This is a genomic window from Megasphaera massiliensis (assembly GCF_000455225.1).
GTDB classification, from domain to species: Bacteria; Bacillota; Negativicutes; order Veillonellales; family Megasphaeraceae; genus Megasphaera; species Megasphaera massiliensis.
Genome location: NZ_HF954537.1, coordinates 791515 through 839296, shown reverse-complemented (window position 1 = coordinate 839296; position 47782 = coordinate 791515). Strand labels below are relative to the sequence as shown.

Below are 47782 nucleotides of genomic sequence, written 5' to 3'. Positions count from 1 at the left end.
ATCAAAAAAAAGAAAAAAAACGTCGATATCGATGTCGCACCCAAACGGGTGCGTGGATTGAAACATCATCAGCATGACAGTTTATATGTCAAAAAGCGAGTCGCACCCAAACGGGTGCGTGGATTGAAACCAATTTTACGGAGCGGCCAGGACAGGACGCTTTGCGTCGCACCCAAACGGGTGCGTGGATTGAAACGCTTGTGAGGTATGCAAGAGCAGTTAAAGGCCCTGTCGCACCCAAACGGGTGCGTGGATTGAAACGATAACTGCCTTGTCCTATATGGCGCACAAGGCAGTCGCACCCAAACGGGTGCGTGGATTGAAACTCGATGCTGAAGAATATCCAGTTAATAAGGAGGGGTCGCACCCAAACGGGTGCGTGGATTGAAACCCCGAGAGCGCGTTCTCTCGGGGAACTGCCTAAGTCGCACCCAAACGGGTGCGTGGATTGAAACCCCATGAAATTCGAACGATACATGATATCGTCGAGTCGCACCCCGACGGGTGCGTGGATTGAAACGAAGACTACGGGATTCCGCAGGCGCGTCATCGCGTCGCACCCCAGCGGGTGCGTGGATTGAGGCTGTGTTTGGCCGCCTTAAAATTGGGCACAAAAAAAGAGGCTGTACGCCGTGATTTTGTTTCTCACGGGGTACAGCCTTTTTGCTATCACCTTATAAGAAGATATATTTTAATACGAAGATGACGGCTAGGACGTACATGAGGAGGGAAATTTTTTCCCGTTTGTTGGTCAAGACGTTGATGAAGACATACGAGATAATGCCGAAGGAGATACCTTCTGAAATGCTGTAGCAGAAAGGCATGGCAATGATCGTGATGTATGCCGGAATGGATTCGCTGAAGTCGTCAAAGTCGATGCCGACGACGGCGGTCAGCATGAGGAAACCGACGATGACCAAGGCCGGTGCCGTAGCAAAGGCCGGAATGGCCATGAAGAAGGGTGATAAGAAGAGGGATAAGGCGAAGAGGATGGCCACGCAGACGGCTGTTAAACCGGTGCGGCCGCCTTCACTGACGCCGGTAGCACTTTCGACGAAGGTCGTCGTCGTGCTGGTACCGAGGACGGCACCAAAGGTCGTTGCAACGGCGTCGGCTAAGAGGGCGCCTTTGATGCGGGGCAGACGGCCGTTTTCGTCGAGCATGTTAGCCTTGGACGATACGCCGATGAGGGTTCCTAAGGTGTCGAAGATGTCGACGAAGAGGAAGGCGAACATGACGACTAAGAAATCCAGGCTGAAGACGCGACTGAAGTCGAGTTGTCCGAAAATCGGGCTCAGGCTGGCCGGGGTAAAGGCAGCGGCACCTCCGGAGAGATCCGGGATGACACTGAACATTTGTAATTCCGGATTGGGGACGTAGAGGCCGGTAAGTTCGCAGATGATGGCCAGGATCCACGTGAAGAGGATGCCCCAAAGGATGTTGCCGCGGACTTTTTTGACCATCAAAACACCGGTGAACATGATACCGATCATGGCTAGGAGAACCGTGATGCCCACGGTATTGAAGGTGCCCGTAGCGGCAGACTGCTTAAAGGAGAAGAGGGCGATTTTCGTAGCCGGATTGGCGACGATAATCTGGGCATTCAAGAGGCCGATAAGGGCAATGAAGAGGCCGATACCGGCGGATACAGCCTTTTTCAGGGTCATAGGAATGGCGTTGAAAATGGCTTCGCGGACATTGGTCAGGGACAAGACGATGAAAATAATCCCTTCAACGAATACAGCTGCCAAGGCCATTTCCCAAGTGTAGCCCATCTGCAGTACGACCGTAAAGGCAAAGAAGGCGTTGAGCCCCATGCCGGGCGCCAAAGCGAAGGGATAGTTGGCAAAAACGGCCATGCACAAGGTCCCGATGAGGGAAGCCAGGGCCGTTGCCGTCAGGACGGCGCCCTTGTCCATACCGGCGGCGCTCATGATTGTCGGGTTGACGGCCAGAATGTAAGCCATAGTCATAAACGTCGTAACCCCGGCTAGGATTTCGGTGCGTACCGTCGTGCCGTTTTCACGGAGATGAAAAATACGGTCGAGAAAAGACGGTTGGTTTTCCATAACTTGTTCACACTCCTTTTTTAATACTGCCATAAATGAATATAATGAATAATGACAAGTAGATATTATGGAATATTATCATTATAGGGGCTTTAGCATATTTGGGCAATACTTTTGTCAAAAAAAGGGAGAATATGGTACAATGAGTCAGAACAATAAAATATATGATATTAACGAAATAAGGGGGTACATTATGACAGTGACGCGGAACCAGTTAAAACGGCGTATTGCCGTTGCCCGGGGCCTTGAACCGGGAGACCTTGTCATTAAAGATTGCCATATTGTAGATGTATATACACAGACCACTCGAAAGGGAGATATCGTCGTTTCTGACGGCGTCATTGCCGGCGTCGGCGGCCCTTATGAAGGGAAGAACGTCATCGATGCGAAAGGTGCCTATGCGGCACCGGGCCTCATTGAAAGCCATATCCATATCGAGTCCTGTTATGTCAGTCCTGAAGAATTCGGCCGCCTGGTCGTACCTTTCGGAACGACGACCATCGTGGCCGATCCCCATGAAATCGTCAACGTCTGTGGCCTAAAGGGCTTGGAATACATGATGAAGGCCGCTGAAAAAACAGCCCTCGATATCCATTTCATGGTGCCGTCTTGTGTGCCGGCTACGCCTTTTGACCACAGCGGTGCCACCCTTGAAGCGAAAGACATGGAAGCGCCTCTGGCAGATGACCGCATCCTCGGTGTCGGTGAATTCATGAACTGCCCGGGTATCCTTGAAGGACACGATGCCGTCCTCGATAAGCTCATTACGGCCTATGGTACGGGAAAACCCATTGACGGTCACAGTCCCGGCGTCCATGGCAAGGATCTCCAGGCCTACATTTCGGCCCGTATTTTGACGGACCATGAATGCTTCAGCAAAAGTGATGCCGAAGAACGGGTCCAGGCCGGGATGTACGTTCTCTTGCGCAACGGCTCGGCCTGCCACGACCTGCCGAAATTGGTCAAGGCCGTGACGCCGGAAAGCTTGCGGCGGTTCCTCTTGTGCTCCGATGACCTTCATCCTAAGACAATTTTTGAAAAAGGGCACCTTAACGAACACCTGCGCTTATGCGTTGCCGCCGGTCTCTCGCCGGAAGCAGCCATTACCATGGGAACCTTAAATGCTGCTGAATGCTATCATTTCGATGACCGCGGCGCCTTGGCACCGGGCAAGCGAGCTGACATCGTCCTCTTTGAAGATTTACAGGACTTCAAGGTCCGGGCGACCTTTATCGAAGGGCAGAAGGTCGCTGAAAACGGTCAGTATCTGCCTCCCTTTACGAGAGCCGATTACAGCTCGGTCGGCAGTTCGGTGACGATTGCCGGTTTCTCGGAAGAAAAACTGGTCATGCATTTAAAGAGCGACCATGTGCGGACCATCGATATCATGCCCGGCGGCGTCGTTACCGGAAAGGGCGAAGCTCAGATCCGGCGCGATGAAAAGGGCGACTTCGTCTTTGATGAAAAGGTTGATATCATCAAAGTCGCCGTCGTCGAACGCCATCACGGTACGGGTAACGTCGGACTCGGTCTGCTCCGCGGCTACGGGCTTCAGAAGGGAGCTGTTGCCGTTTCCATTGCCCACGACTCTCATAATATCATCGTTGCCGGCGCCAGCAATAAGGATATGGCGGCTGCTGTCGAAGTCTTGGAAAAACAGAAGGGCGGTATGGCCGCCGTCCTTGACGGAAAGGTATTGGCCGCCATTCCGCTGCCCATTGCCGGTCTGATGAGCGATAAGCCGGCGGCCGAAGTCGACGCCGCCCTCGATGACCTTTATGACAAGGCTCGCAGCCTCTTAGGTGTCAGTACCGATGTCGATGTCATCATGACGCTGTGCTTCATGAGCCTGCCGGTCATTCCAAAACTTAAATTACTCGATACGGGATTATTCGACGTCGAGGCCTTTGATTTTGTCCCCGTTGAACTGTCCTGAAACGGAAGAGTGTATCCTGTCTTTGAAAAAATACAACGGTATATGCTATAATAAAATAAAGTATACCTAATGTATCAGGAAGCCTAAATCAGGCTTCCTGCAAAGACGGTGCCTTTTAGTAAGGCACTTCGCATACGGGGCAGGAACCACATTCCATCATAGAAAGAAGGGACCTCGCATAAGGGAAAGCTTGTGCGAAATCCCTTTTTTTAGAGTCCTGTTGGATAAAAAGGAGAAGTGAGAATGGCAAAAGAATTGATTTATTTGGACAATGTATCCAAATCCTATGAGGGTCATCTGGTATTAGACGAGTTGAATCTTACCATTTCAGAAAATTCATTTGTCACCCTTTTAGGACCGAGCGGCTGCGGCAAGACGACGACTTTGCGGCTCCTTGCCGGTTTTGAAACACCCGATAAAGGGCGAATCCTCTTTGATGGGAAGGATATTACCCAGCTGCCGCCCAATCGGCGTCAGGTCAATACGGTGTTCCAGAATTATTCCCTTTTTTCGCATATGGATGTCGCCGAGAACATCGCTTTCGGGCCCAAGATTCACGGCAAGCCCCGCGACTACATCCGCGATAAGATCCGCTATGCCTTGAAACTCGTTAACCTCGACGGCTATGAACACGCCAACATCGTCGACCTCTCCGGCGGCCAGCAGCAGCGCGTAGCCATTGCTCGGGCCATCGTCAATGAGCCTCGGGTATTGCTTCTTGATGAACCGCTCAGTGCCTTGGACCGGAAGCTGCGCCGCAGTATGCAGCTCGAGCTCATCAAGATTAAAGAAGAGTTGGGCATTACCTTCGTCTTCGTTACCCACGATCAGGAGGAAGCACTCAGCATGTCTGACATCGTCGTCGTCATGAACCAAGGCTATATCCAGCAGATCGGCACGCCGGAAAGCATCTACAATGAACCGGAAAATGCTTTCGTTGCCGACTTCATCGGCGACAGCAACATCGTCGACGGCCTCATGGTCCACGATAAATTGGTCCGTATCGCCGACTATGATTTTGAATGCGTTGACGTCGGCTTCGGTACGAATCGTCCCGTCGACGTTCAGATTCGTCCGGAAGACATGGAAGTGCGGCCGGCCCGGGAAGGCGGCTTCAACGGCGTTGTCACTAAAGTCATCTTTGAAGGCATGAACTATAACATTACTATTCAGGCCCGGAATATCGAATGGCTGGTCAAGTCGACGAAGAATTATGAACCGGGCGACGAAGTAAGCTTGGAAGTCGATCCTTTTAATATCCAAATCATGAATAAACCGGAATCCGAAGACGAAAGGGCGATGGAAAATGATTAACTCGGCAGCGATCCGCAATCTGTTTACGTTGCCCTTCCTCATTTGGGCAATCCTGTTTATTTTCTGTCCCCTCGTGGCCATCGCCTGGTACGGCCTGACCGACAGCAGCGGGACTTTTACGTTAGCGAATATCAGCCTCATTGCTCACTGGGAATATTTAAAATCCCTGGAACTGTCCTTGCTCCTGGCCTTAGTCAGTACGGTTGTCTGTCTTCTCGTGGCCTATCCGCTGTGCCTCATTTTGACTGAAGAAAAGCGGAGTAAGAGTACCCTCTTATTTCTGTTGTTCGTCCTTCCTATGTGGATGAATTCCATGCTGACGACCATGGCTTGGCAGACGATTCTTGAAAAGAACGGTATCCTCAATCAGTTCTTGCGCCTTTTGTCCCTGCCGGACGTCGTGCTCATCAACACGCCGGCAGCGATTGTCATCGGCATGATCTATAACTTTTTACCTTATATGATTTTGCCCCTCTACGTATCTTTGAGCAAAATCAACCGCAACGTCATTGCCGCTGCCCGCGACCTTGGGGCCAGTTCCTGGCAGACCTTTACCAAGGTCATCCTGCCCTTGTCCCTGCCCGGTGCCATCAGCGGCATTACCATGGTCTTTATTCCTTCGCTGACGACGTTCTTCATCAGCGGCCTTTTAGGGGGCAATAAGGTCCTCCTCATCGGCAACATTGTCGAACAGGAATTTACAATGGCTTACGACTGGCACTTAGGGAGCGGCTTATCCCTGGTGCTGATGCTGTTCATCATCGTCAATATGGTGATGACGGCTTACTTTGACCGCAGTGAAGGGCAGGTGAAGAAATGATGGAAAAATGGAAAAAAGGCTATGTGGCCTTAGTCGTTCTCTTTCTCTATGCGCCCATCGGCGTCCTCATTGCCCAGTCCTTCAACGCCAGCCGCTATCGCGGTCACTGGACGGGGTTTACTTTGCAGTGGTACGGCGAACTCTTTGAAAATGAAGGAATCCTCGAAGCCTTGCAGAATACGATTACCATCGGCCTGACGTCGGCGGCTCTGGCGACCATCCTGGGCCTCATTACCTGCATGGCTTTGCGCGGTATGGGACGCAAGCAGCGCTCGGTCCTCCTCGGGGTAGCCAGTCTGCCCCTTTTAAATGCCGATATCGTTACCGGGATTTCACTGATGCTGCTCTTTCTCGGCATGGGTCTGCGCCTTGGTTATGGTTCCATCCTTATGGCTCATGTCGTCTTTAACCTGCCTTATGTCATCTTGTGCATCATGCCTCAGTTCCTGTCCCTCGACCGCAGCTGCTACGATGCGGCACGAGATCTTGGAGCCACGCCTTTTGTTGCCTTTCGCCGCGTCGTCCTGCCGGAGCTGCGTCCCAGTCTCTTAGCCGGATTCATGCTGGCCTTTACCATGTCTGCCGATGATTTCATCATCACCCATTTTACGAAGGGCGCCGGCATCGATACGCTGCCGACTGAAATTTACGCAGAATTGAAACTCGGCATCCATCCGGAAATGTATGCCCTGTCGACACTGGTGTTCGTCTTTGTCTTGGTCTTTGCCGTCTTGCTCACGATGAACCGCAAGCGATTGGCCTTGGGACGAGATTTATAAAAGGGAGGCCTGTCATGAAATATATTCGACTGCTCCTCATGGGACTCTTTTGTGTCTTGGCCTTATCAGGCTGCGGGTTCCTGGAAGGGGAGGAAGACGGAGACAACGTCGTCTACGTCTATAACTGGGGGGACTATGTCGACCCCGATACGATTACACAGTTTGAAGAAGAAACGGGCATCCGCGTCATCATGGATGAATTCGACACCAATGAAAGTATGTATCCGTTAGTGGCGGCAGGCGCCGAACGCTATGACGTCATTTGCCCGTCGGACTATATGATTCAAAAGATGATTCACAACGGGTTGCTGCAGCCCCTCGACTATTCGCAGCTGCCCAATGCGCGGCAGTATGTCGGAGAGCAGTTCTGGCAGCAGTCGGAGTTCTTTGATCCGGGCAACCGCTATTCCGTTCCGTACTGTTGGGGCACCGTCGGCATCGTCTATAATAAGACCATGGTCGATGACCCTGTCGACAGCTGGTCCATTTTGTGGAATGAAAAGTATAAGAACGAAATCATCATGCAGGATTCGCCCCGCGATTCCTTCATGGTCGCCTTGAAACTCCTCGGCTATTCCCTAAATACGACGGATCCGGCCCAAATTGCACAGGCCAGAGACCTGCTCATTGCGCAGAAGCCTTTGGTTCAGGCTTACGGCATCGACGATGTGAAAGATAAACTCGTCTCCGGCGAAGCGGCCATGGGTGTCGTCTTTTCCGGCGAAGCCCTGCGGATGATCTTGGCCAATCGGAATTTGGAATACGTCATTCCTAAGGAAGGAACCAACCTTTGGATTGATTCCTGGGTCATTCCTAAAAATGCGGCCCACGTCGAAAATGCCCATAAATTCATCGACTTCATGAGCCGTCCCGACATTGCTCTGAAGAACTTTGAATACCTGACCTATTCGACGCCGAATATCGCCGTTCCGGAGATGGAAGAAGATGAAGATTATAAGGATAATCCCGTCGTCTTCCCGCCAAAAGAAGCCTATGCCGGACAGGAAACGTACCGCTACTTAGGGGAACGGGAAGATAAGTATTATAACGATCAGTGGATTCAGGTAAAAGTCTGGTAGATAACGAAAAAGGACTGTCACCCGATGGGTGCAGTCCTTTTTTTGATGCCTGGATGGGATTAGATTTTTTTGCCTGTCAGCATTTCATAGGCTTCTTCGTATTTTTCAATCGTCTTGTCGATGACGTCCTGAGGCAGGAGGTAGTCGCTGTCCGGGTTGGCCTTGAGCCAGTCACGGACGAACTGTTTGTCATACGACGGCTGGCTTTGCCCTGCTTTATAGCCTTCGAGGGGCCAGAAGCGGGAGCTGTCCGGCGTAAGCATTTCGTCGCCTAAGACGATGGTGCCATTTTCATCGAGACCGAATTCGAATTTCGTATCGGCGATGATGATGCCTTTGGAGAGGGCGTATTCGGCACATTTTTTATAGAGGGCAATGGTGTAGTCGCGAATCTTTTCAGCGTATTCCATGCCCTTTCCCGGGAATACTTTGTCGATGTAAGCGGCGCCTTCTTCGAGGGAGACGTTTTCATCGTGGTCACCGAGTTCAGCCTTGGTGCTCGGCGTGAAGATCGGTTCCGGGAGTTTTTCTGATTCTGTGAGGCCTGCCGGTAATTTAATGCCGCAAACCGTACCGTTCTGCTGGTAGCTTTCCCAGCCGCTGCCGGTGATATAACCGCGGACGATGCATTCCATAGGGATCATCGTCAGTTTCTGGCATTTCATGCTGTTGCCGACGAACTGTTCCTGCTGGAAGAATTCCGGCATGTCAGCGTTGTCGACAGAGATCATGTGGTTCGGGATGATGTCGGACGTCATATCGAACCAAAATTTGGACATCTGCGTCAGGATGGCGCCCTTTTTGGTGATCTTGTTTTTCAGCATATGGTCGAAAGCGGAAATGCGGTCCGTTGCAACCATGATAATGCTGTCACCTGCGTCATAGACTTCACGTACTTTACCGGATTTAAAAGGGGTGTATTCTTTCATCTTGTCTGGCCTCCATGATTCAGAACTATTCAATTATTTTTTGAACACTAATATCATAGCATATTTTAAGGAAATAAAAAAGAAGCCCGAAGGCTCCTTTTTTATTTCGTCCCCATACGGGAAGCGGTTTATTTCAGATAATAGGTGATGTTGACTGTCTGGCTCAGGGTGTTGGTACCGGCTTCGACAGGCGTAGATTCAGCATCTTCCAGCTTGGCCGACAACATTCTTACGTTGCTGTAAGCGCGGCTGTAGGACGGGCTGTTTCCGGAAATGTTGATTTCCTTTACGGCGCCGAGTTGGGTGCCGGAGGCGGAAGCGGCTGCCTGAGCGGCACGCTGGCCATTGTGGACAGCTTCTTTAATGAGGTTGTCCTTAATCTGATCGGAATGTTCGTTGGTGAAACGAATGTTATCGATCTGGTTGGCACCGAGGCTGCCGGCTTTGCTGATGACCTGCGAAATCAGGCTGAGATCGCTGACTTTGACGGTCAGGCTGTTGGTTACCGTATAGGAGGTGACCTTAGAGCCTTTTACATCATAGTTGGGCGACATGTAGAAGCCGGTGGTTTTGAGGTTGTCTGCCGGGATGCCCATCGCTTTGATGGCGTTGGTGACGTTGTTCATGACTTGATTGTTCTTGGTACGAGCCTGCTGAGCGTCGGCATCGGTGCTGGATGTACCGATGGTAATATATGCCGTGTCAGGAGCGACTTCCTGCTGGGCATAGCCGGTGACGGTGACGACGGACGGCTGGGGGCCTTCAGCGAAAGCCTGAGGGGCAGTAACAAAGAGAGAGGATGCGAGCATAGCGGCCACGACGAGGCCTTTTAAAGACATTTTTTTCATGTAAATAACCTCCTTTGTAATGATTGTATCGATTATATCATATCTGACAGAACATATCCACTCCCAAAAGAAAATCAGGACATTTGTCTACTTAGAATGTTACAGAAGTATTGCATTTTTTGGCCGGGCATACTATAATATTTTAAGATACATAAAAGAAGCTAGGGGAGCCTTCGGGCTGAGAAAAGTGCTGGATTACACTTGACCCTTTACCTGATGCGGATAATGCCGCCGGAGGGAAGCTTTACGGGATTATAAAGCTCACCTGCGGAGGCCGCGCGGTGGGCTTTTTTTGTGGCAATCGTCATTTTCTATATAGGAGGATTTTATAATGGATTACACAACACAAATGGATGCGGCCCGCAAGGGAATCGTCACGCCGCAGATGAAGGTCGTCGCTGAAAAGGAAAAGATGGCTATTGAAAAACTGATGGCCCTCGTCGCCAGCGGCAAGGTCGCCATTCCGGCCAATAAGATGCATGAAAGCCTGTCGGCTGAAGCCGTCGGCCAGGACTGCCGCACCAAGATCAACGTCAACTTAGGCGTTTCGCCGGAACACAACAACCATGAAGAAGAACTGCAGAAGGTGCAGAACGCCATCGATATGAAGGCCGAAGCCATCATGGACTTGTCGAACTTCGGTAAGACTCGGGACTTCCGCCGCAAATTAGTCAAAATGTCGACGGCCATGATCGGGACCGTTCCCATGTATGACGCTGTCGGCATGCTCGATAAAGACCTGAAAGACATCAGCGTCGACGAATTCTTTTCTGTTGTCGAACAGCACGCCGAAGACGGCGTCGACTTCATGACCATCCACTGCGGCATGAACCGCAAGACGGCACAGCGTATCAAAGACAATCCGCGCCTGACTAACATCGTCTCCCGCGGCGGCTCGCTCCTCTTTGCCTGGATGGAAATGAATGACCAGGAAAATCCTTTCTATGAATATTACGATCGCCTCCTCGACATCTGTGAAAAATATGACGTCACCTTGAGCCTCGGCGATGCCTGTCGTCCCGGCTGTACCCACGATGCGACCGATGCCGCTCAGATCGAAGAACTCATTACCCTCGGCGAACTGACGAAACGGGCTTGGGACCACAATGTCCAGGTCATGATCGAAGGCCCGGGCCATATGGTGCTCAACGAAATCGCTGCTAACATGAAGCTTGAAAAAAGACTCTGCCACGGGGCTCCGTTCTACGTCCTCGGGCCTTTGGTTACCGATATCGCTCCGGGCTATGACCATATTACCAGTGCCATCGGCGGTGCCATTGCGGCATCGAGCGGTGCCGACTTCCTGTGCTACGTTACGCCGGCAGAACACCTGCGCCTGCCGACCGTCGAAGACGTTAAGGAAGGTATCATCGCTGCCCGCATTGCAGCTCACGCCGCCGACCTCGTCAAAGGTATTCCCGGCGCCCAGGAATGGGACGACGCTATGAGCAAGGCCCGCGTCGAAGTCGACTTTGACACCATGATTGCCCTGTCTATCGATCCGGAAAAATCCCGCCGGTATTATGAATCGAGCAAGCCCGAATGCGAAGGGACCTGCACGATGTGCGGCAAGATGTGCCCGGCTCGTACCATGAAACGCATCCTGGCCGGTGAAGACGTATCGATCCGCTAATTACATAAAATCACCCATTATAAAAGGGGCTGTCCGTGAATGACGTTCACAGACAGCCCCTTTGGCATGTATAAGTTTTTATCGCCAGACCAATAACAGGGAGGCGCCAAATTCTTTTTTAAATTGCTTGTTCAGTTGCTTCATTTCGTAATCGGCGGCGTTATATGTCGAGTCGGGCTTGGTGGATAAGATGACGACGGCGACGTTTTCGGCCATGGTGACGTCGACATCGGTGACGATTTGTTCGTACGTGAGGTCCGAGGCTTCGGCCAAGGCTAAAATGGTCGACAGCTTGCGGATCATGACCCAGTCTTCGGCCGAGGCCATGTGGTCATAGCGGTACGCCCGGAGAATTTTGCGGCTGATGCCGTGGTGGAAGCCGGCGATGAAACCGGTCAGGATCTGTTCGATTTGCGTGAGGCCGTAAAGCGGGGCTTGGGAAATCATGAAGGCCGAATGGCGGGCATGGTCGTAAAAGTTAACGATCTTGCCGACGTCGTGGAGACGGGCCGCTGTCTGCAGCAGCAGTCGTTCGCGTTCGCCGTAGCCATGGAGGGGCTGGAGCTCGTCGAAAAGCTGGGTGGCAATGCGCGTGACCTGCTCATAGTGTCCCTTGTTTAAAATAAAGCCGTTAAGGGTGCCGATAAAATTCTTGACGCTGAAGTCGAGGATGTCGTCGAAACGAGGTGACGGCAGGTTGCAGTACGACGCATAGTATTCAAAGAATAAGCCTTCGCGGAGACCGCAGCCGCTGACGACCATTTCCGAACTGCCGGTTACATCGAAGATGGCTTTGATGACGGCAGCGCCGGCGACGATGAGATCTGAGCGGTCGCTGGAAAGGCCGGGGATCTTCTTACGGTTGGCACTGGAATGGGTCGAGAGGGTTTCAAAGATGTTTTCAAAGTGTTCTAAGGGCATGATGTAATTGTGGAGTTTCGATAACTCATAATTCGTAGCCCGCTGGTCAATTTTGGCAATGTTACGTGCCGTGCCGCCGATTCCGATAATGGGCAGGTTGATATGGGGGAGCCATTCGACTTCATTCATCTTTTTGCGGATATATTTCAAGCAGGCCGCAATCGCTTCCTCGTCGGGGTTGCCCTGGGTGTTGAATTTTTCCGTCAAGGTAACGGCCCCGATGGGGAGGGAGATGGAATGAATGTTTTCGCCGTCCTGGACTAAGGTCATTTCGACGCTGGCACCGCCTAAGTCGAAGAGGAGAAAGTCCTTCATGGCAATGGTATTGATGACGCCTAAATAGCCGAGGTAGGCTTCGCGCTCACCGGTGATGATGTTCATGGTGATGCCCGTTTCGTCATTGACGCGCTTTAGAAATTCTTCGCCGTTGCTGGCATTGCGGACGGCCGCCGTGGCGACGGCACGACATTCCTTGATGCCGAGAACGGTCATAATATGTTTATAGACATGGAGACAAGTCAAAGCCCGCTGAATCCCTTCTTCACTGAGTGCGCCGGTTTGGTTCAGACCGTGTCCTAAGCGGATGGCTTCTTTTTCTTGATACAGCAGGGAATAGGACTGGTTGTCTGTGATTTGCATGACGACGAAACGTATGGAGTTGGAGCCCAAGTCGATAATGGCTAATTTTTCCATGATATACCTCATTTCTCTATATGTTTACCGGAATCGGTTATCCGTTCTATTATACTACAAATAAATTAGTAAAAAAAAGAAAAATTCCTTCACACTAACTTTTTTGTCCGCATTATGCGGATATCTGCTTTTTTTGTTTTATGGAACCCTGGTTATAACAAGGCGTTTATCCATTGGCCAATTTGAGAAAAAACTGGGATAAATACGCATTGACAGCGGATCGAATAACTTCCTTTCGGCGGAAAAGCAGACGTTTTTTTATGTCCTTGTACAGGAAACAATGAAAGATAAATGTAAAGAAAAACGATGATTTTTTACAAAAAATATACATAACCAAACTAACTTTCATGTATAATAGAAGTAGCCTCCGCGTAACTGCGAGGATATTGTTTAGAAAAGTGGGGAGAATAATGGAAAAAAAGACCCGGAATGTTTTGGGTATCATCCATCTCGGTACGGTCAATATGACGATGAAAATCATCTCTTATTCATCGCTCGACGATATGGAGATCATCGAAAACGTAGCTCAAGAAGTAAAATATGGCGAAATGGTATTTCAGAGCCGCCACGTCAGCTTTCAATCACTGAATGAAATTTGCCAGGTCTTACTGGGATTCCGACAGCTGCTTCGCGACTATGATGTAAAGGACGTTCGCGTTTTATCGACGACGGCTATCAGTGAAGCCGATAATTTGATTAATGTCCTCGACCAGATTCGTATCCGCACAGGGTTCCACGTTGAAGTAACCCACATGACCAAGGAGATTTTCTACAAGTTCTTTGGTCTTTATTATAATGTGCTGAAAGGGAAATTCAACTTTGCCGACAAGGCAGTTATGCTGCTCGACATCACATCCGGCGGCGTTGGCCTGACGGGCTGGAAGAAAGACCACCTCTTGTTCCAGCAGAATATCAACATCGGTTCTCTGCGCATCTTGGAAAACTTTACCGAAAAGCAGCGCAACGAGCTGACCTTCCCGACGGCGGTCCGCGAGTACATTTACGGCACCTTGTACCCCTTGTGGAAGGGCGTTCAGCAGTACGATATCAAGTATATCGTCCTCTCCGGCCGAGGCGGCAGCCTTATCGCACGGATCATGGGTAAGGCCAGTGACGACGGCTTGTTCCTGATTACGGCGCAGGAACTGCGTCAATTCATCTATTCTTTAAAAGGCGTTACCCCTTTTAAACTCATGAAGCGTTTCGGCTTGTCGCAGAACCTGGCCAACGTCATTATGCCGACGATTCTCTTGTACTATGAACTCCTTCGGCTGGTGGACATCGACATGCTGGTCGTCATGCCGACGACCTTTACTGAAGGCTACACGATGTACTATGTGGCTCAAAAAACGAAGCATCCTTACATAGAAAAACTACAGGCCCTGCGCCTCGATATGATGCGCCGCATGGCGAATAAATACTTGTACGATTCCATCCATTCGACACGAATCGAAGGCTACTGCAACGTTCTCTTTGAGGCCCTGTACAAATTCATCGGTCTTCGTTATGAAACGAAATACTTGTTGCAGATGGCTGCGATTTTTCATGAAACGGGTAAATTTATCAATATCCGCAAACACAATCTCTGTACGTATAACCTCATCGGAGAGACGGATATCTTCGGCTTGGCCGACGATGAAAAACAGATCCTGGCCGCCGTCTTGTATTACGCCTTCGATGGGACTTTGCAGGAGTCATCGGCCGTCTATCACGAGTTGACACCCCGTCAGAAAGTCATTACCGCAAAATTAACGGCTATTTTCCGACTGGCTGACTCTTTGGATAAGAGCCATTTAGGCAAAATCAGTGATCTTCGGGCCGAACTCGGTGAAGATGAATTGATCGTCTATTATACGGCCGATTCCGATATTTCTTTGGAACGCTGGACCTATATGAAGATGGCTGTCAACTTTTCCGAAGTCTTTGGCATTTCGACGAAATTAGTGAAAGGATAAGATAATTATGCCAGATTTTACAGATGCTCAATATTATTTAAATCGCGAATGTACGTGGATCAAATTCAACGAACGGGTTTTGCGCGAAGCTATCGTGCCGTCGAACCCTTTGTTGGAACAGCTGAATTTCATCGCCATTGCTTCTTCGAACTTGGATGAATTCTTCATGATTCGCGTCGCCGGTGTCAAACACCTCGTCGAAAGTGGTGTCAGACATATCGATATTGCCGGCATGACCCCGGCGGAACAGTTCGATGCCATCCAGTCCATGGTCCACGAACTCGTCGCCGACCAGTACCGCTATTACGATGGTATTCAGCAGAAATTACAGGATCACGGCATTCACTTTATCGGTGTCGACGAGCTCAACGAAGACCAGCATATGTGGCTCGACGAGTTCTTCGGCCGCGAAATCTATCCCGTCGTTACGCCCATGGCCGTTGACTCCAGCCATCCTTTCCCGTTCTTGTCCAGCCTGAATCTGGACTTGGCCGTCCTCCTTCGCCGCAAGCACGGGGATCCGTCGGTCAAGACGGCCATCCTGCCGGTGCCGTCGTCGGTCATTAACCGCATCATCGAAGTTCCCCAGAGCGTGTCGCCTGTGGGAGAGCAGGCCGAAGGCCATCAGTTCCTCTTTTTGGAAGACATCATCGCGGCCTATGCCGATCGGTTCTTCCTCGGTTGTGAGATCTTAGAAGTGGCTCCCTTCCGGATTACCCGTGACGCTGACCTTGCTATCGACGATGACGTAGAAGATCTGTTGGTCGAAGTAGAAAAGAGTTTGAAAAAACGCCGCAAGGGGGCAGCCGTTCGCCTCGAGCTGGCAGCTTCCTCGAGCCGCATGATCCGCGAATTCCTGCGCGACGAATTGCAGCTGGAAGAACGGGATATCTATTATATCCCGGGGCCCCTTGACTGCAAGGTATTCTTCTCCTTCGTCGGCATCGAAGGCTTCGACGGACTGCGCTATCCGCCGGTAAAACCACAGCCGTCGTCGGAACTGGCGGCCATGGGCAGTACCGATATCTGGTCGGCCATTGCCGAACGGGATATCATGGTGCACCACCCGTATGAAACCTTTGAAACGGTAGAATACTTCATCCATCAGGCCGCTATCGATCCCGACGTTTTGGCCATTAAACAGACCCTGTACCGCGTCAGCAGTCAGTCGCCGATCATCGCAGCCCTGGCTCAGGCGGCCGAGAACGGCAAGCAGGTCACGGTCCTGATGGAAGTCAAGGCTCGCTTTGACGAAGAAAACAACATTCTCATGGCCCGTAAGCTGGAAAAAGCCGGCTGCCACGTCATTTACGGTATTATGGGGCTCAAGACACACTCGAAGATCACCCTCGTCGTCCGCCGGGAAGAGGACGGTATCCGCCGCTATGTCCACCTGGCAACGGGCAACTATAACGGCAAGACGGCCCGCATCTATACTGACGTCGGTATCTTGACGTCTAATACCCTCATCGGAGTCGACGCGTCGGCTTTCTTTAACCTCTTGTCAGGCTATTCCGATCCTCCGGAATGGAATAAACTGGCTGTGGCACCGTTGAATCTGCGGGAAACCATTTATCAGGAAATCGACCAGGAAATCGCTTGGGCCAAAGCCGGGAAAAAAGCGCTCATCGTCGCTAAGATGAATTCGCTCCTCGATAAAGAAGTCATTGCTAAACTCTATGAAGCCTCGGCAGCCGGCGTCAAGATCCACCTCATCGTCCGCGGTATCTGCGTCCTTCGTCCGGGCCTCCCCGGCATCAGTGACAACATTGAAGTCCACAGCATCGTCGGCCGCTTCCTGGAACACAGCCGCTTATTCTACTTCTATAACGGCGGCAGTGAAGACGTCTTCATTTCCTCGGCTGACTGGATGCCGCGAAACCTGAATGAACGCGTCGAATTGATGACGCCTGTTGAGTTTGCACCTCATAAAGAACAGATTAAACATATCCTGAAACTCTATTTTGATGACAACGTCAAAGCCTACGCCATGAATCAAGACGGTTCGTACCGTTATCTGGCTGACGAACGAACAGGAAAAGCGGTTAATGCCCAGGATACCTGCCAGCGTGAAGCGGAAAAACTTCCGGCACACCGCAAGCGTGAAGTGCGGAAGCTGCGCAATATCGTCCTTCGCCCGCGTCCGACGGATCCGACGGAACAGGGCGACAACTAAATTGACAATGCCTGCGGCCTTTGCTAAAATGGTAAGAAACGTTTTAGGAGGCATGGCATGGAGTGGAAAAAATTCAGTATACTGAGCTTTAAGCGAAGAGGGCCGATCACGCAGATGTATGCGACCATGATTGCCTTATTGGTCCTCGTTTCGCTGACCGGCTTCATCGATAAAGGAAAGTCGGTAACCCTTGTGGCCGACGGGACGACCCGCCAGGTGTATACCCATGCCGTCAATGCAGATGCCTTGCTGCGTGAGTATAATATCGAGATGGGGAATCATGACGAAGTCACCATGTCGACGGCGGAACTCGACGACGGCAGTTACGTCAAAGTACGCCGGGCCATTCCCGTGACCCTCGTCTACAGGGGCCAATCGCAGACGGTGTATACGGCTAAGCGCAATACCCAGGAAGTAGCCGAGCAGTACGGGTATTCAAAAGAAAAATACCGCCCTTACGGCGACATTCAAAAGCCCCTCCAGGCCGGACAAAACATCGTCATCGGCAACGTCTCGCGCAAGACGATTACGGAAGATGACGTCGTACCCTATGCTGTAGAAAGTATTCCCGATGAAAACTTAGGGCAGGGGGAAGAACAAGTTGTCCAGCAAGGGCAAAACGGCCGCAAGCGAGTGAAGTTGAACATCGTCAGCGTCGACGGTCAGGTTGCCGATAAAGAGACGATTTCAACAGAGCTCATTTCAGAAATGCAGCCTATGGTCCGCAAAGTGGGCACCAAGGCAACGGTTGAAATCAACACCGGTTCCATTTCGCATTACCAAAAAGTCATCGCCATGGAAGCGACGGCTTATTTGCCTACCGATGGAGACGGATTGGGGATTACCCGCATGGGAACCCGTGCCCGCTATGGCGTCGTTGCCGTAGACCCCAACGTCATACCCTTAGGCTCGACGGTATACATTCCCGGTTACGGCGTAGCCCGTGCCGAAGATACAGGCGGTGCCATCCTCGGCAACCGCATCGATCTCTGCATGGAAGACTACGATGTTTGCATGGCCTTTGGCCGCCGCATGGTACCGGTCTATATTTTACAATAATATGTGCCAGGAAAGGGGCCTGCTGCGGCGGGTCCCTTTTTGCGCATCTTGCAGGCAGGGAAGCAGTACTTCACCTCTTGCCCTCCATGGGGAGATGTGATATAATATTCAAGGTTTGAATACCAAGATTCAAAATACACACGCTTGGCGAGTCCAGCACTGTGCCCGTTTCTTAGGAATACGGGTGAAGATGGGCGATGACCGGGCGGAGGAAAAAACAGGAGGAATCACACATTATGGCAGTAGTATCTATGAAACAATTATTGGAAGCCGGCGTTCATTTTGGTCACCAGACCCGCCGTTGGAACCCGAAGATGGCTCGTTTCATCTTCACCGAACGTAACGGTATCTACATCATCGACTTGCAGAAAACCGTTAAGAAAATGGACGAAGCTTACAATTTTGTCCGCGATTTGGCAGCTGAAGGCGGCAAAATCGTATTCGTAGGCACGAAAAAACAGGCTCAGGAATCGATTAAGAGCGAAGCAGAACGCTGCAACCAGTACTTCGTTAACGAACGTTGGCTCGGCGGTATGCTCACCAACTTCCAGACGATTGAAAAACGCGTAAAACGCTTGAAAACGTTGGAAAAACAGGCTGAAGACGGCACTTTCGAAGTATTGCCGAAGAAAGAAGTTACGCTCCTCAAACATGAAATGGAAAAACTTCAGAAATACCTCGGCGGTATTAAAGATATGAAGAAGCTCCCTGATGCTTTGTTCATCATCGACCCGAAAAAGGAAGAAATCGCCGTTGCAGAAGCTCGCAAACTCAACATCCCTATCATCGCTACGGTTGACACCAACTGCGATCCCGACGTTATCGACTACCCGATTCCGGCCAACGATGACGCTATCCGCGCCGTAAAACTCTTGACCGGCAAAATTGCTGACGCTGTCCTCGAAGGCAACCAGGGCAACCAGACTGAAGCCGGTGCAGCTGAAGAAACGACGGAAGAAGCAGCTGCAGAATAAGACAACTTATTCTCTGAGAATTAAATGGTTATACATAAAGGTAAGGAGCCTTCGCTTCTTACCTTTATTCAAACGGTATATTAAACTTACTTTTAGGAGGAATACTCATGGCTATTACAGCAGCAATGGTAAAAGAATTGAGAGAAAAAACAGGGGCAGGCATGATGGACTGCAAAAAAGCACTGACCGAAAGCAACGGCGATATGGACAAAGCCGTCGACTTGCTTCGCGAACACGGCTTAGCTGCAGCTGCTAAAAAAGCAGACCGCATCGCTGCTGAAGGTTTGGTTTATTCTTACATCCATGGCAACGGCCGCATCGGTGTTCTCGTCGAAGTCAACTGCGAAACGGACTTCGTCGCTCAGACCGACAATTTCAAAGCACTCTGCAAAGATATTGCCATGCAGATCGCTGCTGCAAAACCGGCATACCTCAAACGTGAAGAAGTTCCGGCTGACATTTTGGAACATGAAAAAGACGTCCTTCGCCAGCAGGCTCTGAATGAAGGCAAACCGGAAAAGATCGTCGAAAAGATGATCGTCGGCCGTATCGAAAAATTCTACAAAGAAAATTGCCTCCTCGATCAGGAATTCATCAAAGATTCTGACAAAACAGTCCAGCAGGTCGTTACCGAAGCCGTTGCTAAGATCGGCGAAAAAATCGATATCCGCCGCTACACCCGTTACGAATTAGGTGAAGGCCTTGAAAAACGGAATGATGATTTCGTTTCTGAAGTAATGGCACAAGCTAAATAAGATTTCATAAGAGAACACCCAACCCGTGTTCTCTTATTTTCTAATTGAACATTTGCCAACATACAGAGGAGGCCCTTCTTTTATGGAACCGAAAAAATATAATCGTATCGTATTGAAACTGAGCGGCGAAGCATTGGCCGGCAAACAAGGCTACGGCATCGACCCGGAAACGGTAGAAACGATTGCCAAACAGATCGTCGAAGTCAATAAGCTCAATATTCAAGTCGCCATCGTCGTCGGCGGCGGCAATATCTGGCGCGGCCTGTCCGGTTCTGCCAAAGGCATGGATCGGGTATCGGCTGACTACATGGGCATGCTGGCCACGGTGATGAACTCGTTGGCACTCCAGGATGCCATGGAAAAGAACGGTGTCGCTACCCGCGTTCAAACGGCGATTAATATGCAGCAGGTTGCAGAACCCTATATCCGCCGCAGAGCGATCCGCCATATGGAAAAAGGCCGGGTCGTCATCTTTGGTGCCGGTACGGGCAATCCTTATTTTTCGACGGATACGACGGCAGCCCTGCGTGCTGCTGAAATCGAAGCCGATGCCATCCTCATGGCTAAAAACGGCGTAGACGGCGTCTATGACAGTGATCCCAAGCTCAATCCCGATGCCAAGATGTACAAGCGCCTGACCTATCTTGACGTCATTAACAAGGATCTCAAGGTTATGGATGCGACGGCAACGACTTTGTGCCGCAACAATAATATTCCTATCGTCGTCTTTAATATCGACAAGCCCGGGAATATTGTCGCCGCTGCCAGCGGAAAAGATTTAGGTACTTTGGTCGACAAAGAAGACTAAACGCTGTATGATATACTTATAAAAATAAAATAAGGAAGTGATTGATGTGGAAGTAAAAGAACTGCTCGCTCAGCACGAAGCCAAGATGGACAAGACGATTGAAGCGTTGAAACGGGAACTGACCTCCATCCGTACGGGCCGTGCCAGCACGTCCCTCTTGGACCGGGTCATGGTCGATTACTACGGGACGCCGACGCCGGTGAACCAGGTGGCTAACGTATCGGCTCCGGAGCCGCGGATGCTGACCATCGTTCCTTGGGAAGTAAAGATGCTCGGTGAAATCGAAAAAGCTATCTTAAAGTCCGATTTAGGCCTCAATCCCAATAATGACGGGAAAATGATTCGCTTGGAAATTCCTCAATTGACGGAAGAACGCCGTAAGGAATTGAGCAAGAAAGTCAGCAAGGTCGCCGAAGACTCGAAAGTTGTCGTCCGCAATATCCGCCGTGACGCCAACGAACTCATCAAGAAGATGGAAAAGAAAAGGAAATCTCGGAAGATGACAGCAAGGAAGGTCAGGACAATATCCAGAAACTGACCGATAAAAAAATCAAGGCCATCGACGAAATCAAAGCAAAAAAAGAAAAAGAAGTCATGGCTGTATGATGGATATACGGATTTTTATTGGCATGCCGTTATGGTATGCCAAATCTGTATTACAGGAGAAAAATATTCCTTACGTCGTAGAAAGGACGGTGTCGCGGTCCCGCTTTTTCCGCTGCGACCCGGAGCAGACCTACGTCATCCGCGCTAAAGCCGGTGATGACGGTGTCATATCGCTTTTGGTCAATGACAGCCTCGAGATGAGCGAATCCGTGGCCGACGCACTGTCCAAGGGAGACATGCAAGATGATTAACTTTTTTGGCAATAAAACAGAACCTGCTGAAACGGCAGGAAATCATGGCCTTGATATGAATAACATTCCCCGTCACGTAGCCATCATCATGGACGGCAACGGCCGCTGGGCCAAACGCAAGGGGATGCCGCGCAGTTACGGCCATCGTGCCGGTGCCGATACGCTGAAGCGGATCGTCATCGCTGCAGATGAACTGGGGATTAAAGTCCTGACGGTCTATGCCTTTTCGACGGAAAACTGGAAGCGGCCGGAAGAGGAAGTCTCGTATATTATGAAGCTGATGAAAAATTATCTCAGCCATAATTTACTCCAGCTTAAGGAACATAACGTACAGCTGCACATCATCGGCGACAAGTCACGTCTTCATCCGGAACTGCAGGAGGCCTTCGCTCAGGCGGAAGCCGATATGGCGGTCAATACGGGCCTTATCCTGAATGTCGCCGTCAATTACGGCGGTCGTTTGGAAATGGTTCAGGCTGTCCGCCGCCTGGCTGACGATGTCAAGGCCGGTCGCTGTGACGTCGGCGATATTGATGAAGACCGGTTGTCGAGCTATCTTTATACGGCACCGGACAATGACGTTGATTTGCTTATTCGTCCCGGCGATGACAAAAGGGTCAGCAACTTTCTCCTTTGGCAGATGGCTTATGCCGAATTTTGGTTTACGCCTCTTTGCTGGCCTGATTTTACGAAAGAAACGCTTGTCGAAGCTATCTCATCCTTTCAAGGCCGAGAACGTCGCTTTGGCGGTTTAAAATAAGGCAGGAAGGGTAGTTATCTATGTTGGCAAAACGAATTTTAACGGGCATCATCGGTGGTGCCTTTACCATTTTTGTGGTCTATGAAGGCAATTGGCTGTTCTTCCTGATGATGGCTCTCTTGGCTGTCGTCGCTTGGTATGAATACGGCAACATGGTCCGCAAGCTTCAGGTCGTTACGGCCGATACCGGCGGAGCCGTATGGCTTTTAGCCATGCTGGGAGCTTACTGGTTTGGCAGTACGAAACTGATGTTTCTCTTGGGACTGGTCCTCTTGGTCTGGCTCATGCTGCGGACGGTCTTTTTCCACGATAAGGTAAAGCCCGTCGACAGTGCCTATGCCCTGTACGGTCTCTTGTACATCTGCAGCGGCTTTTTGGCCCTCCTGGCCCTGCGCAGCGGTTCTGCCGTGTCTTTCATGAGCGACAACTTTAGCACGGTCATGGTAGAGCCGGCTCGGTTCTTCGTCTTTCTGCTGATCTTCTCGACCTGGGCCAGCGATACGGCGGCCTTTGCCGTCGGCAAGATGATGGGCAAGGTAAAGTTGTGCCCGTCTATCAGCCCCGGTAAGACTCGGGAAGGGGCCATCGGTGGCTTTATCGGGACCTTGGTCGTGGCAGTCATTTTTTCACTGATTTTTCAGTTTTCCATTCTCCACGCCTTAGCCCTGGGCGTCATCATCGGCATCATGGCACCTCTCGGCGATTTGGCAGAATCCATTTTAAAGCGGGTTTCGGGTGTCAAAGATTCGGGCAATATCATTCCCGGTCACGGCGGCGTCTTGGACCGTTTCGACAGTCTCCTCTTTGCGGCGCCTGCCATGTATGTCTATTTAATGCTGGTCATTTAAAAGAAGGGACGATATGAAAAAAATCTTGATTCTCGGCAGTACCGGTTCCATCGGGACCCAGGCTGTCGACGTTATCGAAGCACATCCGGAGGTATTTAAACTGGTCGGCGTGGCGGCTTACGGACACTTTAAGGACGTGGCAGCCCAGATAAAACGCCATCACCTCGACCTGGCCTGTATGGTCGAGGAAGGGGCCGCCGAAAAGGTGAGAGATGCTGTCGGCCCGTCGTGCCGCGTCTTTTCCGGAAGCCAGGGCTTGCTGAAGCTCATCGATGAATGTCAGGCAGACATCGTCCTCACGTCCCTCGTGGGAGCTGCCGGTATTGAACCGACTTTGCGGGCCATTGACCGGGGAATGGATATTGCCCTGGCCAACAAAGAAACGCTCGTGGCTGCCGGCGAACTGGTCATGAAGGAAGCGGCCCGTAAGGGTGTCCGCATCCTCCCCGTCGACAGCGAACACGGCGCCATATTCCAATGTCTCGACGGCCGCAAGGCCGACGAAGTCGAAAAACTTTTGATTACGGCGTCAGGCGGCCCCCATTTTCACCGTCCCTTGACAGACTTTCCGTCCATTACTGTCGAACAGTGCTTAAAGCACCCGACGTGGAATATGGGCGGCAAGATTACCATCGATTCGGCGACGATGTTCAATAAGGGCCTTGAAGTCATCGAAGCTCACTGGCTGTTTGGCATGGACTTTGATAGGATTGAAGTCGTCATCCAGCCGCAGAGTATCGTCCACTCTATGATTGAGTTCATCGACGGCTCGGTACTGGCACAGCTTGGTATGCCCGATATGCGACTGCCGATTCAGTACGCCTTTACCTATCCGGACAGACTTTCTGTCCGCGGGGCTAAATCTATCGATTGGAAGACCTTGGGAAGTTTGGAATTTTTCCCGCCTGACGATGAAAAATTCCCCTCCATCGGCCTGGCTTATGAAGCCGGCCGGATAGGGGGGACGATGCCCTGCGTTTTGAACGGGGCCAATGAAGTGGCAGTCTATGCTTTTTTGCGTAAGGAAATTTCTTTTACGCGTATTTTTGAAATTGTCCATACGGTTATGGAGCGGCACGATGTCAAGGGCGAGGTAAGCCTCGAAACGATCCGCCAGGCAGATACCTGGGCTCGCCGCTGTGCTGCTTCTTTATTATAGAAAGGTGAATTCTGTGGGTATTACTATTTTAGCGACCATTTTTGTGTTCAGCATCATCGTCTTCATCCATGAATTAGGCCATTTTGCCACGGCAAAATGGGCCGGCATGCAAGTCGATGAATTCGCTATCGGCTTCGGACCCAAAATATACAGTACACGCCGCGGCGATACGGAATACTCTCTGCGGGCCATTCCCCTCGGCGGGTTTAACCGCATTGCCGGCATGTCTGAAGAAGAGCCGCTCAATGAAAAATCCTTCTTGAATAAATCCGTTCCGGCTCGGCTGGTGGTCATCGCCGCCGGCGGAATCATGAATTTTGTGCTGGCCATCGTCCTTTTTTGGGGCTTGTTCTTTGCCATCGGTACGGTGACCGTGTCGCCGGAAGCCGTCGTCGGCTCGACGATCTCCGGTTCGCCGGCTGAACAGTCCGGCCTTACGGAAGGGGACCGTATCGTTCGCATCGGCAATAAAGACATTTCCCAATGGAGCGATATTTCGGAAGCCGTAGCACCTTACAGTCACGCTGTCGTCACCGTTCAAATCGAGCGGGATGGGAAGCGTCAGGATGTCGAAATGATACCGGAAGTCGACAGCGCATCTCAAAAAGTCATGCTTGGCGTCATGCCTATGACCACGGAAGAACGCCACGGATTCCTTGATTCGGGCATCATGGCGGTCAAGCGAACGGGGGAAATCTGCCGGCTCATGCTGGTTGGAATTTATCAGATGATAACCGGTCAGGAAAAGGCGGAAGTGGCAGGTCCCATCGGCGTTGCCCAGCTTGCCGGACAAGTCGCGGCCTCGGGATTTTCTAACCTGCTCATGTTTACGGCCTTCCTCAGCATCAACCTGGGGATTTTAAATCTTCTGCCCGTACCGCTCCTCGACGGCGGCTATATCATCTTGTTGATTCTCGAAGGGATTATGCGCCGGCGCATGCCGGGGAAAGCCCTGTACTACATTCAGGTTGTCGGGATGGTACTCTTAGGATCTCTGTTCCTCTTTGCCATGTTCCAGGATATCAGCCGTTTTTAGAAAGGGAGGTCATCGATGAAACGCAGACAATCGATTCCGGTTCAGGCCGGAAACGTTACCATTGGCGGCAGTGCGCCTATCTCGATTCAGACCATGTCGACGGTAAGCCCGGCTCATACCGCAGAGGCCATTGCCGATGCCAGAAGGCTGGCCTCTTATGGTGCTGAAATCCTGCGCTTTGCCGTCCCCGATATGGAAGCGGCCAAAGGGCTGTCAGCCGTCGTAGAGGCCGTCGATATTCCTATCGTAGCCGACATCCACTTTGATTATCGATTGGCCCTGGCTGCCGTTGACAGCGGTGTCCAGGCCCTGCGCATCAATCCCGGCAATATCGGCGCCGATGACAACGTCGTCCGCGTCGTCGAAAAAGTAAGACCCAAGGGAATTCCCATCCGCATCGGCATCAATACGGGATCCCTTCCGGCCGATATCCTGAAGGCCCATGGCGGCCATCCGACGGCAGCGGCCATGGTAGAAGGAGCCTTGCGCCATATTCGTATTTTAGAGCGCCTCGATTACCGAAATATGGTCATTTCCCTCAAGGCTTCCGACGTGCCGCTCATGATTGAATCGTATCAGGAACTGGCCGATAAAGTGCCCTATGCCTTTCATTTAGGCGTCACTGAAGCCGGCCTCGTCCGGGACGGAAGCATCAAGTCAGCCATCGGTATCGGGACTTTATTATACCAAGGTATCGGGGATACGATTCGCGTATCCCTTACGGATGATCCGGCGGAAGAAATCAAGGTCGCCCAGACCATTTTAAGCTCCCTCGGACTGCGTCGTTTCGGACCGACCCTCATTTCCTGTCCGACCTGCGGCCGTACGCAGGTACAGCTCATCGAGCTTGCCAAAGAAGTCGAAGCGGCCATTTCCCACTTGACCGTTCCCATTAAGGTCGCCGTCATGGGCTGCGTCGTAAACGGCCCGGGAGAGGCGAAAGAAGCCGATTTCGGCATTGCCGGCGGAAAGGGGAGCGGTATCGTCTTTGCCCATGGCAAGGTCCTTCGTACGGCACCGGAAGATCAGCTCGTCGCTGCTCTTTTGGAAGAAATAGAAAAATCAATCGCAAAGGAGTCTTAACTCATGTTAGCATCCAAACTGTACAGCCCGACCCTACGGGAAATTCCGGCCGACGCCGAAATCTCCAGCCATCAGTACATGCTGAAAGCCGGCCTCATTCGTAAAAGTGGCGGCGGTTTATACTCATTCCTGCCTCTTGGCCGCCGCGTCGAACTCAAAATCGAAGCCATTATCCGCGAAGAAATGAATAATATCGGCGCTCAGGAAATCATGATGCCCATCGTCCAGCCGGCTGAAATCTGGCACGAATCGGGGCGGTGGAATGCCTATGGTCCGGAAATGTTCAAACTGGAAGACCGTCACGGCGGTCAGTTCTGTCTCGGGCCGACTCACGAAGAATTGATCACGACACTGGTGCGCAACGAACTGCGTTCGTACAAGCAGATGCCGGTTACGCTGTGGCAGATGCAGAATAAATACCGCGATGAAATTCGCCCGCGTTTCGGCCTCATGCGCAGCCGGGAATTCGTCATGAAAGACGGTTATTCTTTTGACGTCGACGAAGAAGGGCTCCATAAGAGTTATCAAGACGAATACGACGCCTATACCCGCGTCTTTACCCGCTGCGGTCTGGAATTCAAACAGGTTGAAGCCGACAGCGGTCAGATCGGCGGCAATCACAGCCATGAATTCATGGCCTTGGCCCAGGCCGGGGAAGCAGAAATCGTATCGTGCTCCCAGTGTGACTATGCAGCCGATATCGAAAAAGCAACTGCACCGACCCTTGAAATGGCAGCTGAAACGGCCAAAGATGTCGAATTGATTGAAACGCCGAACTGCGCCACCATTGAAGATTTAGCTCAGTTCCTGTCCATTCCTCTCGAAAAGACGATCAAGGCGGTTGCTTTCACTATCGATGGTGAAAAGACAGTTCTCTGCATGGTCCGCGGCGACCATTCGGTCAACGACGTAGCCGTCCAGAATTTTGTCGGCGGCAATGCCATCGAACCGGCAACGGAAGACGAATTAAAGGCTCACGGTCTTCAGCCGGGCTATATGAGCCCTATCGATGCCGATAAGCCGGATAATGAAACTTTCTTCATCCTCGTCGATCCGTCGGCCATGGCCGTTCCCAATGGCGTTACCGGCGCCAACAAGGCAGGCTATCACTATCAGAACGTCAATCCGTCCCGTGATTTCAAAGATGTTACCGTCGCTTCTATCCGCACCATGGTCGAAGGCGACGCCTGCCCCCACTGCGGCGCTCCGATCCACGTCGTCCGCGGCATCGAAGTCGGCCAGGTCTTTGAATTAGGTACCAAGTATTCCGAAGCCCTCCATGCGACCTTCCTCGACCAGAACGGCAAAGCTAAGCCTTATGTCATGGGCTGCTACGGAATCGGTGTTACTCGGACGATTGCGGCGGCTATCGAACAGTTCCACGACGAACACGGCATCATGTGGCCTGTCGCCATTGCACCTTTTGAAGTCGCCGTCGTACCGGTCAGCACGAAAGATCAGGACCAGGTTCGTATTGCTGAAGAAATTTATGGCGGCCTTCAGGCCATGAAGACCGACGTCCTCCTCGACGATAGAAACGAACGGGCCGGTGTCAAATTCAACGACGCCGACCTCATCGGCTACCCTGTACGGGTCACGGTCGGCAAAAAGAGCGCCTCTGACGGAACGGTAGAAATCAAAGTTCGCCGTACCGGTCAGGAAGAAGTCGTTCCCATCGACCAGGCTGTCGCCCGCGTTCAGGAAATCTTAGCAGAGTTACGAAGCAAAAATATGTAATTTATTAAAACAGATGTAAAATAAGACGGAGAAAACTTGTATTCCTCTCCGTTTTATTTTATACTTTTAATTAGTACACTAATTAGAAGAGGAGGGTGCGCTTATGGGTTTTGATGTATTTCCTACGCGGAAAGAATTGGAAAAATATGCAGAGAAGATTCCTGAAATTGAACCGTCGGCCGTATTGGCCATGCTCCGCATTTCCCAGGCAGCGGAGTATGTCCGCGCTGCCATCAATGATGTATTGGCCAGCCAATACCATTTGTCGCGGGGCAAGCTTCGGGTCATGTTCGTTCTATACCAGATGACCGACGGCATTGCGCCGTCTCAGCTCGCCGACCGGGCCGGTGTCACTCGGGCGACGATTACGACTATGGTCAAGCGCATGGTTCGCGACGGACTGACGGAAGTGGCCATCGATCAGACCGATAAAAGGGGCAAGAAAGTTCGCCTGACGGCCCAAGGACGGGAGTTTATGGACGATGTGCTGCCAGATCATTATCTCCGCATTTCCATGCTCATGAGCCGCCTCAGTGAAGCCGAACAGACGCAGCTTATCTTTTTGCTGACTAAGTTGAGCGGCTGATCCCCATATCATCATTCGAAAGCTGAAAGGGTATCCTTTTCAGCTTTTTTCATAGCCTGCGTGCGGTAAAGCCGGCTTTGCCGCATCGCGACAAATGGGGCAGGCCGTGGTATAATGACAGGCGTAAGCCATTTTGACAGAAATGAGGGAACCTTTCATGGAAATTAAAATCATCGCTTTAGGGAAAGATGACCGTCCCCTCGATACCTACGGGCAGGACGGGAAAAGCTTTGCTGAAACGTATGCACCCATCGTCGACCTCTTGTTGAAAGAGAGCCGCCTTCATGCCGTCGTTCACACTGTTCCCGGCGGACCGGATATGGCTGAAGCCGTGCGCCGCCTCATCGATCAGAAGCGGCAGGAAGAAGGAATGGCCAAGGAACAACTGCCTTTTGATTTGATGCCCCTTACGGAAGTTACGGCCAGACTTCGCCGCGAAGACGGCTGTCCTTGGGACCGGTCCCAGACGCATCGGACACTGCGGCGATATCTCATCGAAGAAGTCTATGAAATGCTCGATGCCATTGATAGTGACGATATAGACGGCATCCGCGAAGAACTGGGGGATATCCTCTATCAGGTGGCCATTCATGCCCGAATTGCCGAAGAAAAAGGGTTTTTCTCGGCCCAGGATGTCGTAAAAGATATCACAAATAAGATGATTCGGCGTCATCCCTATGTTTTTAGCCAAAAAAGCCTTGAAAATATAGGGACGAGTATGTTAAACTGGGATAGATTAAAGCAAGGAGAACAACGCCAGCAGCACGCTCATCTGCTGGACGGAGTCGTTCCCGGCCTGCCGTCACTCCTGACTGCCGACAAGCTTCAGGAGAAAGCGGCCAAAGTCGGATTCGACTGGCCCGATGTCGAAGGTGTCTGGGAAAAGTTCCAAGAAGAGTGGACTGAATTCCGTCAGGCCCTTGATGAAGGCGATCCTGTCCATGCGGAAGAAGAAGCTGGGGATGTCTTGTTCGTATTTGCTGATTTATGCCGACGCTATCATATAGAGCCGGAATGTGCGTTACATCGGGCTAACAGTAAATTCCGTCGCCGTTTTGCTCATGTCGAGGATCGGGTCAACCGGTCGGGCCGGCCATGGGAGGCATTTTCACTGGATGAGTTGGACTCATTCTGGCAGGAAGCCAAGCGGATAGAACGGCAGGAAAAACTCTAGACTGTTAGTGTTAGGAAGATGTGACGATCCAAAGGAGGACCTAGTAACATGAACAAAACAGAATTAATCGCTGCAGTAGCACAGAAATCCGATTTGACGAAAAAAGACGCTGAAAAGGCCGTAAAAGCCGTATTCGAAGCCATTAGCGACAGCCTCACCCAGGGTGATAAAGTCCAGATCATCGGCTTTGGTACGTTTGAAGTCCGCCAGCGTAAAGCCCGCGAAGGCCGCAACCCTCGCAACAATGAACCTATCCAGATCGAAGCTTCCAAGACTCCCGCTTTCAAAGCCGGCAAACAGCTTAAAGATTTGGTTAATAACAAATAAGTACGATCCCGAAGGGCCGCATGAAAAACGGCCCTTTTCTTTTCATACAAGTTATCGTACTATATAGTGGAAGGTGCAACGAAGGCTGTTTATAAAAGAAGGGATCCTATATGGCAAAGAAAAAAGTCCTGATCCTGTCGGCCTCGATCGGTACAGGCCATACACAGGCAGCACGGGCTATAGAAGAATATGTCAAGACCATTCCTGAAGAATGTGATGTCGAACACGTAGATTTTCTGTCCAATGATATCTTGTCCATCGACAACATCGTCAAAGAGACGTACATTAAGATTCTCGATGTCTTTCCGCTGTTATACGATTTGATGTATTACTCGTCGCAAGGATATAAAAAAGGCCTGGCCGTCAAGACCCTTTTTGCGTGGGGCCTTAAACGGCGGCTGCTCAAGGTCTTAGCAGATCGAAAGCCGGATGTCCTGGTCTTTACCCACCCTTTTCCGGCTGGAGCGGCAGCGTTGTTAAAACGACAGCATCGTCTGAATATTCCTTTAGTCGGCGTCATTACTGATTTTGCTATCCATCAGCTGTGGGTGTACCCGCAAATCGACGTCTACTGCGTCGCAGCTACACAGATTAAAGACCTGCTCGTCGAACAAGGCGTCGCTGCTGATAAAATTGTCGTGTCGGGCATTCCCGTGCGGAAGGCTTTTGACCAAGAACGCTGGCACTGGGATGAGGAGCATCAGAATAATAAGAATATCCTTATCATGGGAGGCGGTCTGGGAATGGGGTCTATCCGACAATCCCTGGCACTGCTGGATCGGTTATCCGTCGTCGACAGCTTTACCGTTGTAACCGGTTATAATGCCGATCTTTACGATGAACTGTCGAAGATGCGCGGCGAACTCGATCATGATGTGGAAATCCTCGGTTATACGAACCAGATTTCAAAACTCATGTGCCGGGCGTCCCTGCTCTTAACCAAGCCCGGAGCACTGACTTGTACGGAGGGCGCTGCTATCCAAGTGCCCATGGTCCTATACAGCCCGATTCCGGGTCAGGAAGAGGCCAATGCCAAGTATATGCAGGCCAAGGGCTGTGCAGCTTGGGTGAAGAAACAAGAAGAACTGGTTTCCATCGTATCGGACTTATTTACCCATCCGGAAAAATTGGAAGCGATGTCGAAAGCCAGCCTCGACTGCCATCGTGACGGCGCACGGATCATCGGCAAGGAAATCGTCCGCCTCTTGCAGCCGGCGACAGATGCGGCCGTGCCGTCGTCTTTGATATACGAACCATAAAGAAAAGGGCCTCCTCGGTTTCGCTTTGCGAAACAAGAGGAGTTTTTTTCTAAAAGGAGTCTTGTTTGTGGAAGTTCAACTTTTTCATACGACCTTATCTTTGGGCGTATTGATTTTTATCATGGCCGGCGGTTTCTTAGCCGGTTTTGTCGATTCTATTGCCGGCGGCGGGGGACTCGTTTCGCTCCCCGTCCTGATGGCGGCAGGCCTTCCGCCGCACCTGGCTCTGGGGACCAATAAGTTTTCAGCCACCTTTGGGGCCGTTATGAGTGCTTGGCAATTCTTTAAGGCCGGCAAAGTCGACCGGCACTTGATGAAACGGGCTTTGCCCTGCACCTTTGCAGGGGCCGTTTTGGGTTGTCTGGTCATGCTGCACATGAGTGCCGAATGGCTTCAGCCGTTGATTATCCTGTCGCTCATGGCGGCCGCCGTCGTCGTCTTTACGCGGCGTAACCTGGGCTCGGTCAATACCTATGCCGGTGAGACGGGGAGAAATTTGCTCTTTACGGCCCTCTTTGCCGGGGCTATCGGATTTTATGACGGCTTTGCCGGCCCCGGGACGGGGACCTTTCTCATCGTCGCCTTTGCCGCCCTGGGCTTTGATTTCGTCACGGCTGCCGGCAATGCCAAGATGCTCAATCTCATGAGCAACGTGACGGCCTTCGTCATCTTGGTCTGGTCCGGGACGATCCTCTATGTCTACGGCATCGTCATGGCCCTGTGCATCTTTACGGGAGCCTTTTTCGGTTCACGATTGGCCATCCGCCGGGGAACCGGTTTTGTCCGGGTCGTCATGCTCGTCGTGACGGCAGCGCTTATCGGAAAGCTGGGCCTTTCTTATCTTGGCGTTCTATGAGGAGGTTATCATGAATACGGCACTTATCAGCGGCGGCACGTCGGGTATAGGTCTTGCGACGGCTGCCGTCCTTTTGGACCGGGGGTGGCAGGTCGCTGTCAGCGGCAGGAATCGGGAAAGGGGACAGGCTGCCTTGCAGCAGTTGGAGGGAAAAGGGGCCGTCCATTATATAGAAGGTGATGTCAGCCGGGATGAAGACTGCCGGAAGATGGTGATCGAGACGGTCCGCCGCTTTGGCGGGCTGGACGGCTTGGTGACGTCAGCCGGCATCTACGAACAAGGCCTTCTTGAAAATGTGACGCCTGACGACGTGAAGCAGCTCTTTGCCGTCAATGTCTACGGGACCATTTCCCTTTGTAAATACGCCCTGCCGCACCTGCGCCGCCGGCCGGGCAGTATCGTAACCGTAAGCAGCGATGCCGGACTCCAGGGGAACATAGCCTGCTCCGTCTATGGGGCGACCAAGGGCGCTGTTGTCGCTTTTACCAAGTCCCTGGCCCTGGAAGCGGCACCGCACCAGATACGGGTCAACTGCGTCTGTCCCGGTGACGTCGAAACGCCGATGCTCGAAAAACAGCTCCGGGATCATCCCGATATGGAGCGGGAGACCATGAAGGAACAATACCCGTTATACCGATTGGCCCGGGCCGATGAAGTGGCTAAGGCCATTGCCTTTTTACTCAGTGAAGATTCCTCCTTTATTACGGCTGCGGCACTTCCCGTAGACGGGGGTTTGACAAGCTGGTAGAAACATGGGAAAATATAAAATATAGTGTTTATTTCGTCAAAGAATGGGGTGTTAAGTATGGCAAATGAAGAAAATGCAAAAACCGTAGAACAGTTGCAGGAAGAGATTGCCGCTTTGAAACAGGAACTGGCTGATTTCAAACAGAGCCATTCTCAGCCGATTGAAGATGCTGCCAACAGTGTTGTCAAAGCCATGGAACAGACGACGGAAGACAAAGACGTCCAAGTCGAAATGCTGTGCCGCTGGGCTGCTGCCCGTGCCGGTGCCATCGTCATTGCGCCGCTTATCGGAACGGCAGCACTCATGGCCAATGAAGTGTACCTGGTCAGCCGTATTGCCAAAGTCTATGACGTTAAATTGAGCGAACGGGCCCTGATCGCCTTCTTAGGGGCTGTCGGCAGCCGCGTGGCCGGTACGCTGTTGACGACGCTCATTCCTTTCAGTATCATCCAGGTCCCCGTTGCTGTCGGTATTACCTACAGCCTGGGCCGGGTCACCCAGCGCTGGCTCAAAGACGGCATGCCTACCGACATGGGTCCGTATATCGAAATGATGGGCGAATGGAAGGACAAAGCTCGTGAACAAGCCGATAAGCTCAAAGAAAACCCACTGAAGAACGTTCCCCTCGGCGATGAAACGATTGACTTCATGAAAAAATGGGGCGGTGCTGCCAAAGACTGCATCCAGGACGTCAAAGAAAAAGGGGAAGAACTGTATAACTCTGTCGTTCATAAGGACGACTTAGTCGATGAAATCGTCGATGAAAAAGCGGAAGATTTGAAAGATGCCGCCGGCGATGCCAAAGATGCCTTCGATGATACCGTCGATAAGGTCGTTGACTCCGACGCCATGGACAAGGCCAAGGACGTTGCCAGAGATGCTAAGGATGCCGCGGAAGATGTTAAAGATGCCGCTAAGGACGTTGCGAAAGACGCTAAGGACGCCGCCAAGGAAGTATCCGACATGGATGCCGACGATGTCGAAAAAAAGGTTAAAGAAGCTGTAGAAGAGGCTAAAAAGTCTTTGGAAGACCTGAAGTAAGGTGAAAGCCGATGTGGAAAATACTGAGCTTTTTCGCCCAATTTTATACACCGGGCCGATTCATCCTATTTATTCGCACAGCAGGAAGAAAAATTAAATTTTTACCGAAAATCCTGACAATTTTTTATTGTATGCAAGATAAAGACACGCCGAAATTTATTAAATTGGCTCTCATGGGAGCTATTGGCTACGTTATCTTGCCCTTTGATCTGGTGCCGGACGTCTTTGCCGGATTTGGCTGGCTGGACGATGCCGCTGTCGTCGCTGCAGCCCTGCACTTAGCCGGGACTTATGTCAAACCGGAACACCGGGAAAAGGTACGCCGCATGTTCCCGTTCCTGAAAAGTACGTGAGTGACCGGAGCATGATTGATAAAGGGACTGTCGCATGAGGACAGTCCCTTTATCGTTCGTATTTCAGACTTTTCCTTTGACAAACATAGGTCATCATCGTAAAATAATATGAGCGTGTATAAAGTTAGGAGTTAAGAATTTATGATTACTGTTGTTGAAAAAGTGCGGTTCTATGAAACGGACATGATGGGCATTGCCCACCATTCCAACCACATCCGTTGGTTTGAATGCGGCCGCTGTGAATATTTTGCCGCTGCCGGTCTCGACTTATTCGACCTCCTCGATCAAGGGATTACCTATCCCATTAAGAGTGTGTCCTGCGAATATATCAGCCCCATAAACTATGCCGATATCATTGACATCGAGACTCGCCTGGTAAAGCTCAGCCGGGCCCAGATGGTCTTTTCCTACCGTATCGTCCGTCATGATGACCGCCGCCTGTTGGCGACAGGAACGACGCAGAACGTATTTGTCCACAAAAACAGTGGGAAAGTAGCCCGCCTCTCTGATGAAGATTACAAGAAACTACAGGCCATGTATGCTGCCGAACAGGCAGATACAGACGTCGAAGGAGCCGTTCATGGAAGGTAATTCACGGCCGATCGGTGTGTTTGATTCCGGTGTCGGCGGACTGACTGTCGTCGCAAAATTGCGGATGCTCCTGCCTCATGAAGACATTATCTACGTCGGTGATACCAAACGAAACCCGTACGGGACGCGGACGCCGGCAGAAATCCTTCAGTATACGCGGGATATTCTGCATTTTATGACCGAGCAGAAGGTCAAAGTTGTTGCCATCGGCTGCAACACCGTTACGGCCGTTGCCTATGATACCGTCGTAAAGGAAGTCGACTATCCCTTGATCGGCATGAGTCGGGGCCTCAAGACGGCTAAGCAAATCAGTGCGACCCAAAAGATTGCCGTCTTCGCTACGCCGTTAACCATTGCCAACCACAGTCATCGCAAGGTCGCTGCCGATATGGACGGCAATATTGAAATCGTTGAACAGTCCTGCCCGGCCCTGGCGAATCTCATCGAACGAGGCGTCCTCGACGGGCCGGAAATCCGCGGTCCCTTAAAGCAGTATACGGAGCCGGTCCTTCATTCCGGTGCCGATACGGCCATTTTCGGCTGCACGCATTTCCCTTTCATCCAGCCTCTCTTTGAAGAGTTTTGCGGCGATTCCATTGCCTTCGTCGATCCGGCCCATGAAATGGCCCTGGAAACACTGGATGTCTTAAAGAAAGACGGGTTGCTTAACCCGAACCAAGAAAACGGCTATTTACGCCTTTGTTTTACGGCCGAAAAGGAGCGCGGTGCCCACCTGGCAGAACACCTCATTCCGGCCAATGAATTTACCGCTGAAGAAATCACCCTCATTTAATCGTATCTATATTTTACATAAAGGAGTCTTGCGCCGTGTTTTTCTATGTCTTATTCAATGTTATCATTGCCGTCATCGGCATTGCTGCTGTCCTGTACCTGTTGTTCCGCTTCTTTGCCTGGCGGCAGGGGGACGCCCGCTTTGTTATCGATGCCCGCCATCGGAAACCTTTTGAAATGAAGGAAATTACCCAGAACCGGGCCGTCTTCGAAACAGAAGTACCTATCCACAATGCCGGCCGGCAGCTGGGAACCATCATGGACTTTTATCCTCGGACCCTCCTTCCGCGTGAACAGTACGACAAGGTTACGGTCCAGTCCGAACTTGCCAATAAGGCAGCCGAACGCGATGACAACTACTGGGAATCTGTTATTTTTAATCCCCGCGATCGGGGCATGATCCGCGTCACCATTACCCTGACCAGCAAAGAAGGCAACATCCGCGAAGACTTGAAGACCTTCCCTGATATGCCGATTGATCTCGTCTATCAAGTCGTATCCCGCAGCGAATGGTACATCCATAAGGCCCGCATTACCTTGAAGGCAACGGAAGTACAGCACGCATTGGAATTGAATTAGGAGGTCTCATACAATGGCAGAAATCGAAGTACCGGTAGAATTAGTCCCTGTAAAAACAAGAATCCTTACGGATAAAGATGATATCGTCGATGTTATCGAAGAATATGCAAAACACGTCGTCGGTCCCGATGACTTGGTCTGCACGGCCGAAAGTGTCGTCGCCATTACTCAGCACCGCTATACGCGGCCGGAAGAACTGACGCCGTCCTGGCAGGCCCGCCTCATGCGGCGCTTCGTTCCCGGTGAAGGCAGTATGGCCAGTCTCTACGGCATGCAGGCAGCCATGAACCTTGAAGGGGAATGGAAGATGATGTTCTGGTTCATCGTCGGCTTTTTTGCAAAACTGGCCGGCAAGAACGGCGTCTGGTATGCCAAATGCCGTCAGGCGTCCTTAACCGATGACGTTACGGGCACCATGCCGCCCTTTGATAAATGCATCGTCTACGGGCCGGCTGAACCGGATAAGGTTGCTGAAAAAATCAAACAGCGCATGGGCTGCTACGGCGCCGTCGTTGCCGACGTCAACGACCTCAAGCGCTCGGCCGTCCTCGGTCACAGCAAGGGCATCAATCCGAAAGAAATCGCCCGGATCCTCATCGACAATCCTTTTGGCAATGCGTCCCAAAAGACGCCGATTGTCGTCATCAAGAATTACGCAAAAATGCTTAAAAAATAACAGCCGGACAAGGGGGATGTGCCGTGGCAGAAAAAATTGTACTGGCAACACATAATGCCGGGAAGATACGGGAATTCAAAAGTATTTTAGAGCCTTTGGGCTATGAAGCCGTTTCGGTGCACGATGTCCTGCCGTCGATTACGGAGCCGGAAGAAACGGGAACGACCTTTGCCGAAAATGCCCTGCTGAAAGCCTCGTATTATATGAAGGCTACAGGACTTCCGTGCCTGGCCGATGATTCGGGGATTGCCGCCGATGCCCTTGGCGGCCGTCCCGGCGTCTACTCGGCCCGTTATGCCGGTCCCGACTGCGACGATGAAGCCAACAATCAAAAGCTCATAGCGGAACTGGCAGCTTTTCCGCCGGAAGAACGGACGGTTCACTACATTTGCTCTTTGGTCCTCATCTGGCCTGACGGCCGCACTGTACAGGCTGAAGGGAGCTGCGACGGTCTCTTTCAGGATGTTTATGCCGGCGACAACGGCTTTGGTTACGACCCTTTATTCTACGTTCCTGAAAAAGGGAAGACCATGGCTGAATTGTCCATGGCCGAAAAAAATGAAATCAGTCATCGGGGGAAAGCCTTGAAGAAACTCGTCGAGGCCTTGTCATGAGTACCGTCCGGGTAGGCTTGGTCAGTGACAGCCACGGCCGTTTTGAATGCCTGTCTCGCATGGCTGACAGTGCTCCCGATGTGGCTGCCTGGATTCACGGCGGCGACTACTGCGACGACGGCGAGGATTTAGCCATATATACGGGCGTGCCGGTCTATGCCGTTTTGGGCAATAACGACTATCTGAACCATACCAACGATCCGGAATGCCGCTGTGTTACCGTCGGCGGCATTCGTATTGTCGCCATTCACGGCAGCCAATGGTACGGAGAACGGCGGCTGCAAAAACTCGTCGAATTAGGAAACGAACAGCATGCCGACCTCGTCGTCTTCGGCCATACCCACCGCCGCTTCATCAAGCGTGAGGCTGACCTGTGGATCGTCAATCCCGGCAGCATCGGTCTGCCCCGCGACGGGCGAAAAGGGACCTATGCCGTCGTGACCATTGACGACGGGGTCATTACGGATATTGCCTTTCACGAGATTGACCGAAAATAAGCCCATTGGGGAAGGAACTGGATTACCATTCATGAAAACGAAAAAACTCAAGCTCTACGGGTTCAATAACCTGACGAAGACTCTGAGCTTTAATATTTATGACATCTGCTATGCCGTCAGTGACGAATCGCGGCGCCAATATATCGAATATATTGACGAGCAGTATAATGCCGAACGATTGACCAATATCCTGCGCAACGTGTCGGATATCATCGGCGCTCATATCTTAAACGTAGCCAGCCAGGACTACGATCCTCAGGGAGCGAGCGTTACCATCCTCATTTCGGAGGATGAGGTTCACGATGCCGACGTCGTATGCCATCTCGACAAGAGCCACCTGACGGTCCATACCTATCCCGAAAGCCATCCTCAAAAGGGTATCATGACCTTTCGGGCCGATATCGACGTGTCGACGTGCGGCCGCATTTCGCCGCTCAATGCGCTCAATTACCTCCTGGACAGCTTCGATTCCGACATCGTTACTCTCGACTACCGCGTTCGCGGCTTTACGCGGGATATGAACGGCAAGAAGCTGTTTATCGATCACCGCATCAATTCCATTCAAAATTATATTGCGCCGGCGACGCGGCATCGCTATGATATGATCGATGTCAACGTCTATCAGGAGAATATTTTTCATACGAAGATGGTCCTCCACGACTTCGATTTAAATAACTACCTGTTCAATATTACCAAAGACGATTTGAGTGAACGGGAACAGCAGCAAATCCGCCGCCAAGTCCGGCAGGAAATGCTGGAAATCTACAACGGCCGCAATATGCCGTCTATGCGCTAAGGAGGACGAATGTTGGATAATAAGAAAACACTCTGTGCCATCGGAAAGGCCATGAAGAAGGGCGGATTGGTGGCTGCCTGTGACGGCAATATCAGTTATCGCCGTGACGACGGCCTTATCGTCATTACCCCGTCGGGCCTTCCAAAGGACGAGCTCCATCCGAAGGACCTCCTGGTCGTCAATCTGGACGGCATCGTTTTCGAGGGGATGGGGAAACCGTCATCGGAAACGGCCCTCCATCTCAACATCTATCGGAAGCGGCAAGATGTTCATGCCATCATCCATGCTCATCCCGTTACGGCGACGGCCCTGACCGTAGCCGGTATTCCTTTTGCAGCCGACATCGTGACCGAAGGGGCCATGGTCTTAGGCGAAGTGCCGACTGTGCCCTATGCGCCTCCCGGATCGTTGGAACTTGCTGAAGGATGCGGTGCTGCCGCTGAAACAGCCTCAGTATTCCTCATGGAACGGCACGGCGCCGTTACCTTGGGAACCGATCTTAAAGAAGCTTTCTACCGCCTGGATACGCTGGAAGCGGTAGCGAAGATGTATCGTGATTCCCTGATCTTTTCGTTGGCCGGCGGAGATAAGGGGCATACGACGACGAAGGCCAAGCCTTTGAGCTGGTATTTGAAACAGAAATAAGAAAAGCTCTCGCAGTTGCGAGAGCTTTTTGTCGTCCTGATTTCGATGCGGCTATTCTTTCTTGGGCTCGACGATGTATGTCGTCTGATTGGTGAATATGACGTAGCCCGGGACGGCGTGGGCCGGTTTCTTTACATGGCGTACGAGGGTGCAGTCGACTTCGACTTTAGAGCTGTCCCGGCCTTTACTGTAATAGGCGGCCAGTTGTGCTGCCCGTTCGATTTGGGCATCCGTCGGATCGGCGTTGTGCGAGGCTAAGATGACGTGGGAACCGGGTTGGTCCTTGACGTGGAACCACAGGTCGTAGGGATGAGCTTTCTTCAAGGTCAAGAAGTCATTTTGCCGATTGTTGCGGCCGACCCAGATGGTCAGGCCGTCGGCGTCGATGGTTAAGATGTCCTGAGCCGATTCTTTCTTTTGCCTATCTTTATTATGGCCGCTGATGAGGTTCATCTGTTTCATTTCGGCCTTGATGTCCGTGATTTCATCTTTCGTCGTCGTGTTTTCCAAGGCATATTCGAGGGAGTAGAGATAGTCTAAATGCTGTTGGTTTTCCTCGTGGAGCTGAGCCGATATCTGTTTGCGGTTGCGCAGCTTCGTATAGCGCTTGTAATAGCGGTTGGCATTGTCGGTCATGGAGTAGGCCGGGTCGAGGGCGATGGTGACGTCTTCCTGGTTTTCGGATAAGAGGTTTTTGACGGTTACTTGTTTTTCATGGTCGTGCTTTTCATAAGCGTAAATCATGAGCAAGTCGCCGTACAATTTATAGCTGTCGATTTTCTTCGTTTCTTTCATTTCATCGGCAATGCGCTTGATTTTTCGTTTTTGCTTTTCAATGAGCTTGGCGACCTTCTTTTGCAGCTGTTCCTGTTCGCCGTTCAGGCTGCGGTGCGTGGCCTGGTATTCGCTGAGATACGTTTCGATGAGGGGGAAGTGACGCCGCGGATACTGGGAGAGGCTGTTTAGTTCCAAGGGGAAGATGACTTCCTTGCCTTTGACGGTATAGACGTAGGCGCCGGAAATCCCGGCGAGGCGCTTGCCAAAGGCTTCGACCGTACGGCACCAAGCAAAGCGGTCAGCCGGGGACAGATCCTGTACGAGGGTGGCCGTGTCGATGCCGGAGTCGTGGGATAATTCGGTCAAGACGACGGTGCTCATGCCGTTGAAGCGCTTGAGCATCCAGGTCTTTAAGGGTTCGTCGCCGCCGGTTTCCATCATATCCGTCAGTTCTTGGGCAGAGAAGGAAAAGGGATCCATGCGCATGAAATTCGGCGGAAAATCATAGGGCTCCTTGGGAGCAATGGTGCGGACGGCCTGTTTGTTTTTACCGGTCTTAATGAGGGCTTCGATGATGACTCCGTCTTCCGTGAAAATGACGTTGCTGTATTTTCCCATGAGTTCGACATGGATCTTACGGGTGACGACCTTGCCGGAGATATCGAGGACATCGACGGCGATTTCGATAAGTCGGTCTAAATGGAGTTGGGCAATGGAAGCGATGCGTCCGTTTTCATAATACTTGCGGAGAAACATGCAGAGCCCCGTCGGGATATCCGGCGTCGGCGGGACCGTGTCGGCAATGTAAAGGCGCGGAGAATCATCGAGAGTAATGACCAAATGGTGAAGGCCTGTATCATTAAAGATGCGGAAGTACAGGGACCGGGCGTCGAGCTGATAGATTTTAGATATCTGGCCGCCTTGGAGAATGTCCGCCAGTTCGTTGGTAATGCAGTGTAATGTGATACCGTCTAAGTTCATAGAAGTACCTCCTTATCTGGTACACTAAAAAATTCAATCCTTTTTATCATACCATGTTTGTAAAGGTCCTGTGAAGGGATATAAAAAATCCCCTTCAGAAAAGAAGGGGGCGGATGAGGGAAAATCACCATTCACACCATGCCGAAATCGCTGTTATGAATAGACAGAGTATCGTGCCGGCCGCTGTGATGGGAAGCACCCAGTCTGTCGGGAACAGCAGGGAAGAACAAAGATAGATGATGACGCCTATGATGGGGACGGCCAGGAGAAGGACCAAAATTAAAAGGCAAATGGCGTATATCATTCCGAAGAAAGCGGCTATGCAGTCCAGCAAGGGGGAAAAATCCGGGTAATGTTTGCTCATAAGGCAGACCTCCTGACGCAAGGCAGGGAGATGAAAGGCAGAAATCAGCTCCGTCAGATAGAATGGTTCTTAACGAAAATCTGGGATAGGTCGAATTCACTCTTTTCTTTACTTTATTGTAGCAAACGGGCGGAGAAAGGCAAGGGGCTGTGCCGGAAAATCGGCTGTGTAGCAGCTTTCTGTAAGGGCGATGAAAGACGGGCATACGGTGGCATCGATATAAAAAATTTGCAATATGGACGCCGGATAGGCTATAATGAGGTATTGAATAGGTTATTAAGGGGGTTCTAACATGCGAAGTATGACTGGTTTTGGCAGGGGAACCGGCAATGACGGCAAACTGGCTGTTACCATTGAAATGCGGGCAGTGAACCAACGTTTTTTGGAATTGAATATACGGATGCCCCATGCGTACCTGGCTTTGGAAGACCGCCTGCGCAGCGGCATTAAAGCCGTCTTGAAGCGGGGCAAGGTCGATGTCTTTGTGACCGTTCAAGACCTCTCGCCGGCAGCGCCGGAAATCCATATTGACGATGCTGCACTGGGCGCCGTTAAGACGGCCCTTGAAGGAGCCAAGAATCGCTTTTTTGACGGTAGTCCCGTCGGCTTGGGTGAGGTCATGGCCCTGACCAAAGATTGGTTCGTCCAAACGCCGCCGGCTATCGATGCCGATGCCAGCTGGCCGCCCTTTGAAGCGGCTTTGCAGGGCGCCTTAGACAGCATGGTTGCCATGCGCCTTCGCGAAGGGGCCAACATCGGTCGGGATTTGCTGTCCCGGTCGGCTGTCATGAAAGGCCTCGTCGAAGAAATTGCCGGTCGTAAGGATGCCATGACGGCGGCTTATCAAGAGCGGCTGGAAAAGAAAATTCGCCAGCTCATCGATAAGGCGCAGGCGCCCGTGCCCGACGAAGACCGACTCTTGCAGGAAGTGGCCATGTATTCTGATAAGGTCGACGTGACAGAAGAAGTCGTCCGTTTTGAAAGCCATTTGAATCAGCTTCACACCATGCTTCAAAGTGACGGTGAAGTCGGTCGAAAACTCGATTTCCTCATTCAGGAAATGAACCGCGAAGCCAATACCATCGGCTCCAAGGCCGGTGATTTAGCCGTCACGGAGTCGGTGCTGCAGCTTAAAAATGAAATTGAAAAAATCCGCGAACAGGTGCAGAATATCGAATGATGAACTTCAATTTATTAAATATCGGCTTCGGCAATGTCGTCATGGGGGATAAGGTCGTAGCCATGATCAGCCCGGAGTCGGCTCCAATCAAGCGCCTTATCCAAGATGCCCGAGACGGAAACAACCTCATCGATGCGACCTTTGGCCGCAAGACGCGGTCCGTCATCGTCATGGATAACGGCTGGATCATCTTGTCGGCTCTTCAGCCGGAAACCATTTCCCACCGTATCGTATCGGCAGGCAGTGATGCTGATGCCATCGATGCAGCGGAAGAAGAAAGGGAGTAATACTATGAATGATTCCGGACTGCTCATCGTTGTATCCGGCCCGTCCGGAGCCGGGAAGGGGACGATTTGCGCGGCCCTGCGCAAACAGTTTCCCAATATCCAATATTCTATTTCCATGACAACCCGTCAGCCTCGACCGGGAGAAGTCGACGGAGTCAATTATTATTTCTCAGACAATGCCCGTTTTGAACAACTGCTCTCAGAAGATGCTTTTTTGGAGCACGCTAAGGTCTACGATCATTATTACGGTACGCCGAAAAAATACGTCTACCAAATGCTGGACGAAGGGCAGCACGTCATGCTGGAAATCGATATCCAAGGGGCCATGCAGGTCAAGGAACGCTATCCCAAGGGCATCTTTATTTACATCGTGCCGCCCAGCCGTTCTGTCTTGGAACACCGACTGCGCAGCCGCCAGACCGATAGCGAGGAGGTTATTGACGGCCGCTTGTCCAAAGCTCGCGAAGAGCTCGACTGGATCGACCGCTATGACTATGTCATCGTCAATGACGATTTGGAAACCGCCATCGATGAAGCGGCATCGATCATAAAAGCCGAACAGTGTAAAGTCATGCGCAATGCTAAAAACATTGCCCATACGAAAGAATTGTATAAATGATTAGGAGAGATGAACTATGTTAATTAAACCGACCCTTGAATCTTTGATGCAGAAAGTAGACAGCAAATATACACTGGTTACCTTGGCTGCCAAACGGGCTCGTGAATTGACCGACCACGATGAAGCCTTGGTCAATGTCGATACGAACAAAGTCGTTTCCATCGCCATGGAAGAAATCGACCAGAATAAGATTACTTATGAAGCCCCTCGCGACGGCATTAAATGACACGGAGGTACTTGCCATGAGTTTGGAAGGGAAAAAGATTGTCCTTGGCATTACGGGCGGTATTGCAGCCTTTAAGGCCGCATCCGTTGCCAGTCAACTTCGGAAGTCAGGAGCTGAAGTCAAGTGTATCATGACGGCCCATGCAACGGAGTTGATTACGCCGCTGACGCTGCGGGAAATCTCAGGAAATCCCGTTGCCGTTTCCATGTTTGAAGATGTTCCTGAATTCAACGTCGAACACATTGCCCTGGCCCGCTGGGCCGACGTCCTGGTCATTGCACCGGCGACGGCCAATATCATCGGTAAGATCGCCAATGGCATTGCCGACGATATGCTGACGACGACAGTCATGGCAACGACAGCGCCGGTTCTGATGGCTCCGGCTATGAACAGCAATATGTATTTGAACCCCATTACCCAGGATAATATGGCTAAGCTGAAAAAATTCGGCTATCATCTCATCGAACCGGACAGCGGATACCTGGCCTGCGGCATCACCGGCATCGGCCGCCTGCCCGACCCGGACGTCATCGTCGATTACATCGAATTGCTGGCCTGTAAAAATGACCTGCTCAAGGGGAAGAAAGTCATTGTTACGGCCGGCGGCACGCGGGAACCCATCGACCCGGTCCGCTTCATCGGCAATCATTCCAGCGGCCGCATGGGCTTTGCTATTGCCAAAGCGGCGGTTGCTGCCGGGGCCGAAGTTACTCTGGTTGCCGGTACGACGGACAACTTGAAAACTCCTGTCGGCCTTGCACGGCGCATCGACGTCGGCAGTACCAGGGACATGAAAGCGGCTGTCGAATCGTATTATGACGACTGCGACTTGGTCATTAAAGCCGCGGCCGTTGCCGATTATCGTTCGGCTCATCCGGCGGAAAATAAGATCAAGAAAAATGACGATGTCTTGACCCTTGAAATGGCTAAGAATCCTGACATCCTCTATGGTCTTGGCCAGCGTAAAACCCATCAGGTCCTGGTCGGTTTTGCCGCTGAGACGACGAATGTCATCGAATACGGTACCAAGAAACTTCAGAAAAAGAATCTCGATATGCTCGTAGCCAACGATGTCAGCGCCGAAGGTGCCGGCTTCCAGGGGACGACCAATATTGCCACCTTGCTGTTTCCGGACGGCTCTTCAGAGACCTTGGAAAAGATGGCAAAAGATGAACTGGCTTCCATTATCGTAGCTCGGGCAGCTGCGATTATCAAAGCTAAAACTTCCAAACAAAAGGCATAACGAAAGGCCATCCCGACCGGTTGGGATGGCCTTTTTTTTGACAGTATAAAAAATATACCCAGATCAGTTTATCCGTAGTAAATATATAAAAAGTGCGTTCTTTTCGTTTTGAAAATCTTATGGTATACTTAAATCGTCAAGATTTAAATGATACAAATAATCAAGATAATGAAACATATACTATGACATGGAAAGGATGATTCCCATGAAGATTGCTGCAGCCGATATTTTAAAAGCCTTTAACTTCAGACACGCTACGAAGAGTTTCGATGCTTCGAAAAAGGTATCCGACGCCGACTTCAACACCATTTTGGAAGCCGGCCGTTTATCGCCGAGCTCCTTTGGCTTTGAACCGTGGAAGTTTTTAGTCATTGAACGCCAGGACATTAAGGATAAATTATTTCCCATCGCCTGGGGCGCCCAGAACAGCTTGAAAGGGGCCAGTCACTTCGTAATCCTGCTGGCTCGCAAGAAAGTCGATACCTTGTACAGCTCTCCTTACATCACCCACATCATGCGCGACGTACAGCATTTGCCGGAAGAGGCGGAGCAGGGGAGAAAAGCTGCTTTTGAGGCCTTCCAGAAAGACGATTTCAACTTACTGGAAAGCGACCGGGCCATCTTTGACTGGGCCAGCAAACAGACCTACTTGGCACTGGCCAACATGCTGACGACGGCAGCCATGATCGGCGTCGATTCCTGCCCCATTGAAGGCTTTAATCGGAGCAAGGTAGAAGCCATGCTGGCCGATGAAGGCCTTCTCGACACGGAACACTTCGGCGTTTCGGTTATGGCCGGCTTTGGCTATCGCAACGAAGAACCCCATGCCAAGACGCGGCAGGCCATGGAAGATGTCGTTACCTGGGTAAAATAAGGTACCTATTCCTCAAAGGCATAAAAAACGGCAAGAAATGCAGACGATATCTGCCATTTCTTGCCGCTTTTGGTTATGCTTTTTTGGCATATTCTACGACGGCTTTGGCAAAGCCGTTTAAATTTGTCGTCTTGATGGGAAGGCAGGGGCAGCCCATGTCTCTGGCGGCGGCCATGGCCCATTTGACCAGATCGGTCTGGCCTTCACTCAAGTTGATGACTAAGAGGGTGGAAGCCCGCAGGATTCGGTCGTCGCCGGTATAGCCGCTGAGGACGGCAGCCGTCGGGAAGCGGCGTTTTATCCGGCCCTGCCATTCCGGCGTACCGCCGGCCAAGGCGATTTGGCGTCCGGCCAGGAAGCGGTCCAGGCTGTGTGTATAGTCACGCTGGGTCATGAAGGACGGCAGTTCGAGGCCGCGGTCTTCGGAAGGACGCTTGGCTTTTTTTTGTGTTGCAGCGGAGTTGTCCGTAGTCTGCGGGGCGGTTGCCGGTTCGGCCGTTTTCCCCGGCTTTTCTGTGGCGGTCCGTTCTGCTGTTTTTATCGGTTCCGCAGAGGTTGGCCCATCGCCGGATGCCGCGGGAGCCGGCGATGTTTCTGAAACTGATGGTTGTGTCGGCGCTGTCGGTTTTTCCGGTGATGCTGTTTTTTTCGGTTCCGTCGCCCGGGCCGGTGCCGCCGAGGCTGTCGGATCCGCTGCTTTCGAAGGTGACGGGGCGTCTGATTTCACCGGAGTCGAGGCGGTTATCGGCGCTGACGGGTTTACGGCTGCATCGGCCTTCGGTACGGCTGCCGAGCTTGTCCTTTCGGGTGCTGAAGCAACTTTTTTTGCCAATTCGGGGTTGGCTTCGTATTTTCTAAGGGTCTGACGCAGGGTCAACAGCTCCGATACCTGAATGGCGGCTTTTTCCTTGATCCGTTCCGTGTACTCTTCCTGTTGGCGGAGGGTCGCTTCATAGTGCTGAAGATCTTCTTGGCGGCCGTTTCGTTCGTCCTCCAGTTCCTGACGCAGCCGTTCCAGTTCAGAAAGAACGGTTTTACGGTTTTGCGATTCGAGACGAAGCCTCAGGAGTTCTTCCCGATCGGCTTCCATTTGAGCTTTTTCCTGGCGCAGCTGAAGGAGTTCTTCTCGTTCTTCGCCGGCAATCATGGCCGGTGTCTTTTCGGCGTCCGCCCGGCTGTCATCGATCCAGGGACCGTCGTAGATAGCCATTAAGTAGATGCCTAAGGATTGGGCGGCCATGTGTTTGGCTTGTTGGATATCTTCAAAGACATCGCTCAACCCGACGAGTTCATCGTCGGTCTTCAACATTAAGAGGTCGATCATGCCCATGTAGGAATCGTCGCCTGTCGTCTGGGCTGTGGCATAGCGTTCCAGACGAATCGTACCGGCATAGATTTCAGTGGCATTTCGTTTCGATGCATAATAGGTATTGATGAGGAGACGGTCCGGCGTCCGTTCGTATATCCGC

The 47782-nt window shown here is 51.5% G+C and carries 48 protein-coding genes, 1 pseudogene, 1 CRISPR repeat array and 1 riboswitch (1 of these 51 cut by a window edge); of the genes and pseudogenes, 42 read left to right on the top strand and 7 right to left on the bottom strand.

Features of this window, described 5'->3' with window-relative positions; all coding sequences use genetic code 11:
• Window positions 1-33: 33 nt before the first annotated feature.
• A CRISPR array of direct repeats spans window positions 34-584; the repeat unit is 31 nt; unit sequence GTCGCACCCAAACGGGTGCGTGGATTGAAAC.
• Window positions 585-674: 90 nt separating this feature from the next.
• Complete coding sequence (locus tag TX77_RS07295; protein WP_044504108.1) at window positions 675-2069, bottom strand: NCS2 family permease; 1395 nt, start codon at window positions 2067-2069, stop codon at window positions 675-677.
• A gap of 193 nt (window positions 2070-2262) precedes the next feature.
• On the opposite strand from TX77_RS07295, the gene ade reads away from it, so the two are divergent.
• The 5 genes from ade to TX77_RS07270 all read left to right on the top strand — a co-directional run bounded on the left by ade (window position 2263) and on the right by TX77_RS07270 (window position 7997).
• A complete protein-coding gene (gene ade / locus TX77_RS07290) occupies window positions 2263-4005 on the top strand; it encodes an adenine deaminase (protein ID WP_044504107.1) in 1743 nt (580 codons plus the stop codon).
• Window positions 4006-4248: 243 nt separating this feature from the next.
• Window positions 4249-5319: an ABC transporter ATP-binding protein gene (locus TX77_RS07285; protein WP_044504106.1), complete on the top strand. Its 1071-nt coding sequence runs from the start codon at window positions 4249-4251 to the stop codon at window positions 5317-5319.
• Window positions 5312-6139 (top strand): ABC transporter permease, encoded by an 828-nt coding sequence (locus tag TX77_RS07280; RefSeq protein ID WP_044504105.1) that lies wholly within the window; start codon window positions 5312-5314, stop codon window positions 6137-6139. The genes TX77_RS07285 and TX77_RS07280 overlap by 8 nt, the downstream gene beginning before the upstream one ends.
• Window positions 6139-6918 carry an ABC transporter permease gene (locus TX77_RS07275; protein ID WP_044504104.1) on the top strand — a complete coding sequence of 260 codons (780 nt, stop codon included), beginning with the start codon at window positions 6139-6141 and terminating at the stop codon, window positions 6916-6918. Before TX77_RS07280 ends, TX77_RS07275 begins: the two co-directional genes overlap by 1 nt.
• Before the next feature lie 14 nt (window positions 6919-6932).
• Complete coding sequence (locus TX77_RS07270; protein WP_044504103.1) at window positions 6933-7997, top strand: ABC transporter substrate-binding protein; 1065 nt, start codon at window positions 6933-6935, stop codon at window positions 7995-7997.
• Between the two features lie 59 nt (window positions 7998-8056).
• Here the strand turns inward: TX77_RS07270 and TX77_RS07265 are convergent, their stop codons facing one another.
• Both TX77_RS07265 and TX77_RS07260 read right to left on the bottom strand, forming a co-directional pair.
• Window positions 8057-8926 carry a phosphoribosylaminoimidazolesuccinocarboxamide synthase gene (locus tag TX77_RS07265; protein ID WP_044504102.1) on the bottom strand — a complete coding sequence of 290 codons (870 nt, stop codon included), beginning with the start codon at window positions 8924-8926 and terminating at the stop codon, window positions 8057-8059.
• A gap of 128 nt (window positions 8927-9054) precedes the next feature.
• Window positions 9055-9774, bottom strand: a complete 720-nt coding sequence (locus tag TX77_RS07260; RefSeq protein WP_044504101.1) for an SIMPL domain-containing protein — start codon at window positions 9772-9774, stop codon at window positions 9055-9057.
• 153 nt (window positions 9775-9927) lie between these two features.
• A riboswitch (TPP riboswitch) is annotated at window positions 9928-10031 on the top strand.
• Between the two features lie 74 nt (window positions 10032-10105).
• Between TX77_RS07260 and thiC the strand changes: the two genes are divergently transcribed.
• Window positions 10106-11407 carry a phosphomethylpyrimidine synthase ThiC gene (thiC, locus tag TX77_RS07255; protein ID WP_044504100.1) on the top strand — a complete coding sequence of 434 codons (1302 nt, stop codon included), beginning with the start codon at window positions 10106-10108 and terminating at the stop codon, window positions 11405-11407.
• 78 nt (window positions 11408-11485) lie between these two features.
• Here the strand turns inward: thiC and ppx are convergent, their stop codons facing one another.
• On the bottom strand, window positions 11486-13021 hold the full coding sequence (gene ppx / locus TX77_RS07250) for an exopolyphosphatase (protein ID WP_044504099.1): 1536 nt from the start codon (window positions 13019-13021) through the stop codon (window positions 11486-11488).
• A gap of 410 nt (window positions 13022-13431) precedes the next feature.
• Here ppx and TX77_RS07245 point away from each other — a divergent pair, with 410 nt between their 5' ends.
• From TX77_RS07245 to TX77_RS07100, 30 genes and pseudogenes are all read left to right on the top strand, one after another.
• Window positions 13432-14976 carry a Ppx/GppA phosphatase family protein gene (locus tag TX77_RS07245; protein ID WP_044504098.1) on the top strand — a complete coding sequence of 515 codons (1545 nt, stop codon included), beginning with the start codon at window positions 13432-13434 and terminating at the stop codon, window positions 14974-14976.
• 7 nt (window positions 14977-14983) lie between these two features.
• Window positions 14984-17152: a polyphosphate kinase 1 gene (ppk1, locus tag TX77_RS07240; protein ID WP_044504097.1), complete on the top strand. Its 2169-nt coding sequence runs from the start codon at window positions 14984-14986 to the stop codon at window positions 17150-17152.
• A 57-nt stretch (window positions 17153-17209) separates the two neighbouring features.
• Window positions 17210-18211 carry a G5 domain-containing protein gene (locus tag TX77_RS07235; RefSeq protein WP_044504096.1) on the top strand — a complete coding sequence of 334 codons (1002 nt, stop codon included), beginning with the start codon at window positions 17210-17212 and terminating at the stop codon, window positions 18209-18211.
• A 236-nt stretch (window positions 18212-18447) separates the two neighbouring features.
• Window positions 18448-19185: a 30S ribosomal protein S2 gene (gene rpsB / locus TX77_RS07230; protein ID WP_044504095.1), complete on the top strand. Its 738-nt coding sequence runs from the start codon at window positions 18448-18450 to the stop codon at window positions 19183-19185.
• Between the two features lie 107 nt (window positions 19186-19292).
• Window positions 19293-19940 (top strand): translation elongation factor Ts, encoded by a 648-nt coding sequence (gene tsf, locus TX77_RS07225; RefSeq protein ID WP_044504094.1) that lies wholly within the window; start codon window positions 19293-19295, stop codon window positions 19938-19940.
• 82 nt (window positions 19941-20022) lie between these two features.
• Entirely contained in the window at window positions 20023-20748 is a 726-nt protein-coding gene (gene pyrH / locus TX77_RS07220) for a UMP kinase (RefSeq protein WP_044504093.1), read from the top strand.
• Between the two features lie 46 nt (window positions 20749-20794).
• Window positions 20795-21354, top strand: a pseudogene (frr, locus tag TX77_RS07215) (ribosome recycling factor).
• Window positions 21351-21605 (top strand): hypothetical protein, encoded by a 255-nt coding sequence (locus TX77_RS07210; protein WP_081651716.1) that lies wholly within the window; start codon window positions 21351-21353, stop codon window positions 21603-21605. Before frr ends, TX77_RS07210 begins: the two are co-directional and overlap by 4 nt.
• Window positions 21598-22365, top strand: coding sequence for an isoprenyl transferase (locus TX77_RS07205; RefSeq protein ID WP_044504092.1), 768 nt, complete (start codon window positions 21598-21600; stop codon window positions 22363-22365). Before TX77_RS07210 ends, TX77_RS07205 begins: the two co-directional genes overlap by 8 nt.
• Before the next feature lie 20 nt (window positions 22366-22385).
• Window positions 22386-23213 (top strand): phosphatidate cytidylyltransferase, encoded by an 828-nt coding sequence (locus TX77_RS07200; protein ID WP_044504091.1) that lies wholly within the window; start codon window positions 22386-22388, stop codon window positions 23211-23213.
• A 13-nt stretch (window positions 23214-23226) separates the two neighbouring features.
• On the top strand, window positions 23227-24372 hold the full coding sequence (locus tag TX77_RS07195; protein ID WP_044504090.1) for a 1-deoxy-D-xylulose-5-phosphate reductoisomerase: 1146 nt from the start codon (window positions 23227-23229) through the stop codon (window positions 24370-24372).
• A gap of 13 nt (window positions 24373-24385) precedes the next feature.
• Entirely contained in the window at window positions 24386-25408 is a 1023-nt protein-coding gene (gene rseP / locus TX77_RS07190; RefSeq protein WP_044504089.1) for an RIP metalloprotease RseP, read from the top strand.
• A gap of 15 nt (window positions 25409-25423) precedes the next feature.
• A complete protein-coding gene (ispG, locus tag TX77_RS07185) occupies window positions 25424-26491 on the top strand; it encodes a flavodoxin-dependent (E)-4-hydroxy-3-methylbut-2-enyl-diphosphate synthase (RefSeq protein WP_044504088.1) in 1068 nt (355 codons plus the stop codon).
• A 3-nt stretch (window positions 26492-26494) separates the two neighbouring features.
• Window positions 26495-28228, top strand: coding sequence for a proline--tRNA ligase (locus TX77_RS07180; RefSeq protein WP_044504087.1), 1734 nt, complete (start codon window positions 26495-26497; stop codon window positions 28226-28228).
• A 103-nt stretch (window positions 28229-28331) separates the two neighbouring features.
• Window positions 28332-28814 (top strand): MarR family winged helix-turn-helix transcriptional regulator, encoded by a 483-nt coding sequence (locus TX77_RS07175; RefSeq protein ID WP_044504086.1) that lies wholly within the window; start codon window positions 28332-28334, stop codon window positions 28812-28814.
• A gap of 157 nt (window positions 28815-28971) precedes the next feature.
• Window positions 28972-29988 (top strand): nucleoside triphosphate pyrophosphohydrolase, encoded by a 1017-nt coding sequence (mazG, locus tag TX77_RS07170; protein WP_044504085.1) that lies wholly within the window; start codon window positions 28972-28974, stop codon window positions 29986-29988.
• A 48-nt stretch (window positions 29989-30036) separates the two neighbouring features.
• A complete protein-coding gene (locus TX77_RS07165) occupies window positions 30037-30315 on the top strand; it encodes an HU family DNA-binding protein (RefSeq protein ID WP_044504084.1) in 279 nt (92 codons plus the stop codon).
• Window positions 30316-30425: 110 nt separating this feature from the next.
• A complete protein-coding gene (locus TX77_RS07160) occupies window positions 30426-31574 on the top strand; it encodes an MGDG synthase family glycosyltransferase (protein ID WP_044504083.1) in 1149 nt (382 codons plus the stop codon).
• Window positions 31575-31641: 67 nt separating this feature from the next.
• A complete protein-coding gene (locus TX77_RS07155; RefSeq protein WP_049917324.1) occupies window positions 31642-32430 on the top strand; it encodes a sulfite exporter TauE/SafE family protein in 789 nt (262 codons plus the stop codon).
• Window positions 32431-32440: 10 nt separating this feature from the next.
• Window positions 32441-33178, top strand: coding sequence for an SDR family NAD(P)-dependent oxidoreductase (locus TX77_RS07150; protein WP_044504082.1), 738 nt, complete (start codon window positions 32441-32443; stop codon window positions 33176-33178).
• Window positions 33179-33235: 57 nt separating this feature from the next.
• Complete coding sequence (locus tag TX77_RS07145) at window positions 33236-34219, top strand: hypothetical protein (protein ID WP_044504081.1); 984 nt, start codon at window positions 33236-33238, stop codon at window positions 34217-34219.
• Between the two features lie 131 nt (window positions 34220-34350).
• Complete coding sequence (locus TX77_RS14120) at window positions 34351-34572, top strand: YkvA family protein (protein ID WP_225069656.1); 222 nt, start codon at window positions 34351-34353, stop codon at window positions 34570-34572.
• A 141-nt stretch (window positions 34573-34713) separates the two neighbouring features.
• Window positions 34714-35163 (top strand): acyl-CoA thioesterase, encoded by a 450-nt coding sequence (locus tag TX77_RS07135; RefSeq protein ID WP_044504079.1) that lies wholly within the window; start codon window positions 34714-34716, stop codon window positions 35161-35163.
• Complete coding sequence (murI, locus tag TX77_RS07130) at window positions 35153-35956, top strand: glutamate racemase (RefSeq protein WP_044504078.1); 804 nt, start codon at window positions 35153-35155, stop codon at window positions 35954-35956. The genes TX77_RS07135 and murI overlap by 11 nt, the downstream gene beginning before the upstream one ends.
• 35 nt (window positions 35957-35991) lie before the next feature.
• On the top strand, window positions 35992-36534 hold the full coding sequence (locus TX77_RS07125; protein WP_044504077.1) for a hypothetical protein: 543 nt from the start codon (window positions 35992-35994) through the stop codon (window positions 36532-36534).
• 13 nt (window positions 36535-36547) lie between these two features.
• Window positions 36548-37210, top strand: coding sequence for a coenzyme F420-0:L-glutamate ligase (locus tag TX77_RS07120; RefSeq protein WP_044504076.1), 663 nt, complete (start codon window positions 36548-36550; stop codon window positions 37208-37210).
• A gap of 23 nt (window positions 37211-37233) precedes the next feature.
• A complete protein-coding gene (locus TX77_RS07115) occupies window positions 37234-37824 on the top strand; it encodes an XTP/dITP diphosphatase (RefSeq protein ID WP_044504075.1) in 591 nt (196 codons plus the stop codon).
• Window positions 37821-38321: a metallophosphoesterase family protein gene (locus TX77_RS07110; RefSeq protein ID WP_044504074.1), complete on the top strand. Its 501-nt coding sequence runs from the start codon at window positions 37821-37823 to the stop codon at window positions 38319-38321. The genes TX77_RS07115 and TX77_RS07110 overlap by 4 nt, the downstream gene beginning before the upstream one ends.
• A 31-nt stretch (window positions 38322-38352) precedes the next feature.
• Window positions 38353-39117 (top strand): adenosylmethionine decarboxylase, encoded by a 765-nt coding sequence (speD, locus tag TX77_RS07105; protein ID WP_044504073.1) that lies wholly within the window; start codon window positions 38353-38355, stop codon window positions 39115-39117.
• Between the two features lie 9 nt (window positions 39118-39126).
• Window positions 39127-39762 carry a class II aldolase/adducin family protein gene (locus TX77_RS07100; protein WP_044504072.1) on the top strand — a complete coding sequence of 212 codons (636 nt, stop codon included), beginning with the start codon at window positions 39127-39129 and terminating at the stop codon, window positions 39760-39762.
• Window positions 39763-39813: 51 nt separating this feature from the next.
• On the opposite strand, the gene TX77_RS07095 is transcribed toward TX77_RS07100, so the two are convergent.
• Together TX77_RS07095 and TX77_RS07090 are read right to left on the bottom strand one after the other, a co-directional pair.
• Window positions 39814-41520, bottom strand: coding sequence for an Rqc2 family fibronectin-binding protein (locus TX77_RS07095; protein WP_044504071.1), 1707 nt, complete (start codon window positions 41518-41520; stop codon window positions 39814-39816).
• 124 nt (window positions 41521-41644) lie between these two features.
• On the bottom strand, window positions 41645-41884 hold the full coding sequence (locus tag TX77_RS07090; RefSeq protein ID WP_044504070.1) for a hypothetical protein: 240 nt from the start codon (window positions 41882-41884) through the stop codon (window positions 41645-41647).
• 292 nt (window positions 41885-42176) lie between these two features.
• On the opposite strand from TX77_RS07090, the gene TX77_RS07080 reads away from it, so the two are divergent.
• The 6 genes from TX77_RS07080 to TX77_RS07055 all read left to right on the top strand — a co-directional run bounded on the left by TX77_RS07080 (window position 42177) and on the right by TX77_RS07055 (window position 46313).
• Window positions 42177-43064 (top strand): YicC/YloC family endoribonuclease, encoded by an 888-nt coding sequence (locus TX77_RS07080; RefSeq protein ID WP_044504068.1) that lies wholly within the window; start codon window positions 42177-42179, stop codon window positions 43062-43064.
• Window positions 43064-43351, top strand: coding sequence for an extracellular matrix/biofilm regulator RemA (gene remA, locus TX77_RS07075; RefSeq protein ID WP_044504858.1), 288 nt, complete (start codon window positions 43064-43066; stop codon window positions 43349-43351). Before TX77_RS07080 ends, remA begins: the two co-directional genes overlap by 1 nt.
• 4 nt (window positions 43352-43355) lie before the next feature.
• Complete coding sequence (gmk, locus tag TX77_RS07070; RefSeq protein WP_044504067.1) at window positions 43356-43970, top strand: guanylate kinase; 615 nt, start codon at window positions 43356-43358, stop codon at window positions 43968-43970.
• A gap of 16 nt (window positions 43971-43986) precedes the next feature.
• A complete protein-coding gene (gene rpoZ, locus TX77_RS07065; RefSeq protein WP_044504066.1) occupies window positions 43987-44196 on the top strand; it encodes a DNA-directed RNA polymerase subunit omega in 210 nt (69 codons plus the stop codon).
• Window positions 44197-44212: 16 nt separating this feature from the next.
• The gene (gene coaBC, locus TX77_RS07060) at window positions 44213-45439 is read left to right on the top strand and encodes a bifunctional phosphopantothenoylcysteine decarboxylase/phosphopantothenate--cysteine ligase CoaBC (RefSeq protein ID WP_044504065.1); all 1227 of its coding nucleotides are present in this window, start codon (window positions 44213-44215) and stop codon (window positions 45437-45439) included.
• Between the two features lie 205 nt (window positions 45440-45644).
• Complete coding sequence (locus TX77_RS07055; RefSeq protein ID WP_044504064.1) at window positions 45645-46313, top strand: NAD(P)H-dependent oxidoreductase; 669 nt, start codon at window positions 45645-45647, stop codon at window positions 46311-46313.
• A gap of 73 nt (window positions 46314-46386) precedes the next feature.
• Here TX77_RS07055 and TX77_RS12990 read toward each other — a convergent pair whose 3' ends face one another.
• Window positions 46387-47782, bottom strand: partial view of a hypothetical protein gene (locus TX77_RS12990; protein ID WP_154651877.1) — the 3' portion only. Its footprint extends 215 nt past the window's final position; the window shows 1396 of its 1611 coding nt (coding positions 216-1611); the start codon falls outside the window, past its right edge; its stop codon occupies window positions 46387-46389.

Excerpts from the sequence above, each read along its gene's own strand:
- TX77_RS07160 (WP_044504083.1), top strand. The coding sequence starts at position 30,426 with ATGGCAAAGAAAAAAGTCCTGATCCTGTCGGCCTCGATCGGTACAGGC.
- ade (WP_044504107.1), top strand. The coding sequence starts at position 2,263 with ATGACAGTGACGCGGAACCAGTTAAAACGGCGTATTGCCGTTGCCCGG.
- TX77_RS07080 (WP_044504068.1), top strand. The coding sequence starts at position 42,177 with ATGCGAAGTATGACTGGTTTTGGCAGGGGAACCGGCAATGACGGCAAA.
- speD (WP_044504073.1), top strand. The coding sequence starts at position 38,353 with ATGAAAACGAAAAAACTCAAGCTCTACGGGTTCAATAACCTGACGAAG.
- TX77_RS07145 (WP_044504081.1), top strand. The coding sequence starts at position 33,236 with ATGGCAAATGAAGAAAATGCAAAAACCGTAGAACAGTTGCAGGAAGAG.
- gmk (WP_044504067.1), top strand. The coding sequence starts at position 43,356 with ATGAATGATTCCGGACTGCTCATCGTTGTATCCGGCCCGTCCGGAGCC.
- TX77_RS07260 (WP_044504101.1), bottom strand. The coding sequence starts at position 9,774 with ATGAAAAAAATGTCTTTAAAAGGCCTCGTCGTGGCCGCTATGCTCGCA.
- TX77_RS07275 (WP_044504104.1), top strand. The coding sequence starts at position 6,139 with ATGGAAAAATGGAAAAAAGGCTATGTGGCCTTAGTCGTTCTCTTTCTC.
- TX77_RS07120 (WP_044504076.1), top strand. The coding sequence starts at position 36,548 with ATGGCAGAAATCGAAGTACCGGTAGAATTAGTCCCTGTAAAAACAAGA.
- ppx (WP_044504099.1), bottom strand. The coding sequence starts at position 13,021 with ATGGAAAAATTAGCCATTATCGACTTGGGCTCCAACTCCATACGTTTC.
- mazG (WP_044504085.1), top strand. The coding sequence starts at position 28,972 with ATGGAAATTAAAATCATCGCTTTAGGGAAAGATGACCGTCCCCTCGAT.
- TX77_RS07095 (WP_044504071.1), bottom strand. The coding sequence starts at position 41,520 with ATGAACTTAGACGGTATCACATTACACTGCATTACCAACGAACTGGCG.
- TX77_RS14120 (WP_225069656.1), top strand. The coding sequence starts at position 34,351 with ATGCAAGATAAAGACACGCCGAAATTTATTAAATTGGCTCTCATGGGA.
- TX77_RS07235 (WP_044504096.1), top strand. The coding sequence starts at position 17,210 with ATGGAGTGGAAAAAATTCAGTATACTGAGCTTTAAGCGAAGAGGGCCG.
- thiC (WP_044504100.1), top strand. The coding sequence starts at position 10,106 with ATGGATTACACAACACAAATGGATGCGGCCCGCAAGGGAATCGTCACG.
- remA (WP_044504858.1), top strand. The coding sequence starts at position 43,064 with ATGAACTTCAATTTATTAAATATCGGCTTCGGCAATGTCGTCATGGGG.
- TX77_RS07175 (WP_044504086.1), top strand. The coding sequence starts at position 28,332 with ATGGGTTTTGATGTATTTCCTACGCGGAAAGAATTGGAAAAATATGCA.
- TX77_RS07055 (WP_044504064.1), top strand. The coding sequence starts at position 45,645 with ATGAAGATTGCTGCAGCCGATATTTTAAAAGCCTTTAACTTCAGACAC.
- TX77_RS07270 (WP_044504103.1), top strand. The coding sequence starts at position 6,933 with ATGAAATATATTCGACTGCTCCTCATGGGACTCTTTTGTGTCTTGGCC.
- TX77_RS07110 (WP_044504074.1), top strand. The coding sequence starts at position 37,821 with ATGAGTACCGTCCGGGTAGGCTTGGTCAGTGACAGCCACGGCCGTTTT.
- TX77_RS07285 (WP_044504106.1), top strand. The coding sequence starts at position 4,249 with ATGGCAAAAGAATTGATTTATTTGGACAATGTATCCAAATCCTATGAG.
- TX77_RS07205 (WP_044504092.1), top strand. The coding sequence starts at position 21,598 with ATGATTAACTTTTTTGGCAATAAAACAGAACCTGCTGAAACGGCAGGA.
- ppk1 (WP_044504097.1), top strand. The coding sequence starts at position 14,984 with ATGCCAGATTTTACAGATGCTCAATATTATTTAAATCGCGAATGTACG.
- TX77_RS07180 (WP_044504087.1), top strand. The coding sequence starts at position 26,495 with ATGTTAGCATCCAAACTGTACAGCCCGACCCTACGGGAAATTCCGGCC.
- rpsB (WP_044504095.1), top strand. The coding sequence starts at position 18,448 with ATGGCAGTAGTATCTATGAAACAATTATTGGAAGCCGGCGTTCATTTT.
- ispG (WP_044504088.1), top strand. The coding sequence starts at position 25,424 with ATGAAACGCAGACAATCGATTCCGGTTCAGGCCGGAAACGTTACCATT.
- pyrH (WP_044504093.1), top strand. The coding sequence starts at position 20,023 with ATGGAACCGAAAAAATATAATCGTATCGTATTGAAACTGAGCGGCGAA.
- TX77_RS07280 (WP_044504105.1), top strand. The coding sequence starts at position 5,312 with ATGATTAACTCGGCAGCGATCCGCAATCTGTTTACGTTGCCCTTCCTC.
- TX77_RS07165 (WP_044504084.1), top strand. The coding sequence starts at position 30,037 with ATGAACAAAACAGAATTAATCGCTGCAGTAGCACAGAAATCCGATTTG.
- rpoZ (WP_044504066.1), top strand. The coding sequence starts at position 43,987 with ATGTTAATTAAACCGACCCTTGAATCTTTGATGCAGAAAGTAGACAGC.
- tsf (WP_044504094.1), top strand. The coding sequence starts at position 19,293 with ATGGCTATTACAGCAGCAATGGTAAAAGAATTGAGAGAAAAAACAGGG.
- murI (WP_044504078.1), top strand. The coding sequence starts at position 35,153 with ATGGAAGGTAATTCACGGCCGATCGGTGTGTTTGATTCCGGTGTCGGC.
- TX77_RS07100 (WP_044504072.1), top strand. The coding sequence starts at position 39,127 with ATGTTGGATAATAAGAAAACACTCTGTGCCATCGGAAAGGCCATGAAG.
- TX77_RS07295 (WP_044504108.1), bottom strand. The coding sequence starts at position 2,069 with ATGGAAAACCAACCGTCTTTTCTCGACCGTATTTTTCATCTCCGTGAA.
- TX77_RS07245 (WP_044504098.1), top strand. The coding sequence starts at position 13,432 with ATGGAAAAAAAGACCCGGAATGTTTTGGGTATCATCCATCTCGGTACG.
- TX77_RS07265 (WP_044504102.1), bottom strand. The coding sequence starts at position 8,926 with ATGAAAGAATACACCCCTTTTAAATCCGGTAAAGTACGTGAAGTCTAT.
- TX77_RS07200 (WP_044504091.1), top strand. The coding sequence starts at position 22,386 with ATGTTGGCAAAACGAATTTTAACGGGCATCATCGGTGGTGCCTTTACC.
- TX77_RS07150 (WP_044504082.1), top strand. The coding sequence starts at position 32,441 with ATGAATACGGCACTTATCAGCGGCGGCACGTCGGGTATAGGTCTTGCG.
- TX77_RS07195 (WP_044504090.1), top strand. The coding sequence starts at position 23,227 with ATGAAAAAAATCTTGATTCTCGGCAGTACCGGTTCCATCGGGACCCAG.
- coaBC (WP_044504065.1), top strand. The coding sequence starts at position 44,213 with ATGAGTTTGGAAGGGAAAAAGATTGTCCTTGGCATTACGGGCGGTATT.
- TX77_RS07135 (WP_044504079.1), top strand. The coding sequence starts at position 34,714 with ATGATTACTGTTGTTGAAAAAGTGCGGTTCTATGAAACGGACATGATG.
- TX77_RS07210 (WP_081651716.1), top strand. The coding sequence starts at position 21,351 with ATGATGGATATACGGATTTTTATTGGCATGCCGTTATGGTATGCCAAA.
- TX77_RS07090 (WP_044504070.1), bottom strand. The coding sequence starts at position 41,884 with ATGAGCAAACATTACCCGGATTTTTCCCCCTTGCTGGACTGCATAGCC.